Annotated in this window: 54 protein-coding genes and 1 tRNA gene (2 of these 55 cut by a window edge); 35 read left to right on the forward strand and 20 right to left on the reverse strand. The window is 35.9% G+C overall.

Annotated features, from left to right (window positions below; translation table 11 throughout):
• From GS03_RS10720 to GS03_RS10750, 7 genes are all read left to right on the forward strand, one after another.
• Positions 1 to 514 carry the 3' portion of a Maf-like protein gene (locus tag GS03_RS10720; RefSeq protein WP_136152540.1) on the forward strand. The gene continues 80 nt to the left of window position 1, outside the view, so 514 of the gene's 594 nt are visible here — the last part of the coding sequence; its start codon lies off the left edge, out of view; it ends in the stop codon at positions 512 to 514.
• Between the two features lie 21 nt (positions 515 to 535).
• On the forward strand, positions 536 to 1,747 hold the full coding sequence (locus tag GS03_RS10725) for an AI-2E family transporter (protein ID WP_136152541.1): 1,212 nt from the start codon (positions 536 to 538) through the stop codon (positions 1,745 to 1,747).
• Between the two features lie 31 nt (positions 1,748 to 1,778).
• Positions 1,779 to 2,309, forward strand: a complete 531-nt coding sequence (locus GS03_RS10730) for a mechanosensitive ion channel family protein (RefSeq protein ID WP_136152542.1) — start codon at positions 1,779 to 1,781, stop codon at positions 2,307 to 2,309.
• A gap of 135 nt (positions 2,310 to 2,444) precedes the next feature.
• Entirely contained in the window at positions 2,445 to 2,900 is a 456-nt protein-coding gene (locus tag GS03_RS10735) for a hypothetical protein (RefSeq protein ID WP_136152543.1), read from the forward strand.
• Between the two features lie 266 nt (positions 2,901 to 3,166).
• A complete protein-coding gene (locus GS03_RS10740) occupies positions 3,167 to 3,550 on the forward strand; it encodes a hypothetical protein (protein ID WP_136152544.1) in 384 nt (127 codons plus the stop codon).
• 151 nt (positions 3,551 to 3,701) lie between these two features.
• Complete coding sequence (locus GS03_RS10745; protein ID WP_136152545.1) at positions 3,702 to 6,191, forward strand: PIG-L family deacetylase; 2,490 nt, start codon at positions 3,702 to 3,704, stop codon at positions 6,189 to 6,191.
• A gap of 114 nt (positions 6,192 to 6,305) precedes the next feature.
• Positions 6,306 to 8,027: a sodium:solute symporter gene (locus GS03_RS10750; protein WP_136152546.1), complete on the forward strand. Its 1,722-nt coding sequence runs from the start codon at positions 6,306 to 6,308 to the stop codon at positions 8,025 to 8,027.
• Between the two features lie 55 nt (positions 8,028 to 8,082).
• Here the strand turns inward: GS03_RS10750 and GS03_RS10755 are convergent, their stop codons facing one another.
• A complete protein-coding gene (locus GS03_RS10755; RefSeq protein ID WP_136152547.1) occupies positions 8,083 to 8,937 on the reverse strand; it encodes a DUF2911 domain-containing protein in 855 nt (284 codons plus the stop codon).
• 132 nt (positions 8,938 to 9,069) lie between these two features.
• On the opposite strand from GS03_RS10755, the gene GS03_RS10760 reads away from it, so the two are divergent.
• From GS03_RS10760 to GS03_RS10775, 4 genes are read left to right on the forward strand one after another with little or no spacing between them, the layout of a single operon-like run.
• Positions 9,070 to 9,540: an SRPBCC family protein gene (locus GS03_RS10760; protein ID WP_136152548.1), complete on the forward strand. Its 471-nt coding sequence runs from the start codon at positions 9,070 to 9,072 to the stop codon at positions 9,538 to 9,540.
• Position 9,541: 1 nt separating this feature from the next.
• Positions 9,542 to 10,240 (forward strand): SDR family NAD(P)-dependent oxidoreductase, encoded by a 699-nt coding sequence (locus tag GS03_RS10765; RefSeq protein ID WP_136152549.1) that lies wholly within the window; start codon positions 9,542 to 9,544, stop codon positions 10,238 to 10,240.
• 19 nt (positions 10,241 to 10,259) lie between these two features.
• Positions 10,260 to 11,546 carry a cryptochrome/photolyase family protein gene (locus GS03_RS10770; protein WP_136152550.1) on the forward strand — a complete coding sequence of 429 codons (1,287 nt, stop codon included), beginning with the start codon at positions 10,260 to 10,262 and terminating at the stop codon, positions 11,544 to 11,546.
• 58 nt (positions 11,547 to 11,604) lie between these two features.
• Positions 11,605 to 11,838 (forward strand): hypothetical protein, encoded by a 234-nt coding sequence (locus tag GS03_RS10775; protein WP_136152551.1) that lies wholly within the window; start codon positions 11,605 to 11,607, stop codon positions 11,836 to 11,838.
• 33 nt (positions 11,839 to 11,871) lie between these two features.
• On the opposite strand, the gene GS03_RS10780 is transcribed toward GS03_RS10775, so the two are convergent.
• From GS03_RS10780 to GS03_RS10790, 3 genes are read right to left on the reverse strand one after another with little or no spacing between them, the layout of a single operon-like run.
• Entirely contained in the window at positions 11,872 to 12,534 is a 663-nt protein-coding gene (locus GS03_RS10780) for an HAD family hydrolase (RefSeq protein WP_136152552.1), read from the reverse strand.
• 2 nt (positions 12,535 to 12,536) lie between these two features.
• Positions 12,537 to 13,040 (reverse strand): DUF1648 domain-containing protein, encoded by a 504-nt coding sequence (locus tag GS03_RS10785; RefSeq protein WP_136152553.1) that lies wholly within the window; start codon positions 13,038 to 13,040, stop codon positions 12,537 to 12,539.
• A 1-nt stretch (position 13,041) separates the two neighbouring features.
• Complete coding sequence (locus GS03_RS10790; protein WP_136152554.1) at positions 13,042 to 13,761, reverse strand: tRNA threonylcarbamoyladenosine dehydratase; 720 nt, start codon at positions 13,759 to 13,761, stop codon at positions 13,042 to 13,044.
• Positions 13,762 to 13,986: 225 nt separating this feature from the next.
• Here GS03_RS10790 and GS03_RS10795 point away from each other — a divergent pair, with 225 nt between their 5' ends.
• The 3 genes from GS03_RS10795 to GS03_RS10805 all read left to right on the forward strand — a co-directional run bounded on the left by GS03_RS10795 (position 13,987) and on the right by GS03_RS10805 (position 16,784).
• Entirely contained in the window at positions 13,987 to 15,306 is a 1,320-nt protein-coding gene (locus GS03_RS10795) for a DUF418 domain-containing protein (RefSeq protein WP_136152555.1), read from the forward strand.
• Between the two features lie 75 nt (positions 15,307 to 15,381).
• Positions 15,382 to 16,074, forward strand: a complete 693-nt coding sequence (locus tag GS03_RS10800) for a T9SS type A sorting domain-containing protein (RefSeq protein ID WP_136152556.1) — start codon at positions 15,382 to 15,384, stop codon at positions 16,072 to 16,074.
• A 77-nt stretch (positions 16,075 to 16,151) separates the two neighbouring features.
• Complete coding sequence (locus GS03_RS10805; protein ID WP_136152557.1) at positions 16,152 to 16,784, forward strand: DUF2306 domain-containing protein; 633 nt, start codon at positions 16,152 to 16,154, stop codon at positions 16,782 to 16,784.
• Positions 16,785 to 16,834: 50 nt separating this feature from the next.
• Here the strand turns inward: GS03_RS10805 and GS03_RS10810 are convergent, their stop codons facing one another.
• A complete protein-coding gene (locus tag GS03_RS10810) occupies positions 16,835 to 17,491 on the reverse strand; it encodes a TatD family hydrolase (protein ID WP_136152558.1) in 657 nt (218 codons plus the stop codon).
• 195 nt (positions 17,492 to 17,686) lie between these two features.
• Here GS03_RS10810 and GS03_RS10815 point away from each other — a divergent pair, with 195 nt between their 5' ends.
• From GS03_RS10815 to GS03_RS10835, 5 genes are all read left to right on the forward strand, one after another.
• Entirely contained in the window at positions 17,687 to 18,910 is a 1,224-nt protein-coding gene (locus GS03_RS10815) for an MDR family MFS transporter (RefSeq protein WP_136152559.1), read from the forward strand.
• 116 nt (positions 18,911 to 19,026) lie between these two features.
• On the forward strand, positions 19,027 to 19,386 hold the full coding sequence (locus GS03_RS10820) for a BlaI/MecI/CopY family transcriptional regulator (protein ID WP_136152560.1): 360 nt from the start codon (positions 19,027 to 19,029) through the stop codon (positions 19,384 to 19,386).
• Positions 19,387 to 19,502: 116 nt separating this feature from the next.
• A complete protein-coding gene (locus GS03_RS10825) occupies positions 19,503 to 21,344 on the forward strand; it encodes a M56 family metallopeptidase (protein ID WP_136152561.1) in 1,842 nt (613 codons plus the stop codon).
• A 100-nt stretch (positions 21,345 to 21,444) separates the two neighbouring features.
• On the forward strand, positions 21,445 to 22,347 hold the full coding sequence (locus tag GS03_RS10830) for a coiled-coil domain-containing protein (protein WP_136152562.1): 903 nt from the start codon (positions 21,445 to 21,447) through the stop codon (positions 22,345 to 22,347).
• Positions 22,348 to 22,406: 59 nt separating this feature from the next.
• Complete coding sequence (locus tag GS03_RS10835) at positions 22,407 to 22,547, forward strand: SsrA-binding protein (RefSeq protein ID WP_136152563.1); 141 nt, start codon at positions 22,407 to 22,409, stop codon at positions 22,545 to 22,547.
• A 44-nt stretch (positions 22,548 to 22,591) separates the two neighbouring features.
• On the opposite strand, the gene GS03_RS10840 is transcribed toward GS03_RS10835, so the two are convergent.
• Positions 22,592 to 22,665: transfer RNA gene (locus tag GS03_RS10840), tRNA-Arg, on the reverse strand.
• Between the two features lie 179 nt (positions 22,666 to 22,844).
• On the opposite strand from GS03_RS10840, the gene GS03_RS10845 reads away from it, so the two are divergent.
• Positions 22,845 to 23,420: a pentapeptide repeat-containing protein gene (locus GS03_RS10845; protein ID WP_136152564.1), complete on the forward strand. Its 576-nt coding sequence runs from the start codon at positions 22,845 to 22,847 to the stop codon at positions 23,418 to 23,420.
• A 3-nt stretch (positions 23,421 to 23,423) separates the two neighbouring features.
• Here GS03_RS10845 and guaC read toward each other — a convergent pair whose 3' ends face one another.
• The 4 genes from guaC to glyA all read right to left on the reverse strand — a co-directional run bounded on the left by guaC (position 23,424) and on the right by glyA (position 29,240).
• Positions 23,424 to 24,464, reverse strand: coding sequence for a GMP reductase (gene guaC, locus GS03_RS10850; protein WP_136152565.1), 1,041 nt, complete (start codon positions 24,462 to 24,464; stop codon positions 23,424 to 23,426).
• Positions 24,465 to 24,702: 238 nt separating this feature from the next.
• On the reverse strand, positions 24,703 to 25,296 hold the full coding sequence (gene miaE, locus GS03_RS10855) for a tRNA-(ms[2]io[6]A)-hydroxylase (RefSeq protein ID WP_136152566.1): 594 nt from the start codon (positions 25,294 to 25,296) through the stop codon (positions 24,703 to 24,705).
• Positions 25,297 to 25,342: 46 nt separating this feature from the next.
• Positions 25,343 to 27,790 (reverse strand): outer membrane beta-barrel family protein, encoded by a 2,448-nt coding sequence (locus GS03_RS10860; protein ID WP_136152567.1) that lies wholly within the window; start codon positions 27,788 to 27,790, stop codon positions 25,343 to 25,345.
• Between the two features lie 175 nt (positions 27,791 to 27,965).
• On the reverse strand, positions 27,966 to 29,240 hold the full coding sequence (gene glyA, locus GS03_RS10865; protein WP_136152568.1) for a serine hydroxymethyltransferase: 1,275 nt from the start codon (positions 29,238 to 29,240) through the stop codon (positions 27,966 to 27,968).
• A 109-nt stretch (positions 29,241 to 29,349) separates the two neighbouring features.
• On the opposite strand from glyA, the gene fahA reads away from it, so the two are divergent.
• The 8 genes from fahA to GS03_RS10905 all read left to right on the forward strand — a co-directional run bounded on the left by fahA (position 29,350) and on the right by GS03_RS10905 (position 37,401).
• Positions 29,350 to 30,633: a fumarylacetoacetase gene (fahA, locus tag GS03_RS10870; RefSeq protein WP_136152569.1), complete on the forward strand. Its 1,284-nt coding sequence runs from the start codon at positions 29,350 to 29,352 to the stop codon at positions 30,631 to 30,633.
• 1 nt (position 30,634) lies between these two features.
• Positions 30,635 to 31,150, forward strand: coding sequence for a hypothetical protein (locus GS03_RS10875; RefSeq protein ID WP_136152570.1), 516 nt, complete (start codon positions 30,635 to 30,637; stop codon positions 31,148 to 31,150).
• A 21-nt stretch (positions 31,151 to 31,171) separates the two neighbouring features.
• Positions 31,172 to 32,254, forward strand: coding sequence for a glycine cleavage system aminomethyltransferase GcvT (gene gcvT / locus GS03_RS10880; RefSeq protein ID WP_136152571.1), 1,083 nt, complete (start codon positions 31,172 to 31,174; stop codon positions 32,252 to 32,254).
• A gap of 6 nt (positions 32,255 to 32,260) precedes the next feature.
• Positions 32,261 to 34,282, forward strand: a complete 2,022-nt coding sequence (locus GS03_RS10885) for a S41 family peptidase (RefSeq protein WP_136152572.1) — start codon at positions 32,261 to 32,263, stop codon at positions 34,280 to 34,282.
• Positions 34,283 to 34,372: 90 nt separating this feature from the next.
• Entirely contained in the window at positions 34,373 to 35,083 is a 711-nt protein-coding gene (locus GS03_RS10890; protein ID WP_136152573.1) for a YebC/PmpR family DNA-binding transcriptional regulator, read from the forward strand.
• Positions 35,084 to 35,281: 198 nt separating this feature from the next.
• The gene (locus GS03_RS10895) at positions 35,282 to 36,421 is read left to right on the forward strand and encodes a pyridoxal phosphate-dependent aminotransferase (protein WP_136152574.1); all 1,140 of its coding nucleotides are present in this window, start codon (positions 35,282 to 35,284) and stop codon (positions 36,419 to 36,421) included.
• Between the two features lie 12 nt (positions 36,422 to 36,433).
• Entirely contained in the window at positions 36,434 to 36,922 is a 489-nt protein-coding gene (locus GS03_RS10900; RefSeq protein WP_136152575.1) for a hypothetical protein, read from the forward strand.
• A gap of 59 nt (positions 36,923 to 36,981) precedes the next feature.
• Complete coding sequence (locus GS03_RS10905) at positions 36,982 to 37,401, forward strand: hypothetical protein (RefSeq protein WP_136152576.1); 420 nt, start codon at positions 36,982 to 36,984, stop codon at positions 37,399 to 37,401.
• A gap of 50 nt (positions 37,402 to 37,451) precedes the next feature.
• On the opposite strand, the gene GS03_RS10910 is transcribed toward GS03_RS10905, so the two are convergent.
• From GS03_RS10910 to GS03_RS10920, 3 genes are all read right to left on the reverse strand, one after another.
• Positions 37,452 to 38,492 carry a PLP-dependent cysteine synthase family protein gene (locus tag GS03_RS10910; protein ID WP_136152577.1) on the reverse strand — a complete coding sequence of 347 codons (1,041 nt, stop codon included), beginning with the start codon at positions 38,490 to 38,492 and terminating at the stop codon, positions 37,452 to 37,454.
• 78 nt (positions 38,493 to 38,570) lie between these two features.
• Entirely contained in the window at positions 38,571 to 40,634 is a 2,064-nt protein-coding gene (locus GS03_RS10915) for a S9 family peptidase (protein ID WP_136152578.1), read from the reverse strand.
• 98 nt (positions 40,635 to 40,732) lie between these two features.
• Entirely contained in the window at positions 40,733 to 41,758 is a 1,026-nt protein-coding gene (locus GS03_RS10920) for a threonine aldolase family protein (RefSeq protein WP_136152579.1), read from the reverse strand.
• Between the two features lie 182 nt (positions 41,759 to 41,940).
• Between GS03_RS10920 and prfB the strand changes: the two genes are divergently transcribed.
• A protein-coding gene (gene prfB, locus GS03_RS10925) for a peptide chain release factor 2 (protein WP_136152580.1) occupies positions 41,941 to 43,036 on the forward strand; the annotation gives its coding sequence in 2 pieces (ribosomal slippage) (positions 41,941 to 42,003 and positions 42,005 to 43,036; 1,095 coding nt in all).
• Positions 43,037 to 43,120: 84 nt separating this feature from the next.
• Positions 43,121 to 44,113 carry a UDP-3-O-(3-hydroxymyristoyl)glucosamine N-acyltransferase gene (gene lpxD / locus GS03_RS10930; protein WP_136152581.1) on the forward strand — a complete coding sequence of 331 codons (993 nt, stop codon included), beginning with the start codon at positions 43,121 to 43,123 and terminating at the stop codon, positions 44,111 to 44,113.
• A 338-nt stretch (positions 44,114 to 44,451) separates the two neighbouring features.
• Here lpxD and GS03_RS10935 read toward each other — a convergent pair whose 3' ends face one another.
• The 5 genes from GS03_RS10935 to GS03_RS10955 form a co-directional block, all read right to left on the reverse strand.
• On the reverse strand, positions 44,452 to 44,811 hold the full coding sequence (locus tag GS03_RS10935; RefSeq protein WP_136152582.1) for a hypothetical protein: 360 nt from the start codon (positions 44,809 to 44,811) through the stop codon (positions 44,452 to 44,454).
• 117 nt (positions 44,812 to 44,928) lie between these two features.
• Positions 44,929 to 45,696 carry a dienelactone hydrolase family protein gene (locus GS03_RS10940; RefSeq protein WP_136152583.1) on the reverse strand — a complete coding sequence of 256 codons (768 nt, stop codon included), beginning with the start codon at positions 45,694 to 45,696 and terminating at the stop codon, positions 44,929 to 44,931.
• 70 nt (positions 45,697 to 45,766) lie between these two features.
• Entirely contained in the window at positions 45,767 to 46,990 is a 1,224-nt protein-coding gene (locus GS03_RS10945; protein ID WP_136152584.1) for a porin, read from the reverse strand.
• Between the two features lie 137 nt (positions 46,991 to 47,127).
• Positions 47,128 to 48,453 carry an inorganic phosphate transporter gene (locus GS03_RS10950; protein WP_136152585.1) on the reverse strand — a complete coding sequence of 442 codons (1,326 nt, stop codon included), beginning with the start codon at positions 48,451 to 48,453 and terminating at the stop codon, positions 47,128 to 47,130.
• A 20-nt stretch (positions 48,454 to 48,473) separates the two neighbouring features.
• Positions 48,474 to 49,115 carry a DUF47 domain-containing protein gene (locus GS03_RS10955; protein ID WP_136152586.1) on the reverse strand — a complete coding sequence of 214 codons (642 nt, stop codon included), beginning with the start codon at positions 49,113 to 49,115 and terminating at the stop codon, positions 48,474 to 48,476.
• 180 nt (positions 49,116 to 49,295) lie between these two features.
• On the opposite strand from GS03_RS10955, the gene GS03_RS10960 reads away from it, so the two are divergent.
• The 3 genes from GS03_RS10960 (at position 49,296) to GS03_RS10970 (ending at position 53,119) form a co-directional block, all read left to right on the forward strand.
• Complete coding sequence (locus tag GS03_RS10960; protein ID WP_136152587.1) at positions 49,296 to 50,924, forward strand: acyl-CoA carboxylase subunit beta; 1,629 nt, start codon at positions 49,296 to 49,298, stop codon at positions 50,922 to 50,924.
• 56 nt (positions 50,925 to 50,980) lie between these two features.
• A complete protein-coding gene (locus GS03_RS10965) occupies positions 50,981 to 52,612 on the forward strand; it encodes a M1 family metallopeptidase (protein WP_136152588.1) in 1,632 nt (543 codons plus the stop codon).
• 81 nt (positions 52,613 to 52,693) lie between these two features.
• Positions 52,694 to 53,119, forward strand: a complete 426-nt coding sequence (locus GS03_RS10970; protein WP_136152589.1) for a DoxX family protein — start codon at positions 52,694 to 52,696, stop codon at positions 53,117 to 53,119.
• 47 nt (positions 53,120 to 53,166) lie between these two features.
• On the opposite strand, the gene GS03_RS10975 is transcribed toward GS03_RS10970, so the two are convergent.
• On the reverse strand, positions 53,167 to 54,207 hold the full coding sequence (locus GS03_RS10975) for an AMP-binding protein (RefSeq protein WP_136152590.1): 1,041 nt from the start codon (positions 54,205 to 54,207) through the stop codon (positions 53,167 to 53,169).
• Entirely contained in the window at positions 54,200 to 55,156 is a 957-nt protein-coding gene (locus GS03_RS10980) for a CPBP family intramembrane glutamic endopeptidase (protein ID WP_136152591.1), read from the reverse strand. Before GS03_RS10980 ends, GS03_RS10975 begins: the two co-directional genes overlap by 8 nt.
• Before the next feature lie 63 nt (positions 55,157 to 55,219).
• On the opposite strand from GS03_RS10980, the gene GS03_RS10985 reads away from it, so the two are divergent.
• Positions 55,220 to 55,564 carry an ArsC/Spx/MgsR family protein gene (locus GS03_RS10985; RefSeq protein ID WP_136152592.1) on the forward strand — a complete coding sequence of 115 codons (345 nt, stop codon included), beginning with the start codon at positions 55,220 to 55,222 and terminating at the stop codon, positions 55,562 to 55,564.
• Between the two features lie 83 nt (positions 55,565 to 55,647).
• Positions 55,648 to 57,671 carry the 5' portion of an outer membrane beta-barrel family protein gene (locus tag GS03_RS10990; RefSeq protein WP_136152593.1) on the forward strand. 436 nt of this gene lie beyond the right edge of the window, so the window shows 2,024 of its 2,460 coding nt (coding positions 1-2,024); its start codon is at positions 55,648 to 55,650; the stop codon falls past the right edge of the window.

Genomic DNA, 57,671 nt, shown 5'->3' on the forward strand with positions numbered 1-57,671 from the left:
AGATTTGGATTTCGAAATTAGATTAAAAGATATTGAAGAAATTTATCCGGATGATTTGCAAGGTGTAGAAATTACTAAGTATTTGGCCCAACTTAAAGCCAATGCTTTTGAGGGAGAAATAGCAGCAAACGAACTTTTGGTAACAAGTGATACTATTGTTTGGCTGAATAACAAAGCTTTGGGAAAACCCAAAGATTATGACGATGCTTTTGCTATTTTGAAATCATTATCCAATGAAACACATGAAGTAATTACATCGGTTTGCTTTAAAACGATAACAAAAACGGAAACTATTTTTGATGTTACCAAAGTGACTTTTAATAAGCTTACGGATGAAGCCATTCGCTATTATCTTGACAATTATAAACCTTTTGACAAAGCCGGAGCTTATGGCATTCAGGAGTGGATTGGTTTAGTTGGCATTACCCGAATTGATGGCTCATACACCAATGTTGTTGGACTGCCAACAGAAAAAGTATATCATTATTTGAGTAATTGCTACCGAAAAGAGTAACTTTACTAAAAACTACCTACTATGTCTGACACTATAAAATTTCCACTCTATTTTAAACTTTCAGCCATACTGATATGTTTAACAGTAATATTCATTACGTTCTATTTTGGTCAGGAAATTATTTCCCCAGTATTACTCTCGCTTCTTTTTGCGATAATGCTTCGCCCTGTAGTTAGTTTTCTAATAAAGAAACTCCGCTTTCCTCATTTTGTCGCAGTCGTTTTTGCAATTGTTCTGTTTGTGCTGCTATTTTTAGGCGTTTTCTATTTTATATCAATGCAAATAAGCGAGATGGCAAATGATTGGGAAAAAATAAAAAATAATTTCTATTATCATTTTGAACACCTTCAGCGGATGATTAGAGATAACTTTCATTTGAGCAAACGCGAACAAAATGAAATCATTACCAATGCTGCGAATGACAGTATGACTTCAGGCAAGGAAATTGTAGGTACTACTTTAAGTTCGTTTGCAGATATCCTTTTGAATATCATACTGATTCCTATCTATACTTTCTTGTTTTTGTTGTATCAAAATCATTTTATCACTTTTTTAGGCAAACTAGTAAAACCTGAAAGTCACAAAAAACTACTTGAAGTTTTATATCAAATAAAGATTGCGGTTCAGAGTTATATTACGGGCTTGTTATTTGAAATGATTACAGTTTCTGTATTAACAACTCTGGGTTTGTATCTTATTGGATGTGAATATTTCATACTGCTGGGAATCATAACGGGTATTTTAAATTTGATTCCTTATATAGGAATACTATTTGCCGGCGGTTTGACTATAGCCGTTTCTCTTTCAGGCTCAACTGATTTAACAATCGTATTTGGTGTGATTGGAGTCAATTTAATTGTTCAGTTTATTGACAATAATATTTTAGTTCCCATGTTTGTCAATTCAAAAGTGCAAATCAATGCCTTAGTTTCCATCATTGGGATTATCATTGGAAATATTTTGGGCGGCATTACCGGAATGTTTTTGGCAATACCAATTATTGCTATCCTAAAAGTCATTTTCGACCGAATTGATACGCTTGAACCCTGGGGCTATTTATTGGGAGATGATTTGCCAAAAACCTATGAATGGCATAAAATAAAATTTCCACATTACAGTTATCATATTACATCAACAAACGCTGACGTCGATACTGATTTAGCACCAACAATTCCAACTGAGGATAGTATTAAGGAAGATGAAAATAGCTCAAATGACACCGTTGATAAATAGTTTTATTTAAGTATTTTTACATAAAAAAATTATGTCATTCTTCTCTAATCTAACCATAGAAGTTATTGCAACAGGAATTGTTTTGGCCGCTATTATATTCTTAAGAATAATTTCAGCCAAATTAATTCGTCGTTACGCCAAATTATCGTCCATCATGGAACACCGAACTAATTTGGTTATAAAATACATTCATCTTTTAATAAATATGCTGGCAATAATTAGCCTTATTGTAATTTGGGGTGTTCAAAAAAAAGATATCCTTTTTACTTTATCATCAGTAACAACCGTAGTTGGTGTGGCCATGTTTGCCCAATGGTCTATATTGAGTAACATAACCTCAGGCATTATTTTGTTTTTCTTTTTTCCTTTTCGAATTGGCGATATTATTCAGGTGCACGATAAAGACTTTCCTATTCAGGCCGAAATTGAAGACATAAAAGCGTTTCATATTTATCTGAAAACCGATAAAGGAGAACGAATTACCTATCCTAATAACTTACTACTACAAAAGGGAATTTCCATTATCACATCTGAATTTGAAGACAAGGAATTTACAGATTGATAGTCATAACTGCTTTTAAGCAGATGTGAATTACATAACTTATAACAATATATATGTAACATTTTTTATTTCATTTAGTTGCAATTTTACATCAGCAATAACGCTCACATTTAAGAATAACTAAAACAGTAAATTATGAAAGCAACAAAATTATTTATGCTTGCAACTTTGTTAGTAGTGGCATTCAGCACACAAGCTCAGGTAGCTGTAAATGTAAATATAGGAACACCGCCGGTTTGGGCACCAGCTGCTCCAGTTGAAGTCCATTATTATTACCTTCCTGATATTGAAGTTTATTACGATGTTCCGGCACGTAGCTATATTTATATAAGCAACGGAAGGTGGATACGTTCTCATTCACTTCCTTATCGTTACAGAGGCTATGATCTTTATCATGGACGTACTGTTTATTTGAGAGATTACAGAGGAAATGCGCCTTATAGATATTATAGTGCACACAAAGTGAAATATGGTGGAAAAAAATGGAAAGGAAATGGTCATGATAATGGTAACCATTATGGACAAGCAAAAGGAAATGGAAAAGGGAATGGTAACGGAAAAGGCAAAGGCAAAGGTCACGGAAAAAAATAAAATATAATCACATCTACTAAAAAGCAAAGACTAACATCTTTGCTTTTTTTATTGTAAAGCGCTAATGCAAATGTGCTGATAATCAATAATATATATAATATATTTCTTAAAAAAAATAAAATAAAGTGTATTTCATCGATTTTTTACGTATTTTGACTATTATTTGTAGAATAAGTTCTATATCTTTGTCCTAATAATTTTTTATGTTTTGTAAAATGATTGTATCGTTTTTGTGCCCCAAAACTTAAAAGCAAAATGTCAAAATCATGAAATCATTAAAAAAGCTATTACTAGTATTGGTTCTTTTCACTTGCTATTTGTCAAGTGCACAGGAATCTAAAAATGATGATGTGTCATCGTTACCAATTGATACTAAAACGAACTGCTATGTTCGCTACTATTATTTCCCAAACCTTGAGGCCTATTTTGATAATCTTGAATTGGTATATCATTACAAAGTAAATGGTCAATGGCAAAAAGCTGAAAATTTGCCAGCAAATTATGGTGGCTATTCATTATACAACAAAGTAAGAGTTGCCATTACCGATTTTGATGGAGAAGAGCCGTACCAACTTCTCAAAACCCACAAAAAAATGTATCCTTACAATTCCAAAGGCAGATTTACAAATCAAACTGCTTCTACCGAATAAAAACATATACTTCTTTACATTAAAAACCTCTTATTTTCATAAGAGGTTTTTTTGTTTAAAATCAAAGGCTAAAAAACTGTTAAACTGAATGCCAATCTCTGAACACTGAATACTAAAATTACTATATTTGAGCAATGGCAAACCATTTCTGATGAAACACTTTATACTATTCACACTACTTATACTAAGCATAAAAGGATTAGCGCAACAACCCGCTAAACCAAACGCAGTAGAACTATACAATCAAATTCAAAAAATAAACTTCCTTGGTTCTGTCTTATATATAGCCGCTCATCCTGATGATGAAAATACCCGATTAATTGCCTATTTGTCTAATAACGTCAAAGCGCAAACCGGCTATTTATCATTGACTCGTGGTGATGGAGGGCAAAACCTAATCGGTTCGGAACTGCGTGAACAACTTGGCGTAATCCGAACACAAGAACTTATAGAAGCCCGCAAAATTGATGGTGGTGTACAATTCTTTTCTCGTGCCAATGACTTTGGTTTCTCCAAGAATCCGGATGAAACATTGCAAATTTGGGATAAAAATCAGGTGTTGAGTGACATTATTTGGGTCATTCGCAAATTCCAACCCGATGTAATCATTAACCGCTTTGATCATCGTTCACCCGGAACAACTCATGGTCATCATACTTCATCTGCCATATTGAGCTATGAGGCTTTTGACAAAGTCAATGATGCGGCTGTTTTTCCAAATCAGTTACAAAACACAACCACTTGGCAACCAAAAAGGCTGTTTTTTAACACTTCATGGTGGTTTTATGGCAGCAAAGAAAAGTTTGAAGCTGCCGATAAAAGCAATTTAAGCAAACTACAAATCGGAACATATTACCAATCACTGGGTAAATCCAATCAGGAAATTGCGGCACTGAGTCGAAGCCGTCATCAGTCGCAAGGTTTTGGTTCTACCGGAACCCGTGGCGAAGAAGACGAATATTTGGAATTTCTAAAAGGTGATTCTCCCAAAGATAAAACCAACATTTTTGACGGAATTGACACCACCTGGAATCGTGTGAAAGGCGGAAAAGCAATAAGCGATATTCTTGGAAATGTAGAAAAGAATTTCGATTTTAAAAATCCATCAGCTTCTGTACCTGAATTGGTGAAAGCTTATGATTTAATCCAGAAATTAGATAATGAACATTGGAAACAAATCAAGTCAGAAGAAATAAAAAAGATAATCGCCGGTTGTGCTGGTTTATACCTTGAAGCCGTTACCGAAAATCAGGAAGCAACTCCGGGAAGTGCCATAAAAATAAAACTGGAAGCCATCAACAGAAGTACTGTCAAAATGAACCTGAATACAGTTCAGACATTTCCAAGTTCAATGGCAATTCAATCCGTAACTGAATTGGCCAACAACAAATCCATTACCAGAAATATAGATGTCGAATTGCCAAATGATGAGCAATTCACTAATGCGTATTGGTTAAACCAAAAAGGAACTGAAGGCATGTATCGTGTGGACAATCAGGAAAATATTGGTAAAGCTGATGTATTGCGAAATGTCAAAGTTATTTTTATGATTGAAATAAACGGTGTAACAATTCCGTTTGAAAGAAATGTGATTTATAAATACAACGATGATGTAAAAGGCGAAGTCTATCAACCGCTTGATATTGTTCCTGCCGTGACATCAGCATTTACTGAGAAAGTTTATATTTTCAACAGCGATAGAGATAAGACTGTTAACGTAAAAGTAAAAGCCGGTAAAGATGCTATCAATGGTAACATTAAATTGGACATACCTCAAGGCTGGGAAGTTTCCCCAACTGAAATTCCGTTTACCATTGATAAAAAAGGACAGGAAGTATTGGCCGTTTTCAGTGTTTCTCCATCTGAAGAAGCCAGTGAAATAAGTATTAAAAGCATAGTAACCGTTGACGGCAAAACATTTGACCAAAACAAAATCGACATCAATTATCCGCATATATACAAACAAATTGTGCTTAAACCTGCTGAAGCCAAAGCAATTCGTCTGAAAATTAAAACCAAAAGCGAAAAGATTGCTTATATAATGGGCGCCGGAGATGAAGTTCCGAAAAGCTTAACGCAAATGGGCTATGAAGTTGACATCATCAAACCGGATGAAATTTCAACTGAAAAGCTTGAAAACTATGATGTAGTTATGACCGGAATTCGTGCCTATAATACGGTAAACGCATTAGCATTCAAACAAATCCTTTTATTGGATTTTGTAAAAAATGGCAAAACCATGATTGTACAATACAACACTACTGACGATTTGGTTACCAAAGACATGTCTCCTTTTCCATTAAAAATTTCACGAGACAGAGTCACCGAAGAAAATGCTGAAGTTCGATTTTTAGCTGCAAATCATAGGGTTTTAAACTATCCAAACAAAATTACTGCGGAAGATTTCAAAGGCTGGAAACAAGAACAGGGATTGTATTATCCGGGTGAATGGGATGCTGCCTTTACTCCTATTCTTTCTTCTAATGACAAAGGAGAAAAGCCAAAAAATGGTGCGCTGTTGATTGCTAAATACGGCAAAGGAAATTATGTTTACACAGGTTTAAGTTTCTTTAGAGAATTACCCGAAGGTGTTTCGGGTGCCTTTAGATTATTGGCAAACATCATCGCAATCGGAAAATAAATTATGGAAAATAAAAAAACAACCGCTTGGAAGAACAGTTACACTTGGGTTTTGGTGATTAATGCTATTTACATCATTATCTTTTTCATTCTAATGCAATTATTCTTTTAAGCCATGCAACAACTCGACTGGATTGTCTTATCGGTAACGCTTTTATTTATTGTTTTCTATGGCGTATACAAAACCAAAGGAAGCAAAAATGTAGAAGATTATATTCTTGGAAACAAAGAAACACCTTGGTGGACAGTTGGTCTTTCTGTAATGGCGACACAAGCCAGCGCGATAACGTTCCTTTCAACTCCGGGACAAGCCTATCACGACGGAATGGGATTTGTGCAATTCTATTTTGGGTTGCCAATAGCAATGGTTGTTATCTCTATGACTTTCATTCCGATTTATCACAAGCTGAAAGTATTCACCGCTTATGAATATCTCGAGCAGCGATTTGATTTAAAAACGCGTTCGTTTACTGCTATATTATTTCTTATTCAAAGAGGTTTAGGAACCGGTTTGACCATATATGCGCCATCCATTATTTTGTCCTCTATCCTGGGTTGGAATTTAACGATGCTTAATATTATCATCGGGATTTTAGTTATCATATACACTTTTGCGGGCGGAACTAAAGCCGTGAATGTTACCCAAAAACAACAGATGTTTGTCATCATGTTAGGCATGTTTGTTACTTTCTTTTTGATTTTGCATTTGTTGCCCAATGATATGACGTTTTCCAATGCAATGCACATTGCAGGTGCCAATGATAAAATGAACATTTTAGATTTCTCGTTTGACCCGGAAAACAGATATACTTTTTGGAGCGGAATAACCGGTGGATTTTTCCTGATGCTTTCTTATTTTGGAACAGATCAATCACAAGTTGGAAGGTATTTATCCGGGAAGTCAGACAGAGAAAGTCAAATGGGTTTAATCATGAATGGTTTTCTTAAAGTGCCAATGCAGTTCTTTATTTTATTGACCGGAGTAATGGTTTTTGTGTTTTTCCAATTCAATCCTGTGCCGCTTCACTTCAATCCGGTTAATAAAACTGCGATTGAAAAATCAGAATATGCAACACAATACCATTCACTTGAAAAACAATTAGCACAATTATCAGAAGAAAAGAAAGAGTTTAACCTTATTTATATTGACCACTTAAACCAAGGTTACGACAATAAAATCCTGAGACAAAAACTAATATCATTATCCGGAAAAGAAAAAGATCTGCATGACGAAGCCAAAGTAATCATTAGTAAAGTTGATGAAAAAGCCGAAACCAACGATAAAGATTATGTGTTTATTTATTTTATACTGCATTACTTACCTTCTGGTCTAATCGGGCTTTTGTTGGCCGTTATTCTTTCTGCTGCGATGTCTTCATCCGCTTCGGGATTAACCGCTTTGGCTTCCACCACTGCTATTGACATCTATAAAAGAAATGTCAAAGGCGAAAAATCTGAAAAACATTTTGTGAATGCTACTAAGTCATTCACCTTACTTTGGGGAGTAATTGCGATAGGTTTTGCCTGCGTTGGCACCTTGTTTGAAAACCTAATTCAGTTGGTAAATATTGTAGGCTCTATTTTCTACGGAACCGTTTTAGGCGTATTCCTGGTTGGCTTTTATATCAAATTCGTAAAAGCCAATGCTATTTTCTACAGCGCAATTGTCAGTCAGTTTACGATATTTTTCATCTACTATTACACCATTCATATCTATCCAAACGGTCAGGAAAAGTTAGGTTATTTATGGCTGAATTTTATTGGTGCTTCGCTAACGGTAATTCTATCTATGCTTTCCCAATTTGTCATAAAGGGAAAACAAAAAGTAATTGCATAAAAAAACCACGAAATCTCAAACAGAAATCGTGGCTCAATTTATTGGAAAGGGAAAACTATTTTTTACTCCATTCTTTTATGCTATCGTTATTCATTTTAACGTAATCATCATTTTTTGCTTTTGTTGCTCCGGCTAACGATAAATTTGCTGTAGCAATGGCTCCTGTCTTATCTCCAAGTTTCGCTTGGATTAATGATTTTTGACGTAAGTACCAAAACGGAGTGTCTGCACCGGCTTTGGTCATTGAAGTTGCTTTGTTTATATATTCCAGTGCCTTATTCAAATCACCATTGGATTGAAAAAGGTATTGTGCCGAAGAAAAATAATCACCAGCAGTTGGTCCTGCTAATACTTTTTCGATACTTGCCAAAGCAGCTTTTTGCGTTGGAACATCAAACTTTACAGAAACCATGGTTTTCTCCCAGGCAATATCTATCGTTGCACTGTCATTGGTTAAATTTCCAACCGAAATAGTGAATGTTTCTACAGCATTATTAAGTGCAACCGGATCAACGTTGACTAAAACACCAACTTTATTGGCATCCCAATTTTCCGGTGTTCCCCAATTGTCTGTATCAGTATAGAAAACAACTTCCCACATATCCGCTTTTGGCGTAGTGAATATAGCATATTTTCCCTTTTTTAGCGTAGTACCATTAATTACAACATCTTCACTAAAAGAAACTGTTGAATTGGCATTGGCACCTGTTCTCCATAGCTTACCAAAAGGAACTAAATCACCAAAAACAACTCTTCCTTTAGCACTTGGACGAGAATACTCTAATGTGACTTCAGTAAGGCCAACAATTTGTGTTAGTGTAGATTTCGGACTTGGTTGAGGCGTTTTTACCTGAGCATTAAGGACATAACTAGCAATTATGGTTGCTAAAACGAAAATAATTCTTTTCATGGATTGATTGTTTAGAAGTTTCCCAAATTTATAAATACTATGAATGGGTATGTGTTAAGAATAACTTAAATATTTTGTTTAATATTTTTTACGAATAACTAAACAAAACTTACTATTTTTACATAAAAAAGAATGAAGATTTACACTTTACATACCAAACAGAATTTACCAATTTCATTGGATAAGGCATGGGATTTTTTGGCAAACCCAAAGAACTTAAAAATTATAACTCCGGATTATATGGGTTTTAAAACCCTTTCGGGTGATGAAAAAGAAATGTTTGCCGGACAAATAATTCAATATATTGTAACTCCGGTTTTGGGAATTCCAATGAAATGGGTAACCGAAATTACGCATGTCGTTGATAAAAAGTATTTTGTAGACGAACAGCGCTTCGGACCTTATGCACTTTGGCATCACAAACATTTTTTAAAAGAAATTCCGGGTGGTGTTGAAATGGAAGACATTGTTGATTATAAAGTTCCGATGGGATTTTTGGGACAAATCGTGCATCCATTTTTGGTAAAGCCAAAACTCAAAGAAATCTTTGATTATCGAAAAGAAAAACTAATTGAACTTTTTGGAGAATATAAAGAACAATAAGATGAAAAACATATTATTAATAGGCGGCTCTTATGGCATTGGTCACGAATTGGCAAAAGAACTACAAAAAGAAAATAATGTTTTTGTAGCTTCCCGAACAAACGAAAATTTATCAAATCTAAACGTTACACATATTTCTTTCGATGCTACAACCGATACAATTGATAGCTCTAAATTACCAGCTGTCATTGACGGTTTAGTATATTGTCCCGGAAGCATTAATTTGCGACCGTTTCGTGGGCTAAAATTAGAAACCTTTGAAAGCGATATGCAGCTTAATTTCTTTTCGATGGTAAAAGTTATTCAGAGTGTTTTACCACAACTGACTGCGGCAGAACAATCAAGTATTGTTTTATTCAGCTCGGTTGCTGTTAGAATGGGAATGCCGTTTCACACCAGCGTTGCTGCGGCAAAAGGTGCTGTCGAAGGTTTTGCCAAAGCATTAGCAGCCGAATACGCTCCAAAAATAAGAGTAAACGTAATCGCGCCATCATTGACTGACACACCATTGGCAGATAAATTTTTAAATAATGAGGAGAAAAGAGAAAAATCGGCACAACGTCATCCGTTAAAACGATTTGGTACAGCACAAGACATTTCGCAGATGGCAAATTTTCTTTTAAACGAAAAGAGTTCCTGGATTTCAGGTCAAATCTTTCATGTAGATGGCGGAATGTCAACACTTTTAGTAAACTCATAACTTATAATTCATAACTAAAATGAACCTATTCTGGTTTCGACGCGATCTGCGGTTAGATGATAATGTTGGCCTTTTTCACGCTTTAAACAGCGGAGAAGAAGTGCTGCCGATATTCATATTCGATGACACTATTCTTTCGCAATTACCCAAAGACGATGCGCGTGTAACCTTTATTCATCAACAGTTGGAAAATATGCAAAACCAACTCCAAGCCGTTGGCAAATCGTTAGCTGTTTTTTACGGAAAACCAATTGAAGTGTTCAGCAAACTCATTACAGAAAATCAAGTTAATATCGTTTTTACCAACCACGATTATGAACCTTATGCCCGCAAACGCGATTTAGAAATATATCATTTATTAAAAGATAATGACATCGAATTTAAAACCAGCAAAGACCAGGTCATCTTCGAAAAAAGTGAGGTCATTAAAGATGACGGAACGCCTTATGTGGTTTACACACCCTATTCAAATAAGTGGAAAGACAACTTTAGAAAAACTAAATTAATTCATTATAAATCAGAAGCCTTACTAAATAAAATTACAGCCCACTCCTATCCCTTTTTAAGCTTAAAAAGTATTGGTTTTGAAACTTCAAAAATTAAGGTTAGGCCTTATGATATTTCCAATACTTTAATCGATAATTACGAAGCGACACGCAACTTTCCGGCAATGAATAAAACCTCTTATCTTGGAATTTATCTACGCTTCGGAGCAGTTTCCATTCGGAAGATGGTTGCCAAAGCACTCGAAAGTAAAAACGAAACCTTTCTAAAAGAATTAATCTGGCGTGAGTTCTTTATGCAAATACTTTGGCATTTTCCTCATACAGTCAATTCAAGTTTCCGTCCAAAATATGACAATATTATTTGGGATAATAATGAAGAATTGTTCCAAAAATGGTGCGAAGGAAAAACAGGCTATCCTTTTGTAGATGCCGGAATGCGTGAACTCAACACTACCGGGCACATGCATAATCGGGTGCGAATGATAGTGGCCAGTTTCCTTTGCAAACATTTACTAATCGACTGGCGGTGGGGTGAAACCTATTTTGCTACCAAACTTTTAGATTACGAACAAGCCAGCAATGTTGGCAACTGGCAATGGGCAGCCGGAAGTGGTGTAGATGCAGCGCCTTATTTCAGAATCTTCAATCCAACCGAACAAATCAAGAAGTTTGATAAAGATTTAGTCTACATCAAAAAATGGATTCCTGAATTGAATACTTTGGATTATCCAAATCCAATCGTAAATCACAAAGAAGCAAGGGAAAAATGTCTGATAAGATATAAGAAAGCCTTGGAATAATGTAACATGCTTAAGGTTGTTTCTGAATAACTTTACACTTCACTTAAAATATAACACGATGAAAAAAATTGGATTATGCCTTGCGATGATAGCATTCTTAATGATATCGGCCTGCGATAAAAAAGTAGAAAAAACAACTGAAACTGAAACTATTGAAAACACAACAATAGTACAAGATACAGTAGTAAAAGAAGTCCCTGTTGAAGCAGAAGAAGAAGGAACATCTGTAAAAGTTAGCAATAACGGTGTTGATGTTGACAGTAAAGACGTAGATGTGGAAATCAAGAAATAAAACTTGACATCAAATCAAAATAAAAGCCAGTTCTTACTGGCTTTTCATATTTGCAATCTTCTCAAAACTCAACTCCTTAAAATCAGTAATTACCATATCGGCCAAAGAGTAATCCTGCATTTTAGAATGAAAACTATCATAGCCAATGCAATAAATACCAGCAGCTTTAGCCGCCATTATGCCGTTGGTGCTGTCTTCTATGACGATACAATTTTCTACCGGTGTTTGCGCTAATTCGGCTGCTTTTAGAAAAATAGCCGGATGTGGTTTCGACTTTGGAAAATCTTCTCCTGAAACGATATGCGTAAAATACTTGTGCAATCCAAAACGGTGGAAAATCCTATTGATAGTAATCGTTGCCGATGACGAAGCCAAAACTAACTGAATGCCGTTGTTGTGCAAATCAGTAATCAAATCTTCTACACCATCCAACAAATACAAATCTTCTTTGTTGTCAAAGGCATCGTTAAACAAATTGCGTTTGGTTTCAACCAAAGTGTCAACATCATCAGCCAAATTAAATTGAACCCTCAATCGCTCAAATATATTCTTAGTCGAATTGCCTATAAACGAAGCGTACAGTTCGGGAGAAACATCAATGTTGAGTTGCTTAAAATGGGCATTAAAAGCATAATTGTGCACCGGTTCAGTGTCAATAATTACACCATCCATATCGAAAATTACAGTTTTTATCATTTTTAAGCGTTCTTAGAGGATATAATCAAAAAGTAGAAAATCGGTGCAAATACCAACGTAAATACAATTAGCAGAAACCATTTTTCCAATACATCAGGCAAACCCAATGCTATCTGAACGGTTTCAAAAGCTATTAGAAAAAAAACGATCACAATGGCAATCTTCAATATTCTGAACATTTCGGTTATTATGGAATATTGCTTTCTGGCATTTGCTTCAGTAATAGTAACCAGATGATTCATTTTGTGCGGAAATCGTGCTACTATTGTCAAACCCAAATATAGTATAGTGGCAATAATTGGCAGCATAATGATATTCCACTTATTGCCATAACCGTCGACTACATTATTGGTTCTGAAATGAGTTGGGATAATATCCGGCAATTGACTGTAACTTGACAATGTAAAATACCAAAATGAAACCAATAACAACAACCCAATAGCTTCTATTATTTTGCCAGCTGTTGTCAACGGAATCCTGATTTCGGGGTTTGCCTGACTATTCATCTTACACTTCTTTTTTTAATAAGTACCGAATCACCGTTTCTGCAGCATACAAACCAAAAAGACACGGCATATAACTGTTGGTTCCGTAAAAAGATCTTTTGTAATTGGTTCCGTCAGTCATTTTCAAACTGCTGGAATCCTGTATTTCAGAAGAGTAAACGACTTTTAGTTTGTCGATATGTATCTTTTTCAAACGCTTTCTGATAGTCTTCGCCAAATGACAATGCGCTGTATTCTTTATATTGGCAACCTTCACCTTTGAAGCATCCATCTTTCCTCCTGCTCCCATGCTCGAAATCACTTTGACGCGCTTTCTTTTGCAGGCAGCAATCAGATTGAGTTTTGGCGTAACACTATCAATGCAGTCTAAAACATAATCAAAATCGGAAGTCACAATTTCCAAAGAACGTTCCGGAGAAAGGAATTCCTCTACTCTTGTAAGGTTCAGCTCGGGATTAATATCCATTAATCTGTCTCCAACAATATGAACTTTGGGCATTCCAACAGTAGAATGTAACGCAGGCAATTGTCGGTTGATATTCGTAATATCTACAACATCGCCGTCAACAATGGTCAGGTTTCCTACTCCGGCACGAGCCAAAAACTCAGCCGCGAAAGAACCTACGCCACCCAATCCAACAACCAATACCTTAGCATTTTTTAAATTATTTAAGCCTTCTGTTTTAAATAAAAGTTCTGCTCTTTCCTGCCACTTTGCCATTTTGAAATATAAATTTTGAAGTGGCAAAAATAAGCAAAAATCATCAATCATGTCATACAAACTATGGTCTTTTCGGAACTTATTGAAGTGACGCAGCGTTGCCGTTAAAACCTTATAATCAGCATTTTGTTAACAACTTTCAATCGTCACTTTTATTTTTAGTAAGATAATTTGTAGATTTAATTTCAAATTAATCAGATCTAACCAATCAATAAAACAAACAACATGGAAATCAATTCTATTACTGATGCCCCAGTTTCGGAAAACGATCGAATCAAACTTATTGATGCTTTGCGTGGCATTGCACTTTTGGGTATTTTGTTGATGAATATTCCGGGTTTTTCTATGCCAAATTATTCATCGGAAGTCTATAAAAATGATCCTTCCAACATCAACTTTTGGGTCAGCAATGTTATCGGAGTTTTATTTGAAGGTAAAATGCGCGCCATGTTCAGTATGATTTTTGGAGCCGGTGTATTGCTTTTTATTGGCAAGAAAGTAAAAAACGGACTATCCACTCATGGTTTGTTTTATCGTCGTATGTTTTGGCTGTTGCTGTTTGGATTAATTCATGCGCATTTGGTTTTGTGGATTGGAGACATTCTATACCTCTATGCCGTTTGTGGAATGATTGTCTATTTGTTCCGAAACGTAAATCCAAAATACCTGGTACTAGCTATTCCTTTAGTCGCCATAGTTGATTTTGGATTGGGAACTTATTTTTATCAAGGCATTCGTGAAAAACGCCTCGATTATGTTGAAGCCAAAAAAGCACAAGACGAAAATAAAACCTTGACTGCCGAGCAAAGCAAAGCCTTGGTTACCTGGAGAGAAGTCGAGAAAAGCATGATTCCAAACCGTGAGGATGCCAAAGAAAACACCAAAAAAATGAAGTCCGATTACAGCACAGTTGCCAGCTATCTTCGCCCAATGGCTTTTGATGGTCAGACGAAATATTTATTTTTCGGAATCTGGGATTCCATCGCACTGATGCTGCTTGGGTTTGCGCTATACAAATGGGGATTCCTTACCGGAAATTGGTCTAATGACAACTACAGAAAAGTTATGCTACTCGGATATGGTATTGGTCTTCCATTAGTAATATACAGTTCGTATCATTATTTTGTTACCTATTCTACATTAGAAGCCAACCTCAAAAGAATGGAGACAGTTTCAATAGATTGGGTTAATTTAATTTATCCTTTTCAACGTATTTTATTGGTAATGGCACATACCGCGACAATAATTTTATTGTACAAATCAAAAATAATACAAGGCGTTTTCCGTCGTCTGGAAGCCGTTGGGCAAATGGCTTTTACCAATTACATCATGCACTCGATTATCTGCACTTTATTCTTTTTTGGTTATGGATTGAATTACTATGGTGTATTCGAATTCTATCAAATCTACTATCTCGCCTTTGCCATTTGGATTTTGCAATTAATTCTAAGTCCGATATGGCTGCGTCATTTCTATTTTGGACCGCTGGAATGGGTTTGGCGTAGTTTGACTTATTGGAAGTTACAACCTTTTAAGAGAGTATAATTTGTAAGAATAGTAAAAAAAAGCAATAAATTAGCGGAGCATAGAAAAGTATATCAACGCCTTAAATTAGCCAAAATGAAACATATAATAACTTTGATTTCAATACTCTTCAGTATAAACTGTTACTCCCAAACCCCAAATCCTGCATTATTCCAGACTTGGTATTTATACGATTACTACTCTACTGACGATAACATTCATCATCCAGTTTCAGCTATAACTCCCGTCATTTCACCCAATCTTACTTTTACAGAAGCATCATTGAGTTTTAGTGGCATCGGAGCATGCAATTCATTTAACGGAACTTTCAGTACACCATTTGATGATGTTGTACAATTCAGCAATTTTTCAGCTACGCTGCTTCTTTGCGGTTATTCTAGTCATACATCGTTTGAAGGAGCTTATTTTTCCTTTATGCAATCAGGCGGAGGACAGTATTTCATCTCAGGAACAGGCGATAATATGTCGCTAGTTATTTCAACCCCAATATTTATGAATTATGTATTTGGAAATTCACCTCTTCATTCGCCAAATTTTGATTTAAAGCAAACTACAGTCTATCCTAACCCTGTTGATTCTAAACTATTTGTTGATTCTCAAAACAATGCGATTGTCAAAATAGAAATCTTTAATTCCCTCGGTCAAAAGCTTAAAACAATTAACAGTGGTTTTGATGTTATTGACATGACCAATTTTGCCAGAGGAATTTACATTTTAAAAATAGACTCCTCACTTGGAATGATAAACAAGAAGATTGTTAAGGAGTGATACGCTGATAAAGTTTGAATTATAAGACAATTGAATGTGAGATACTTATCAATTAGTTAGCAGTAAGCTGAAATAACATGATGGATAAAAAGAAAGTAATGATGAGGATATTTTGGACTACAATAATCTTATTGAGTTCATATTACCTTTATAGGGCTATAAATTTCAGGTTTGTTAAAGAAGGTATAGGTCCAACATTTTGGAATAAACAATTTTGGTTTGTATCCCACTTGGCTACTGCAGTTTTACCTCTTATAACAGGACCTTTTCAATTTTGGAATTGGTTTCGTAAACGTTATATTAAATGGCATAGGTTTTTAGGAAAAGTATACATTATAGGATGTCTTTTAGGAGGTCTTTCAGCATTATATCTTGGTATTACTCAGCCATATTCTGGTTCTATAGTTCCAACTCTGATTCTTGCTTCCCTGTGGCTATTCATGACATCAGCTGCGTGGATTACTATAAGAAGAAAAGATGTTCAAGCACATCGTTTATTTATGATTCGCAGTTATACCTTGACATTATCCTTCGTATTTCTTCGCATTTTATCTGACCTTGTTTACGAACATAATTTTTTGTCCTTTATCAAAAATCAGGATGTAAAAGATGCAACATATGAATGGATGAGTTGGGTAATCCCGATTTTGATTATTGAATTCTTTATTTCTTGGCTGCCTTCAATAAAGAGACTTAAATCCTCAACCTGATAGCGCTGAATTGAATTCCGTGCAAACCTAAAACTGAGATAAAGCACGGATTATAAATCCACGCCATCGAAAACAGCCAACCAATTCTCTTCCACTTGTGCCTTCATTTCAGCTAAGGTCATGCCTTTATATTCTGCGGCTAACGTATAAACCTCTTCCAAAGTGGCTTCAATAGTATCGGTTTCAAGAAAAAACCTATCGTTTGGAATGGATTGAAACACTTCTTTCATCTCTGGATTTTGCAATAAGTATTTCCCAAAAGACAAATAAAATCCGTTAGCAATCAATTGCCTGGCGACTTGTTCATTTTTAGAAAACCCATGAATGATTATTGGCACTGAAATCTTTAAACGCTTTTTGATTTCGAGAAGTTCATCAAAGGCAGCCACCAAATGCAGCACCAACGGTTTCTGATACTTTTCAGCAAAAGCAATTTGCTTTTCAAAAACGTCGATTTGCAAGGCCATCGGAACTTCAATGCGTTTATCCAATCCACATTCGCCAAGAGCCAGACATTGTTTTAATTGGAGTTTCTCTTCTATACAATTTAAATCACTTGCCAATCGTTCTTCGTTTATATACCAAGGATGAATCCCAATAGAATACTGTGGAATGGTATCATCAAACTCCCATGGATATTGATTGACCAACTCCAAAGCAGCAGCGTCGTTAGTGAATTTGTGTGTATGTAGGTTGAAAAACTGCATGTGTAAAAATAACACAGATTTCACAAATTAGCACAGATTTTATTATAAAAAATAAATCCCTAGCCCAGATAGCAATGGAAATCCTTTTATAAATTGCCACGGGTTTTAACCCGTGGAAATTTATAAAAGATTGTAATGGATAGCTGGAATTAGCTTCAAAAAACATTGTAACTTTACAAAATCAATCAATCATCAATGCTCAAAACTGCTTTTCAACGCTACATCAACAACTTCAAAGGATTTACAAGAGAAATTTGGATACTTGCGTTCATCACTTTTATCAATCGTGCCGGAACAATGGTGTTGCCATTTCTATCCAAATATTTAAAGGAAGATTTGCATTTTAGCTATAGCGAAGTCGGCTGGATTATGGTTTGTTTCGGAACCGGTTCTATCATTGGCTCGTGGCTTGGAGGCAAACTCTCAGACAAAATCGGATTTTATAAAATCATGATTTTTAGTCTGCTCACCAGCGGACTGATGTTTTTTGTGATACAATTCATTACCAGTTTTGTCGGTCTCTGTATCAGCATGTTTTTGATTATGGTCGTTGCCGATATGTATCGTCCTGCTATGTTCGTATCGATTGGTGCTTATGCCAAACCCGAGAATAGAACCCGCGCGTTGACTTTAGTCCGGTTGGCAATAAATCTAGGTTTTGCTGCAGGTCCGGCTTTAGCCGGATTAATTATCATGAGCATTGGCTATCGTGGCTTGTTTTGGGTTGACGGCGCGACTTGTATTATTGCCATTCTGATTTTTTGGATAAAAGTAAAAGAAAAGAAAAAAAGCGCTTTCACCGACAAAGAGCATCCGGGTGAAGTACTTACGCATTCTGTATTTAAAGACAAACCATTTTGGATTTTTCTCTTTACTTGTTTGGTTTCCGGTATTTTGTTTTTTCAGGTATTCACTACGATTCCGCTTTATCACAAAGAACAATTTAATCTGACAGAGTTTCAGACAGGTTTACTTTTAACCATGAACGGTCTGATGATTTTCTTCCTTGAAATGCCGGTTGTGAGTTATGTTGAACGCCATAAAATAAGTAAAGTCAAAGTAGTTACAATGGGTTGCTTCTTAATGGCAATCAGTATATTTCTGATGCTCATCAATACGTGGTCAGGCGTTTTAATCATAATGATGTTGTTTATGACTGTTGGAGAAATGTTTGCTTTTCCTTTTTCGAATTCCGTTGCCTTAAGTCGTGCACCAAAAGGCCACGAAGGAAGATATATGGCAATCTATACTATGAGTTTTAGTTTGGCTCACATTGCAAGCTCCAAAGTTGGTATGGAAATCATAGAATATTATGGCTATCAGATGAACTGGTTTGTTATGGGAATCCTGGGTTTACTGGGAGTAATTTTCGGGATTTGGGTTTTCCGATTGATTCAGAAGGAACACAAAATACTATAAATCAACATCTTATTTATTTATCCCGATTTTAAAATCTTAAAAAATAGTTAAATAACTATAAATATAGTTGTGTAACTAAAAATATAGTTGTACGTTTGATTTCAAATTAAACAACTATGCAAAAGTTAACAAACAAGGAAGAAGAAATCATGCAAATTTTATGGAAGCTGAAAAAAGCTTTTGTAAAAGAAGTCATGGCAGAGATTACCGAAGATCAACCGCATTACAATACACTATCGACCATTATAAGAAATTTAGAAGACAAAGGTTTTGTGTCTCACAATGCTTTTGGAAACACGCATCAATATTTTCCAAAAGTAAAAATGGAAGACTACAGAAAGCGCTTTATGAATACGGCTATTGACAATTATTTCAATAGTTCGTATAAGAATATGGTATCCTTTTTTGCGGAAGAAGAAAAGATTTCTGCAGATGAATTAAGAGAAATTTTAGCGATAATAGAAAACAAAAAATAGAGTAAAGAAAATAGAATATAGAAAATAGATATTTGAAAATAAAAGTCATCAATCAATAAGAATAAAAACAAGTCTATCATCTATATTCTATTCTCTATCATCTTAAATAAAAAAATATGGAATCAGTATTCATTTATCTTTTAAAGTCCAGCGGATTGATTGCCGTTTTCTATTTGGCCTATCATTTTTTGGTTCGAAAAGAAACGTTTTTTAACAGCAATCGTTGGTTTCTGTTAAGTGGTTTGTTCACTTCACTCTTATTGCCGCTCTTCGTTATAAAGAAAATCATACTGGTAGAAAAACCAAAACTTACAATGGAAGATTTAGTTGCCTATTCGCAACAATCTACCAGAACAATACAAGATGTTCCTGTTGTTGAAGCATTTGATTGGATGCAACTTATTTGGGTTAGTTATGTCATCATTGCCTGCGCATTAGTGATTAAAATTGTTTTCAATTTTACCTCGCTTTATCGAATGCTTTATCAACAGCAAGTTATTAAAAAAGAGAAGTTTAAACTAGTTAATTTAAATGAAAATATAGCTCCATTTTCGTTCTTTAACTATATCGTTTACAACTCTGATTTGTATTCAAACGATGAACTGCAAAGCATCTTATTACACGAAAAAATCCACAGCCAGGAAAAACATTCTCTAGATGTTTTGGTTGCCAAATTGTTCTGCATAGTGTTTTGGTTTAATCCGTTTGTTTGGCTTTACAAAAAAGCAATAACTCAAAATTTAGAATACATCGCCGACCAAAAAGCCATCGAACAATTGGAAGACAAAAAGTCTTATCAAAGAGCTTTACTAAAAGTAGTTTCTCATCAAAGCTGCCTATCAATAACCAATAATTTTTATCAATCATTAATCAAAAAACGAATCGTTATGTTAAACAAAAATCAGTCCCACAAAAGAAATTCATGGAAGTATGCCCTTATTATTCCGGCATTAATTGGCTTTGTCTTTTTATTCCAAATAAAAACCATTGCTCAGGAAAAAGAAGCGCAAACCTTTGGCAGAAAAGTGCAATCCGATAAACAAGTAGGCGTTACAATAGATAAAAACTCTACTGACGCGCAAATGAAAGACGATGCAGAAAGACTAAAGAAAGAGCACGGAATAACATTAAAATGCTCTAAAGTAAAAAGAAATAGTGCTGGCGAAATTACCGGAATCAAGGTTGAATATAAAGACAAAGAAGGTAACAAAGGAGTTTCTCAGGTCGATGGTAAAGAGCCAATAAAACCAATTAAATTCTACAAATACAATTCAAGTATTGGTTTTGGAAGTCCAAAACAAGTGAGAGTCTTTACCAACAATCGAGATGAAGACAGAGTTATTGAATTAGCAATCGATGACAGCACTGACGTTACCAGTAACTTTGACTTCAACTTCGATTTTGATATAGAGACACCTGAAGCTCCGGAAGCTCCGGAATCACCTGAAGCTGCTGATGCACCGTCATTACCAAAACACTTTTGGAATGACGCTGATTCAGAAACTAAAATAATTGTCAAAAAGGACGGAGCGAAACCTTTGGTAATTCTGAATGGAAAAGTAATCGAAGGTGACGAAAGTGTTATAAGCAAAAAAGAATTAGACGAATTAATAAATTCCTCAGGCAAAAGCGGTGATAGCGATGCCCAAATTATTATCAATGGCAAAGATGTAATGAAAATCAGAACTGACGCCATGGCAAATGCAAAAATGCAAATGAAAAGATTGAAACCAATGATGAAAAGACAGATGGAATTGGTAAGATCTGAAAAAGGAAGAGCAAGAGCCGAAATGGACAAAGCACGATCCGAAATAGATGCTTCTAAACCAGAGATGGAAAAAGCTAAAGCCGAAATGCTGCTGGCCAAAGAAGAAATGCTAAAAGCAAAAGCCGAGATGGATGCCGCCAAAATTGAACTCGAAAAAGCCAGAGCAGAACTCAAGAATCAGAAAAAATAGTTAAAAAATTGCAAAAGCTTTTTTTCAAAAAAATGAAACTTTTTAAGTTTGTTATCCAATAATTAGTAAACATTCATAAACCTTTTTAATTTTTAATGTTATGAAAACCAGATTGTTTTATTCGTTGTTATTCATCGTAGTATTTCAATTCACATTACTTGCACAGGACAAAAAATCAACTGATTCATCAGATAAAAAGTCAGTTGGCAATATTTACATGACGTGGAATAAAGACACGCCTGAAAGCGAAATGAATGATGATATCAAAGCTTTAAAGAAACATGGGGTTACCATCGCTTATTCTGATGTAAAACGCAACAGCAAAGGAGAAATCACCGCTATTAAAGTCGAATACGCTGACGCCAACGGAAGCAACGGCAGTATGTCATTAAACAGTCCAAAACCTATCAACACCATCAAAATCTACAAGCAGGATGACGAAGTAGGATTTGGAGAGCCAAGTGGTTCCGATTTTATGAACGGAAGCAACTTCGCTTATGACTTTAATCCGAATGATATGATGAAGGGATTTCAGTTTAATGGCAATGAAGATGGTTTACCGGGTCAGCAATATCATTTTGAATTTCCAAATGGCAATGCTTTTGGAGAATCAAGTTCTAAAATAATTATTAAAAAAGATGGCAAAAAACCGTTGGTTCTCGAGAACGGAAATGTGGTTGAAGGCGGCGATGATTATACCAAAGAGGAACTAGAGCAAATTAAAAAAGACAATAAAGTGGAGTCTTTCAGCAGCCATAGTAAAGCGTTTGGGAATATGGACATAGAAGAACAAATGAAAAAAATGCAGGAGCAGTTGGACGAAATGATGTCAAAGCAATCTTTTTCTAAATCAAATAAAGAAAAATCAGATTCAGAAAGCGACAGCACCATAGAAGAAATTAAGAAAGCCACCGAAGAAATGAAGAAAGCCAAACTCGAAATGGAAAAAGCTAAGAAAGAGCTTCAAAATGCCAAGTCGAGCTTAAAGACACAAAAAGCATAAATTCAAAAAAAGCAAGTCATAATCGACTTGCTTTTTTAATTTTGTACAAAACATAAGCCATGTATAAAATATTAGCCAAACTAAACAAACTCCTCTTACCCAGCTTTACCAAGCAGCAATTGGATTTAAGCAAAGCCAAAAAATGGCAAATGGCTATTATTGGCTGGCGTTATTTTGTGACGACACGGGCATTAAACTAAAAACAAAAAAGCTCTCACAATTGTGAGAGCTTTTCATTATTAAGTGACCTCGACTGGATTCAAACCAGTAACCTTCTGAGCCGTAATCAGATGCGCTATTCAGTTGCGCCACGAGGCCTTTTTTGTGGGTGCAAATATAGCTATTACTATTAAATCCGCAAATGAATAAGTGAAATTTATTTTATTTTCAAGAGAAAGCTTTCAAAGTTACTCAAAGTGAATCCTGTCTTCAATAAATAAAACTTTGATATATATTTGCGAAGCAAAAATCCTGTCCTAATCCCTAACCCAATCACCATGCACTCAGATTACATACTTGACGAAAAATTTGAAGACATCTTCTTTCTCGAAGCCGATATCAAATACAAAGAATACGAAAACTGCAACTTTCACAACTGCGATTTCACCGATTGTACTTTTCAAAGCGTGGCTTTTATAGATTGTAATTTCTTTGATTGTAATTTTAAAGACACTAAAATCAATTACGTTTCCTTACGTGGTGTTCAGTTTACCAAATGTGATTTTACTGCGGTTAATTTTGCGATGACCGACCAAGTGATTTATGAATTTAACTTCAAAGATTGCTTGTTGGATTATGCCAAATTTTACGCACTGAAACTAAAGAAAATGCAGTTCATCAATTGCAGTATGATTTCGGTAGATTTTATGGCAAGCGATTTAACCGAAGCTGTATTTGATAATTGTAATTTGAGAAGAACTGTTTTTATTGATACCATTGCCAACAAAACGGATTTCTATACAAGTTATGATTATACCATTGACCCTGAAAAAAACAAGCTAAAGAAAGCTGTTTTCTCAACAGATGGTTTGAAAGGTCTTTTGGAAAAGTATAATTTGGTTATTAAAGATTAAAAATTACTTCGTAAACACTCTGTTTTCCTGTTCTATAACCCTGATAAACGTAGTTCGTTTGGTCAGTTCTTTAAGTTTTGCAGCGCCTACATAAGTACATGTACTTCTGATTCCACCCAAAATGTCCTGCAACGTTCCAATCACATCACCTTTAAATGGCACCTGAACCGTTTTTCCTTCACTGGCTCGATATTCCGCAACACCCCCAACGTGCTTTTTCATGGCCGTTTCCGAACTCATTCCGTAGAATTGCTTGAACTTTTCACCATTAATTTCCAATGTTTTTCCGCCACTCTCAGTGTGACCGGCTAACATTCCGCCAAGCATCACAAAATCGGCACTGGCACCAAAAGCTTTGGCAACATCACCCGGAGTGGAACAACCACCATCGCTGATAATATGTCCGCCAAGTCCATGAGCCGCATCGGCACATTCAATAATGGCAGAAAGCTGCGGATAACCAACACCCGTTTTTACTCTGGTCGTACAAACAGAACCCGGACCAATGCCTACTTTGACAATATCGGCACCTTCTAAAAGTAGCTCTTCAACCATTTCACCGGTAACAACGTTTCCTGCAATAATTACCTTATTAGGATATTCTTTTCGCGCCTGACGCAAGAATTGAACAAAGTGTTCCGAATAACCATTGGCAACATCAATACAAATAAATTTTAGCTGTGGATTGTGTTCAAATATTTCGGCAATTTTCTTGAAATCATTCTTTCCTGTTCCGGTGCTTACCGCAATATAATCGCTTATATCACTTGGAGCCGATTTTATAAAATCATTCCATTGCTGAACCGTATAATGCTTGTGAATGGCTGTAAAGAGTTTTTCTTTGGCTAAAGCCAATGCCATTTCAAAAGTACCAACAGTATCCATATTGGCAGCCATAATTGGAACTCCTGTCCAGGTAACAGTACTGTGCAGAAACTTAAATTCGCGTTCCAGACTCACTTGCGCTCTACTGTTTAAAGTGGAACGTTTCGGGCGAATCATCACATCTTTAAAGCCTAATTTTATATCGGTTTCAATTCTCATTTTGCTAAAATTGTATTAAGCCAAATATATAATTTAGAAAAATAAATTAGGTTTTTTTACAGAGAAAGTAATGAGGAATTTATTAACAGGTGGAAGATGGGAGATGGAAGTTGGAAGTTGGAAGAGTTTCACCAAAAATGCAAAATGTTGTCACTAGCCCCGATGGGAGCAAACTACCTCGTAGTGCGGACAGCGGGACAGCACGTCCTAAACAAGACAAACGTTGTGCTCCTAATTTTTAACCGTGAATGGTTTCTTTATTTCCGTAATTGGCAATGATTTGCGCTTCGAAAGCAATCCACTCGCGCCAACGTTTTTCAACATCAATGCCTTTGCCATATTTTCGGGCATAGGTTATAAAAGTAGTATAATGCCCGGCTTCGCTTTCCATCAGTTCTCTGTAGAATTTTGACAATTCTTCATCCTGAATGTTTTCGGATAGCACTTTAAAACGTTCACAACTTCTGGCTTCAATCATAGCCGAAAAAAGCAAACGCTCCACCAATCCCGAAACTCTGCTTCCGTTGTTGCTTCGTTTCATGTATTGCGCCAATTCGTTTACATAATCGTCTTTGCGCTCGCGACCGAGTTTCAAACCACGCTTTTTAATGATATCATGAACCTGTTCAAAATGATCTAATTCTTCTTTGGCCAAAGCCAATAAATCGGTAACCAAGTCTTCGTGCTCCGAGTTATTGGTAATAATGGTTATCGCATTCGTAGCCGCTTTTTGTTCGCACCACGCGTGATCCGTTAGAATTTCTTCAATGTTTTTCTCAACGATGTTTACCCATCTTGGATCGGTTGGTAATTCTAAACGCAATACTCCCATTATAAAGTAACTTAAAAATTAGACCCTAAAAATAAGCATTTTTAAATTATTCCTTCACCCTGTTTTTTTCGCTGTCGGCACCACTTGCATCGTGCTGATCTTTTGACTTGAATGCGTTTCCAAAACTATAGGTAAAGGTTAATGCTGCAAATCTGGTGTCAGCCTTGTTAACCCAATTGGCATCGGTCAATCTTAAGTTGTTGATTGTTCCGGTGTTGATTTGTCCATAAAAAATATCATTTGCCGAAAACCTAAGACTTCCTTTTCCTTGCAGGATTTTTTTCTTTACAGCCAATGTGATTCCACCTCTTGCACCGAGAACGAATTGAGTAGAAACAATGTCCGTATGATAATTACCTCCTATTTCGCCAGACCAATTCGGTGAAAAGGTAAATGAATTATTGGCTGAGAAATACCAGAACGTTCCTGAGGAATTTAAATCTTCTGTATACAATTTGCTGTTGAATCTTGAATAAGTGATTTCGTTATAAAAATTGGCTTTCCACCATTTAAAAAACGGAATGTCAGAAGTCATATTGAAACTGTAATTTTCGCTTTTACCTATATTTCCAGGGCGGCTGTAATAGATGCCGTCATTTATTTCGATAGTTTCAGCATTATCATCTTTGGACCTGCCATAACTTAATGTTGCCGAAAAATAACCTTTGTATCGATAAGACAACTCATAATTATAATGAAACGATGGATTTAAATAAGGGTTTCCAACATAATAGGTAAATCGGTCAAGCGGACTGATAAATGGATTCAAGTCCTGAAAATAAGGACGATTGATACGTTTTCCATAAGAAGCAACCAATTGATTATTTCCTATAGAATCTAATTTGTACTGCACATAAACCGTTGGAAAAAAGTTGGTATAACTTCTTTTGAATTGTGATGCCGGTCTTTCTGCATTCCCCAATTGATTTCCTTTGGAATACGTATTTTCCATACGAAGTCCGGTTTGGAAAGAAAATCGTTTATAGCTTGTATTGAAATTTACATAAGCCGCATTAATGATTTCGTCGTATCTGAAATGATTGCTCATATCATAATTCGGAGTCGGAACATCAGCAATCACATCCTTGTAATCGGCGATATTATCGGTCTTTGAAATGCTGACTTTGTAGCCAGCTTCAATAACACCATCATTTTTCAAAGGATGCGAATAATCGGTTTTGAAAGAATAAATATCAATATTGGCAGGTAAATGGCCAATTAATTCATTATGGTTACTAATGGAATTATCCGGTTGATATACCGTATTGTCAAATTTTTGACTGGAATCTGTAGTATATCTCAAATAATCAAAATCGGTAGTGAACTTTGTACCGATGCTGTCAATATCATACCTGTAATTCAGGTTAAATCCAATATTGTTGAACCTGCTTTTTTCCCGGTTTTTGGCAACGATTGTCGAATCTAAAACGGAATTGGCATCCGACAATCTACTGTTGACATCGCTGAGATTATTTCCCGAGCGGAAAGTTCCTGAAACTCCAACGCCGATAGTAGATTTCTCGCTAACATAATAATCCATACCTACTCTGCTGTTGACATTATTGCCTGTTCTTCCCATAATGCTGGTTTGGTCGAACAAACTTTTCGTAGTTCCATCTTCGTTTTTGAAGCGTCTGAAAATGTATAAATCATTTATTGAATTCTGATAGTTATAACCAAGATTTCCGAATACTCGGATTTTATCCTGCATATAATTCAAGTTAATTCCTTGCCTTGTCTGCATTCTTTTTCCAAGAGAAACCCTTGAAGTTGCGCTTCCGTTAAAACCTCTGGCTTTTGATTTTTTGGTAATGATGTTGATTATTCCGGCACCACCGGCAGCATCGTATTTTGCCGGAGGATTAGTCATTAATTCGATTTGGTTCAGTGTACTTGCAGGCAATGATTTCAGATAGGCTTCTAAATCGGCACCGGATAAATAGGTTGGTTTGTCATCTATAAACACCGCCACGCCGCTTTTTCCTTTAAAAGTTATGGTTCCGTTTTCGTCGACAATAATTCCTGGAGCTTTCTCCAAAACATCCATCGCATCGCCTCCAGATGTTGAAATCAGTGCATCTACATTCAAAACAGTTTTATCAATCTTGTTTTCTACAAAAGATTTCTTCTTTTGAACAACAACTTCCTTTAGCGAATTGGCTTCAGTTTTTTGCAAAAGGATTGCCGGCAAACTAATTACAGATTGCTCTTTTGAGATAGTAATAACTGGGCTTTGATATGGTTTGAATTTATCTTCCTCAATTACTACAAGATAATTTCCGTCGACAAGCCTATCAAATTGAAAACTTCCATCGGTTTCAGAAATTTGGGTTTTAGCAATTGAATTGTCTTTGGCATCAAGCAATGTCACTAAAACAGAGGCTGCTGGAGAATTTCCGGAATTGATTTTTCCATTTATGCTTCCCGTCTGGGCATTTAAAAAAGTAGTGAACAGGCAGATTAGTCCTGTGAGAAGAGTGAATTTGATTTTCATGATTTGGTTTTTTTATTCCGCTGCGCTCCATACAGTTCGGCTACGCCTCGGGTGATTGATGATTTTAATTAGTAGCATAGTTAGGATTTTTGTGACATAATTTTATTAAAAAAATCATAAAAAAAACCTGCTCTTAAAAAAGAACAGGCTTTATTATTTTATTGAAAACGGTTAACTAGTAAACAAAAATGGCTCTTTCGCTCATCATATCATTTACTTCGTCTGCGATTTCTTCTAATAATTCGTCGTTAGTTGCATTTGAAAGCACTCTGTCGATTAAATCAACTATAACTTCCATATCACTTTCTACCATTCCACGAGTGGTGATTGCCGGCGTTCCAACACGAATTCCGGAAGTTACAAATGGCGATTTATCATCAAACGGAACCATATTTTTATTCACTGTTATTTCTGCTTTGCCCAAAGCAATTTCGGCATCTTTACCTGAAATTCCTTTGTTGCGCAAATCAATCAACATCATGTGATTATCGGTTCCGCCAGAGATTAAATGATAGCCTCTTTTTACGAAGGCGGAAGCCATAGCCTTAGCGTTTTTCTGCACCTGCATCGCATAAGTGAAAAACTCATCTGATAAACATTCACCAAAAGCAACTGCTTTCGCCGCAATAATATGTTCTAACGGACCACCCTGATTTCCAGGGAAAACAGCCATGTCTAAAACGTGTGACATCATTCTGATTTCTCCTTTTGGAGTCGTTAATCCCCATGGATTTTCAAAATCTTTCCCCATCATAATGATTCCACCTCTTGGTCCACGCAACGTTTTGTGCGTTGTAGTTGTTACGATATGGCAATGTGGAATTGGATCACTCATCAAACCTTTAGCAATTAAACCCGCAGGATGCGAAATATCCGCTAATAAAAGTGCTCCAATGCTATCCGCAATTTCACGGAAACGTTTAAAATCCATATCGCGGGAATAAGCCGAAGCTCCGGCGATAATCATTTTTGGCATTTCTCTGGTTGCCACTTCCTGAATTTTATCGTAGTTCAAAACTCCTGTTTCCTGGTCAACACCATAAAAAACCGGACTGTATAATTTTCCAGAAAAGTTAACCGGAGAACCGTGTGTTAAATGTCCGCCATGCGATAAATCAAAACCTAGAATTTTATCACCAGGTTTTAAACAAGCTGCATAAACCGCCGTATTTGCCTGTGAACCCGAGTGCGGTTGCACATTTACATATTCGGCACCAAAAAGCTCTTTGGCTCTGTCGATAGCGATTTGCTCGATAATATCTACTACTTCGCAACCACCATAATATCTTCTGCCGGGATAACCTTCGGCATATTTATTTGTTAGTACCGAACCTGCCGCTTCCATTACCTGGTCGCTTACAAAGTTCTCTGATGCAATTAGTTCAATTCCGTGAATTTGTCTGTCTTGTTCCTCAAGGATAAGGTCAAAAATTTGTTTGTCGCGTTGCATTTGAAATTATTTCGATTAATTGTGCTCAAAATTACAAAAATGGTTTGGTAAATTAATAGGAAATGATATATTTGATTACTGAATTTTTCAACAATTTAAACAACACATCATGCCTTTAAATACAAACAATCCCAAACGAAAATCTTGGCTTACTGTCCCCAAAGACAGCGACTTCCCTATTCAGAATATTCCGTTTGGCGTTTTCTTAACCAAAGAAGATGTCATCACAATCGGAACACGAATTGGCGATTACGCTATCGATTTGGGTGCGTTACAGCAGTTGAACTATTTCGATGGGATTGATTTGACCGATGATATGTTCATGCAGGATACTTTGAACGATTTTATATCAGACGGTAAAAAAACCTGGCGTCAGGTACGCAACAGGATTAGTGATATTTTTGAACAGAATAACCCAACATTAAGAGATAATCAGGAGCATCGCGATATTGTTATTTTCAAAATGGAAGATGTTGAAATGCAACTTCCGGTTTTGATTGGCGATTACACCGATTTCTATTCGAGTAAAGAACATGCAACCAATGTAGGTAAAATGTTCCGTGACCCGGCGAATGCGTTATTGCCAAACTGGCTTCACATTCCTGTTGGTTATCATGGAAGAAGTTCGACCATAGTCCCGTCCGGAATTCCGGTACATCGTCCGATGGGACAAACATTACCTAATGGTGAAAGCACCCCGGTTTTTGGTCCGTCACGTTCCATCGATTTTGAATTGGAGACCGCTTTTATTACTACGGATGCTAATATTATGGGAGAAAATATTCCGATTAGCGAAGCCGAAGATTATATTTTCGGAATGGTATTATTAAACGATTGGAGTGCAAGAGATATGCAAAAATGGGAATATGTTCCGCTTGGACCATTCTTAGCCAAGAACTTTGCTTCCTCAATTTCTCCATGGATCGTAACGATGGATGCTTTGGAGCCTTTCCGTTGCAAAGGACCAAATCAGGAACCAATGCCACTTCCCTATTTACAACAAAAAGGAAAAAACGCTTTCGATATTAATTTAGAAGTATATATTGAGCCGGAAAATGTAGAACCAAGTTTGGTTTCTAAATCCAATTTTAAATATATGTATTGGTCGATGTCGCAGCAATTGGCGCATCATACTTCTAACGGTTGCCGAATCAATTCAGGCGATATGATGGGTTCCGGAACTATTTCAGGGCCAACTCCCGATAGTTTTGGCTCGATGCTCGAATTAACCTGGGGAGGAAAAAATCCAATCAAAATGAATGATGGCTCTGAACGTAAATTCATTAACGATAACGACACGGTAACTATGAAAGGTTTTTGTAAAAACAGTTCGGTACGAATTGGTTTTGGAGAAGTTTCAAATAAACTATTGCCCCCTTTCGTTAGAAAGTAAAGTGAAGAAAATAATCCTAATAGTAGTTCTCACTCTTTGCAGCAAATCAGTTTTTGCACAAAAACCTTGTGATAAAGACCCTATTTACAACCAGTTTGATTATTGGATTGGCGAATGGGAAGTGTACGATGTTAAAGGAAATGTGGCTGGTCACAGCAAAATATCTAAAATACTTGATAATTGTGTGGTGCTTGAAGAATGGACATCAAACGGCGCACAACAGGGATTGACATTTACCGGAAAAAGTTTCAACTCTTATAATGCTGCTACCAAACAATGGCAGCAAAACTGGGTTGATAATACCGGTGGAAGTAATGAATACCTAACAGGTTATTTTAAAAATAATGCCATGCATTTCAAAAGCAGGCCTTTTACCTATAACGGAAAGACGTCTGTTAGAACCATTACTTTTTTCAAATTAGCAGATGGAAAAGTCCGTCAACTTGGAGAAATATCAAACGATGAAGAAAAAACCTGGACGACAGAATATGATTTAGAATATCGTCCAAAAAAATAAATAAGCAACACACTAATTATAATGAAGAATACAGCGTTAACTCACGTACACGAAAGTTTAGGAGCGAAAATGGTACCGTTTGCAGGTTACAATATGCCGGTGCAATATGAAGGCGTAAATGCCGAACACGAAACAGTCAGAAATGGCGTAGGCGTTTTTGATGTGTCGCATATGGGCGAATTTTTGCTTAGTGGTGAAAATGCTTTGGCTTTAATCCAAAAAGTAACTTCCAACGATGCTTCGGTGTTGGAAATTGGTCGCGCACAATATTCCTGTTTGCCAAATAATGACGGTGGAATTGTAGATGATTTAATCGTTTACCGAATGAAAGAAGACCAATATTTATTGGTTGTAAATGCTTCTAATATCGACAAAGACTGGGATTGGATTTCGTCGCACAACAATTTAGGTGTGGATATGAAAAACATTTCAGAAGATTATTCTTTGCTTGCGATTCAAGGTCCAAAAGCAGTTGAAGCCATGCAATCTTTGACTTCTATAGATTTATCAGCGATTAAATATTACCATTTTGAAGTGGCAGATTTCGCCGGAATTGAACATGTGATTATTTCGGCTACAGGTTACACCGGTTCGGGTGGATTTGAAATTTACTGCAAAAACTCCGATGTAGAGCAAGTTTGGAATAAAGTTTTCGAAGCGGGAAAAGCCTTCGGAATCAAACCTGTTGGATTGGCAGCACGTGATACCTTGCGTTTGGAAATGGGTTTTTGTTTATACGGAAACGATATCAATGATACGACTTCACCATTAGAAGCCGGTTTGGGTTGGATTACCAAATTCACCAAAGACTTTACCAATTCTGAAAATCTGAAAAAACAAAAAGAAGCCGGAGTTACCAAAAAGCTGGTTGGTTTTGAATTAACCGAACGAGGCATTCCGCGTCACGATTATGAAATTGTGGATGCTGATGGAAATAACATTGGAATCGTAACATCGGGAACTATGGCACCATCTTTGGGTAAAGGAATCGGAATGGGTTATGTAAAAACCGAATTCTCGGCGGTTGATAGTGACATTTTTATCCAAATCAGAAATAACAAAGTCGCTGCCAAAGTGGTAAAACTGCCTTTCTATAAAAAATAATGCTGTGTGAAAAAACTTTTGCAATTAGTACTGTTGCTTCCTCTTCTGGCTTTAAGCCAAAAAGAGAAAAATCCTTGTGAGACTTTAGCAAGTATTAATGCACTAATTCAAGAGAATCATTATAGCCCAAAGCCAATTGACGATAGTTTATCTGTTTATGCTTTCAAAACTTTTTTAAGTCGGCTTGACGAAGAAAACAGATTGTTCATTGCTCCAGAAATTAACGAATTAAAGAAACACGAATACCAGATTGATGATTATATCAATGGGCATGATTGTGCTTTTCTTCATGATTTTTACGCTGCATATTCTAAATCCATCGCACGTTATTCGGCAATTATTGCTTCTTTAAAAAACGAAGATTTTCCACTTTCGAGCGATGAAAAAGTTGTTTTCTCCAGAAAAGCATTTCCGTATGCAAACGATGAAGCCGAATTAAAGCGCTTGTATAAAAAAAGAATACTGTTCAATGTATTGCGCGAAGTTGCAGAATTAAGCACCAATAAAGATTCATTGACAGCTAATTTTGAAGCGCTTGCCATTTCTAACAAAAAGAAAGTCTTTGACCGATACGAATGTAAAACGGAAAGTTACCAAATGTCAGAAACTGAATTTAATGCGGCATTTTATTCTGTTTTCTGCTCCTATTTTGATCCGCATACCGAATATTTTTCAGAAAACGATAAATCGGAATTTTTCTCAACCGTCAGTTCCGACAATCTGACTTTTGGACTCTATGTTTCCTTATCTGAAAAAGATGAATTGACTGTTGACGATATTATTCCCGGAAGTTCAGCCTATTTTACTAATAAAATAAGTGTTGGTGACCAATTATTAAAAATCAAGTATAAGAAAACCGAGTACGAAACTGCTTGTGCTTCGATGAAAAAAATTGATGAAATCATCACTTCCAAAGAGTATAAAACGGCCATTTTTACTTTCAGAAAAAAAAGCGGTGAAATATACAGCGTTCGATTAGTAAAAAAAATTCTGAAAGATTACCAAAACAATGTCTATAGTTTCAGACTAAAAACGGACAATGCAACGTTTGGTTATATCAAAATCCCGAGCTTTTATTCCACCTTTGAAAATGGGAAATCGAGTATTACGGTTGATGTTGCGAATGAAATATACAAATTAGAAGATGAGCAAATCAATGGATTAATTATCGATGTTGAGAATAATGGAGGCGGTTCGATGGAAGAAGCTGTACGACTTTCGGGTTTATTTATAAACGATGGACCATTGGCAATCATGAATAATAATAAAAACAATAAAGAAGTCATTCCGGATTCAATTCTTGGAACTCTTTATAATGGTCCAATGGTAATAATGATTAATGGATTTTCAGCTTCGGCAAGCGAATTTTTCACCAATGCCATGCAGGATTACAATCGGGCGATTGTCATTGGAAATAAATCATTAGGAAAAGCCACCATGCAGCGCATCTTTCCAATAAATGAAAACAACGATGAGTTTCTGAAATTAACCTTAGAAAAATTCTACAGACTAACAGGGAAAAGCAATCAATACGATGGCATTACGCCTGATGTTGAAATTCCGTTATTGTTTGACAAGCAAATGCCAAGAGAAAACAGTTATGATACGGCACTTAAAAATGATGAAATACATGGCTTAAAATACAATCATATTGAGAATCTTATTTATGCCGATGCGATTGCAGCCAGTAAAAAAAGAATAACCGAAAACACTGATGCGATTGAAATAGAAGATCTTAACACCAAAATAAATCCTTTGTATGATGCTGATTTGCCACCTGTAGTTTTGCAATTCAGTGCTGTTTTTGACAATGTAAACCAAATTAATTCACTTTGGAAAGAGATTAAAAAAGAAACTGAAAAAGTGTATCCAATAACGGTTGAATTAAATGCTGCCGATATCAAGATTCAGAAAAAGGATGATTTTATGCAAACCAACACTACCGAAAGAATAAAAAATATTAGACAAAATTTTCATATACTGGAAGCGACTAATATTTTGTATGACGTAAATAATTTAAAACCGTAAAGCAATAATTTGGTTAACAAAATGAATTTGCAATAACCGAATAATACCTTATTTTTGCACTCAATTTTAGCATAAAAAAACAGCTTAGTAATGGGAAGAGCATTCGAATTTAGAAAAGGAAGAAAAATGAAACGTTGGTCAGCCATGGCCAAAGCGTTTACACGTATAGGAAAAGATATAGTAATGGCGGTGAAAGAAGGCGGACCAAATCCGGAAGCCAACTCACGTTTGCGTGCCGTTATACAAAATGCAAAATCGGCAAACATGCCGAAAGAAAACGTGGAACGTGCGATTAAAAAAGCAACCGATAAAGATACAGCCAACTACAAAGAGCAGCTTTTTGAAGGTTATGCACCACATGGGATTGCGCTTTTAATTGAAACCGCAACTGACAACAACAACAGAACTGTTGCCAACATCAGAAGTTATTTCAACAAATGCAATGGTACGATGGGAACACAAGGTTCGGTGGAATTTATGTTTGACCATACCTGTAATTTCCGTATTCCGAATAACAATATCGACATTGAAGAATTAGAATTAGAATTCATCGATTTTGGTGCCGAAGAAATCTTTGCTGACGAAGACGGAATCTTAATCTATGCGCCTTTCGGAAGTTTTGGAGCCATCCAAAAAGAATTGGAAAGCCGTGGCATTGAAATCTTATCTTCAGGATTTGAAAGAATTCCACAGATTACCAAAAAACTAACCGAAGCTGAAATGGCTGACGTAGAAAAACTAATCGAGAAAATTGAAGAAGATGATGACGTGATGAACGTGTATCATACGATGGAAGAATAGATTTTTAAATTATTAGATATAGAAAACGCTGGGCTTTGCCTGGCGTTTTTTTTTGTAGGGAAAATTTTGGTACTTTTACTTTAGACTATCGTTCCTTGCAAATGGAAGTTGTGTCTATTTATAAGTTAGCAGACAATTTTAACACTTCGCGGTTGTAACAAACTATTTTTTTAAAGACTTGTTAAAGAAAAAGAAAATATGGAAACGAGCAGAAGACTTTGGCTGAAAAAAATCGGAATTGGAGTAGCTGGTATTGGACTTACAAACTTCAATTCATTTGCTTCTCCTCTTGTGTCAGAAAATTTAATTACTAGTTTTGAGACTGATACTAACTTAATTTTTTTACGTTCAAATGAAAACCCTTATGGTCCATCTCCATTAGCAAGGAAAGCGTTTGTAGACAATGCGAATATTAGTAACCGATATAATTGGGATGTTGCGACACAACTGATTTCTGACCTTGCAAAAAAAAACAGTGTTAAAGACGAAAACATATTGTTGGGAGCTGGTTCAACTGAAATTTTAGATTTGGTTGCAAAATTTGTATCACTTGGCAAAGGACACGAACCGAAGGTGACTGGCAGCGCAAATTATGTAATAGCAGACCCAAGCTATGATTATTGGACAGTTACATTAGATAATTTAGGTTTAACGAAAAATAAAGTACCTCTAACTACTGATAAGAAAATTAATTTACAAGCAATGCAGGAAGCTGTAAATAATGACACAAAACTTGTGTACATCTGCAATCCAAACAACCCGACAGGAACAATTTGTGAAAGAGAAGCATTGGTAGAATTTGTAACCAAGATTTCACAAAATACAATTGTATTAATTGATGAGGCATATTTGGACTTTACTAAACAGCAATCCCTTAGCAATATCGTAAATGACAAAAAAAATATTATTATCGTCAAAACATTTTCCAAAATGTATGGTTTGGCTGGAGCACGGATTGGATATGCAATTGCGGACAAAACAATAATTGATAATTTGACAAATTTGCAATCCAATACAAATAATAGCGTTAGTGTATTATCAAAACTTGCTGCTATAGCTTCGTTGAAGGATGATAAATTTGTTTCAAATTGCTACTTGCTAAATGAAAATGTAAGACAATATACTATCAGCGAACTCAAAAAATTAAATTGTGAGTGCATTTCTTCTAATACAAATTTTATCTATTTTTCACTTTCCAACTACAACAAGGACTATTTCAAACTATTGGAAAACAATAATATTGAAGGAGGAAGAATATATGAAGAGCAAGGTAAATGGACAAGAATTACAATAGGAAAGATGGACGAAATGAAAAAATTTATTCAAGCAATACAATAACAAAAAGATAAAATGGGACATTACAAAGCAAATTCAACCAACTCAAGAGAATTTAGTTTGACCATGAATAATAGCAATATTGGTGAACTAAAATATTCAAAATGGTATTCTTTTAAAGCGGATATACTTTTGGCTGACAATTCAATTTACCAACTCGAGCCTAAAGGTTTTTGGGATTCGAAAATTGAACTGAAAAAAGACGACAAAGTCTTGCTGTATTTTGAAATGGGTTGGAAAGGAATTGTAATTCATTTCAATGACAGTGATAAAAAATACCTGCTGCGATTAAAAAGTTTATGGAGTAGCAACTACATTCTTATTGACACCGACGAAAAAGAACTGCTTGCGGTTGAAACCGATTTCAAATGGTCAAAATTAACCTTTGACTTCAATATTGAAACGTCAAACGAGTTTGACAATTTTGAAAACAAAGAAGTACTGTTGTTAACGACCTTACATTGTATAAATTACTATATGGCATTTGTCAACTCTACGGTTTAATTTTCCCGAGCGGTTTTAGTTAGGAATTTTGTACCTTAGTCTTCATAAAATCACAAGCTATGAAACATCTAATTTATTTAACGATACTATTTTTAGCAACAACTACACTAAGCGCACAGGAAATCAAATTAAATGAAAGCATTGTCTATGTTGGTGACAAACCGGCTTTCAGCTTTGCCAAAAAATCATTTAACAACGAATTGTATGTTTATAAACTAAACACGAAGGAAGTATTGGTGCATATGCTGGTGGACACCAACGGTACAGAAATCAAACAGGATGACGGCAAGAAGCTGGTTTTTGAACAACAAAAAGTTACTATTCAATCTAAAAACTTCCGCACCCGAAAATGGGAATTCCTGATTGCATTGCTAATCGAGGAAAAAGTAATTGACCTGAATGGTGACATTAACCTTGACAATCTAAACCGATTCAAGGCAAAATATGATGACAACGACGTGAACAAAACCATGCGATAAAACAAAAACCTCCGAGAATCTCGGAGGTTTTTTTATATCTGATAAGTAGATTACTTAATAAACTCAACTTTCTGAACTTCTTCAGCGTTGATGCTGTCAAAGAAACCTTGTTCATTCATCCAGTCATCGCTAAATACTTTGCTCATATAACGAGAACCATGATCAGGGAAGATTGCGATAACATTGCTCTCTTCTGTAAATTCTCCTTCTTCTGCGTATTGTTTGATAGCCTGCATCACCGCACCAGAAGTGTAACCAACAAATAAACCTTCTTTTTTAGCTATTTCTCTTGTAGTGTGTGCACTTTCTTCATCCGTAACTTTCATGAAATGATCAATCAAGTCGAAATCAGTAGCAGTTGGAATAAGGTTTTTACCCAATCCTTCTATTCTGTATGGATAGATTTCATCAGCGTCAAACTCTTTGGTTTCGTGGTATTTTTTCAACACCGAACCAAAAGCATCAACACCTAAAATTCTAATATTTGGATTCTTTTCTTTTAAATATTTGGCTGCGCCTGAGATTGTTCCACCTGTTCCGCTACACGCAATTAAGTGTGTAATTTTTCCGTTGGTTTGTTCCCAAATTTCAGGACCTGTAGATTTGTAATGCGCGTCAATATTCAATTGGTTGAAATACTGATTGATATAAATAGAACCTTTAGTTTCTTCGTGCAAACGCTTAGCAACATTGTAGTAAGAACGCTCGTCATCAGCAGAAACGTGAGCCGGACAAACATATACTTTAGCGCCTAAACTACGCAACATATCAATTTTATCTTTGGAAGATTTTGAACTAACCGCTAAAATGCAGTTATATCCTTTGATGATACTTACCATTGCCAAACTAAAACCGGTATTTCCTGATGTAGTTTCAATGATAGTGTCGCCAGGAGAAAGAATTCCTTGTCTTTCAGCTTCTTCTATAATATATAATGCAATTCTGTCTTTGGTGGAGTGTCCAGGGTTGAAAGCTTCAACCTTAGCGTAAAAATTTCCTGGTAAAGATTCGGTGATTTTGTTAAGCCTAATTAAAGGAGTATTCCCTATCAGACCTAATACATTATCGTGTGCTTTTATATCTTGTTTCATAAATAAACTAGTCAAGGCATATTATGAAGCCAAATTTACGGACTTCTAAACTTTGCAAATTTAATAAAATATTTTAAACTATTTTTTTATTCCTTCTAAATCTAACAAAAAACTGTATTCTTTGGCTATTTCCTTAATGGCTTCAAACCTTCCCGATGCGCCACCATGTCCTGCATCCATGTTGGTATCCAAATATAATTGATTATTATTTGTTTTCAAAATGCGTAGTTTGGCAACCCATTTCGCTGGTTCCCAATACTGTACCTGTGAATCGTGCAAACCTGTAGAAATATACAAGTTTGGATAGGCTTGCGCCACAACATTATCATAAGGCGAATACGAAAGCATATAATTATAATATTTTTTAACATTTGGATTTCCCCATTCGTCATATTCTCCGGTTGTTAATGGTATCGTTTCGTCCAACATCGTCGTAACAACATCCACAAATGGCACTTGCGCGACGACCCCTTTATACAAATTTGGTGCCATGTTAATAATTGCTCCCATCAAAAGTCCACCAGCTGAACCACCTTCAGCATATAAATGTTCAGTTGAAGTATACTTTTCATCAATCACAAATTGGGAACAATCGATAAAATCGGTAAACGTATTTTTCTTTTTTAACAACTTTCCGTTTTCATACCATTCTCTTCCCAAATCTTCCCCGCCACGAATATGAGCAATCGCATAAATAAATCCGCGGTCTAACAAACTCAATCGCACCGATGAAAAATGGCAATCCATAGTCACGCCATACGAACCATAAGCATATAACAATAACGGATTATTACCGTTTTTAGTATTCTCTTTTCGATAAACCATCGAGATTGGCACTTTGGTTCCGTCTTTGGCGGTGGCCCAAATACGTTCTTCTTTGTAATTGTTTTTATCAAACTTTCCACCCAAAACTTCCTGCTCTTTCAGTACGTTTTTTTCTTTGGTTTTCATATTGAAATCAATCACAGAAGCCGGAGTTGCCAACGATTGATAACCATAACGAAGTATTTCGGTGTCAAAATCGAGATTGGTTGTTGTATACGCCATATAAGTTTCGCTGTCAAAAGGCAAATAATATTCCCCTTTCCCACTCCAAGGCATAATCCGAATGTGATTCAAACCATTGAAACGCTCCGTCACAACCAGATAATCTTTAAAAATATCAATGTCTTCGAGCAAAACATCATCGCGATGCGCGATAACATCAACCCAATTTTCCTTTGAAGTCGCTTCTTCGGGTGTTTTCATCAGCTTGAAATTGGTTGCCTTGTCCTTATTGGTTACAATATAAAAATGATCTCCAAAATGCGACATCGAATATTCCAAGCCACGTGTTCGTTTCTGAAACACTTTGAATTTAGCATCCGGCGTAGCCGATAAAACCGTTTGGTATTCGGTTGTCAATGTGCTGCTCGAATTGATAATCAAATATCTCTTCGACTTCGATTTATAAACCGAAACATCAAAAGTTTCATCTTTTTCAAAATAAACTAAAGTGTCTTTATCGGCGGCAGTTCCGATTTTATGCTTGTAAATTTTATCCGCACGAAGCGTTACTTCATCCTTTCGGGAATAAAACAACGTCTTGTTATCACTTGCCCAAGTTGAACCACCAGTGGTGTTCTCTAATTTCACCGCAAGGATTTCTCCTGAAACCAAATTCTTAACCTGAATCGTATATTGTCTTCTCGAAACCGTATCAATTCCAAAAGCTGCCATCGTATTGTCTTCGCTTATACTCAACCCTGATAAGTTGAAATAGGTGTGACCTTTCGCCATTTCATTGCAGTCAAACAGGATTTCTTCTTTGGCTTCGAGACTTCCTTTTTTGCGTGAATGAATTGGATAATCTTTGCCTTTTTCAAAACGCGTAATGTAATAATAACCATTGTAGAAATAAGGAACCGACTCGTCATCTTCCTTGATTCTGGCTTTCATTTCTTCGAATAAATCCTTTTGAAATTCCTTGGTATGCGCCGTTGATTGCTGGTAATAATCGTTCTCCCGATTGAGATAATCAATCACTTCCGGATTTTCTCTTTGGTTTAACCAATAATAATTATCAGTACGGACATGACCGTGCTTTTCCAGAGTGTGTGGAATTATTTTGGCTACTGGTATTTGAAGTATGGTTTCAGGCATTTACAGTCTTTTTGTAGATACAAAAATAAGTATTATGCCTGCATAAGTTTTAGATGTTGCAGGAAGTTATACACTTAGAAATTAACAAGTTTTGAAACTTAAAAATTGATCTTCTCCAAAGTTTCCAAAACATATTCATGCATCACCTGACGGTAATCAAGATGGGTAACGATTCTTAACTTTCCTTTCGACATTATACTGATTGAAATTCCTTTTTGCTTTAGCTTTTCAATGACTATCTTATCCTCAATATGTGGTTGTGGTGAAAAGATAACAATATTCGTTTCTACAGGTTCAACAACAGCAACCCACGAACATTGTTCGAGTTGTGTTCCTAATTCTTTTGCCCTGCGATGATCTTCTTCTAACCTGTTGATGTTGTTTTGTAGTGCGTAAATTCCGGCTGCTGCCAAATAACCCGACTGTCTTAAGTTGCCACCAAATATTTTTCGGATACGCAAAGCGCGGTGCATCGTTTCAGCATCGGAAAGTAAAACAGACCCAATTGGTGCTCCTAATCCTTTAGAAAAACAAACTGAAATGGTATCGAATAATTGTCCAAATTGTTTGGGTTGCTGTTTTTTGGCAATCATGGCATTCCATAAACGTGCACCATCTAAATGATATTTCAAATTATGGTCAACACAAACTTGCTTTATTTTTTGGAGTTCTTCAATTTCATAACAAGCACCACCACCTTTGTTCGTTGTGTTTTCAATCCCAACCATTTTAGATAAAGGCACGTGATAAAACTCAGGATCATTGATGCCTTCTTTTACTTGCGCTGCGGTAATCATTCCGCGATTTCCATCCAATAAATTAAAATTCACACCACTATTGGCAGAAGCGCCGCCCGATTCATACAAATGAATATGCGACCATTTATCGCAAATAATCTGGTCACCCGGATTGGTATTTAACTTAATCGCGGTTTGGTTTGCCATAGTGCCTGTTGGAAAAAACAAGGCGGCTTCCATCCCGAATAAATCGGCGACCATTTTTTCAAAAGCATTTACGGTTGGATCTTGTTTGAAAACATCATCACCTACTTTGGCATTAAACATTGCCTGAAGCATTTCGGGTGTTGGTTTGGTTACGGTATCGCTGATTAAATTTATTTCCATTTAAAGAATATTAGTCTATTTTTGTGGTGGATTCTAGCCCCGATAGCAGTGGAAATCCTTTTTAATTTGTCATACTGAGCTTGTCGAAGTATAAATTAAAAAGATTGAAACGGATAGCGGGAATAGCTCCTGAAATAAATTCAGGATAAATCCAATAATAAAAACACAAAACTACATTATTTATGACAAATACCGAACAAATTAAAGGTATTGTGGAGCGCCTTGGTGCGTTGAGGAGGTATCTTTGACATTGATGCCAAACTTATAGAAATCACTAACGAAGAAGAAAAAACTTTTGCGCCCGACTTTTGGAACAACCCAAAGGAGGCTGAAGCTATTGTTCAAAACTTGAGATCCAAGAAAAAATGGGTTGAAGATTTTGAAAAGGGCAATGCCATGGCAGAAGAACTTCAGATTATTTACGAATTTTTCAAAGATGGCGATGCTTCCGAAGAAGAACTCGATGAACAATACGAACTGACTAACACACATATTGAGAATTTAGAGTTCCGAAACATGCTTTCTGATGAAGGCGACAGTTTGAGTGCTGTGCTCCAAATTACGGCTGGAGCAGGCGGAACCGAAAGTTGCGATTGGGCATCCATGCTAATGCGAATGTATATGATGTGGGGCGAAAAAGAAGGTTATAAAATCAAAGAGCTCAACTTTCAGGAAGGCGATGTTGCGGGTATAAAAACGGTGACTTTAGAATTTGAAGGCGAATACTCTTTTGGTTATTTAAAAGGCGAAAACGGTGTACATCGTTTGGTGCGAATTTCTCCTTTTGACAGCAATGCCAAACGTCATACTTCTTTTGCGTCTGTTTATGTATATCCATTGGTTGATGACAGCATTGAAATTGATATCAATCCTGCCGATATTGAAATTACAACTTCGCGATCAAGTGGTGCCGGTGGACAAAATGTAAATAAGGTTGAAACCAAAGTTCAATTGGTTCACAAACCAACCGGAATTCAGATTCAATGTTCGGAAACACGTTCGCAACAAGACAACAGGCAACGGGCAATGCAAATGTTACGTTCGCAGTTGTATGAAATTGAACTCAAAAAACAGCAGGCACAACGCGCCGATATCGAAGCCGGAAAAATGAAAATTGAATGGGGTTCGCAAATCAGAAACTATGTGATGCAACCCTATAAATTGGTCAAAGATGTGCGTACCGGCTATGAAACCAGCGATGTTGATGGCGTTATGAATGGCAATATTGATAAATTTTTGAAAGCCTATCTGATGATGATGGGACAAAAGGAAGAATGAAATTCGCAATTATTTAGGTTAATATTATAGGATTTTCAAATTCATTTGCCTTAATTTGAGAAATAATCAAAATACAACGCAAATATGAGTTCCTATTCAATTCAAGAAATTAATGACATTTTACATGGCGAGATTGTTGGTACAACAGCTTGTAAAATAACAGCACCGGAACAACTGGAAGCTGCTTCTGAAACCGAAATTTCTTTTATTGGAAGCAAAAAATACGAAAAGTATTGGGGAAATTCCAAAGCTTGTGTGGCGGTAGTGAATCAGGATATTTCGATTGAACCCGGTGAAAATCGGGCTTTTATAAAAGTAAAAAATGCCGATTTGGCGATGTCACAAGTCTTGGAACTCTTTACTCCTGCTGACCCAGTTTTTGAAGTTGACATTCATCCGACAGCAATAATAGATAAATCGGCCACTATAGGAAACGGAACTAAAATTGGAGCCGGAACTTACATTGGACCAAATGTTTCCATCGGAGATAATGTTACCATATATCCAAATGTTACAATTCTTGACGAATGCAGCATTGGAAAAAACACTACTATTTGGTCCGGAACTGTAATTCGTGAGCGTTGTCATATTGGAGCGTATTGCATTTTACATCCTAATTGCACCATTGGTGCTGATGGTTTTGGATTTAGACCTTGCCCGGAAAAAGGCTTGGTAAAAATTCCGCACATTGGAAATGTTATCATTGGAAACGCGGTAGAAATTGGAGCTAACTCTTGTGTTGACAGAGGAAAATTCAGTTCGACTGTAGTTGGTGATGGCTGCAAGATTGATAATTTGGTACAAATCGGACACAATTCAAAACTTGGAAAATGCTGCATCATGGCAGGAAATTCAGGTTTGGCTGGTTCGGTAACTTTAGGAAATGGCGTAATAATTGGCGGAAGCGCTTCTATAAAAGACCATTTAACTATTGGCGATGGTGCCATTGTTGGTGCCGGTTCCGGAGTAGCAGCCGATGTTGAAGCCGGAAAAGTTGTCTTAGGTTATCCGGCTGTTGATGCCCGTGATGCACTTAAGCAATGGGCAATATTGAAAAGACTGGCAAATCCGAAATAGTTATGAATTATAAATTATGAGTTATGAATTGTAAAATCTCACGACGATTATTTTTTTTAAAATAACTTATAACTCATAATTCATAACTAATAATTAAGTTATATATTTGCATCGAGGATTCCGAAAGGAAGTTACACCTCACCGCACTAGTCGATCGCTCCAGATCGACTTTTGTATTTTTATATCATCCCTAAAGGGATTCTGATTTATTTTTAAACGATTGTCTACCCGTATTAAATCCCTAACAGGATTTTTTTTATTTTTAAATTAGCTAACAATAATTCCATTAGCAATAGAGGAGCAATATTTTCTATACGCAATTATCGGCTGTTTTTATATTAACACATCCAATAAATTTTCTTTTTAAAATTAATTTCACTTGGTCCATCAGTGCAACCTCCAATTTCTTCAAGTTTTGTGTCACTTTGTTTCTTACCAATTATCCATTTCCCGCTTTTATGTTTCAAAATTATTCCTTCATCAAGAATATCTCCTTTTTTAATATTTGAAAGATTTCCACCAACATAAATTACTTTCACTTTATTGCCATTTATTTCCACTCTACACTTTGTTGTGACTTTCAGATTAGGATGTTCCGCATGATGAATTGTATAGAAGTAAATTCCACTTTTTGGAATTTGACTGTGCGTAAAACTTGCAATTAGAAGAAAAACAAAAGTGAAAAAAATTTGTTTCATGGAACTCTATTTGAGATTTTTTGATTTATAAATTAGCTGCCCATAATTCCGTTAGGAATTTTATATGGGTAGATATGCAACAAGCAATCAAATGAAATCCCGTTAGGGATGAAACATTTACAACACTTCCTTCAGAAAATCAAGCATTGCTATCCAAGAACGTTTATCCGCTTTTTCATTATAAGCGGCTCCTTTTGAGTTATCGCTTCCTGCATCTTTATGCGTAAAAGAATGCACGGCGTTGGCATAATATACCATCTGCCAATCGGCTCCGGCACTTCTCATTTCGTTTTGAAAACTTTCTACTTCTTCTTTTGGAACATAAAAATCGTCCGCACCGTGAAGTACTAAAACTTTTGGGTTAATTTTTTCAATAGCTCTGGTAGCATCTTTACCTAAACCTCCGTGGAAAGAAACTATTCCATTGACTTTCATGTTAGTTCGTGCGGCTTCAATAGCACCAGTTCCTCCAAAGCAATAACCAATGACCACAATTTCATCCGGATTGGCTCCTTGTTTGATTAATTGGTCTAATGCCAACTGAATTCTGGCTTGGTATTCTTTTATATTTTTTTTGAAATAACCCGCTTTAGCTCCGGCTTCTTTTGTATTTGTTGGACGTTGGTCAACACCGTAGATATCCGCAATAAAAGATTGATAACCTAAATCTGCCAATTTGTAGGCAACTTCCTTTTCGTGGTTTTGAATTCCCATCCACGCAGGAAGGATTAAAACTCCGGGCTTATCCTTCAACTGTTTTGCCGGTACAATAGAAAGTCCACTTAACACCTGATTTCCATCTTTGTACTCAACGGCTTTTGGTTGGGCGATACCTTTTGAAATAATTAATCCAAAAAATAATATAAAGGCAATTTTACTTTTCATCTTGACTTATTTTAAAATTCACATAAAAGTAAAGAATAAAGTAATAAACAGTTGTTAAGTAAGCGATAAATTATATTCCGATTTCAACCTGAAAACGCAGATACCAATTGTTTTTTGAAGTTCCGTCAAAATAATCTAAGGTATCATAATTCAACTCTGCCTGAAGTTTAAAGGTGTGTTCCCAAATGTATTTTGTTACTCCAAAACTATATTCTTTGGTATTTGGTGTCAAAGTTTGAATGTCATCACCAACTTTTTGAATTGAATATCTGGCGATAAATTCATAATTGGTTTTCGTAATATAACTCGCCTGATAATCAAAACCGCTACCTACAAAAGCATAATTGCTTTCGGTAATATCATCCGGATTAAAGGTAACTGCATTTTCATTAGTGGTTCTCGACATATAACTCATCATTGCTGCCCAGCCATTATATTTAAACATGGCATCCAATAAAACGGACTTCATCGTTCTTCTTTCAAATAAATCATTGCCCAATTGGCCTTGTGTACGCTGCGCATGATTGTTTTGTTGGAAAGCACCCGATACTAATAATTTTGGCTTTTTCTCGCGCATGATGTCGCCTTCAAAGTAAGTTCCGTCTTTGGTAAAAGCCCCTAGTGGAAACAATTCTACTTTTCCTGTAACAGCAATCCCATCATCGGCTTTACCGGTTTGGTTTCTTCCTTCTCCACCCGAAAGTGCGGTTTTGAAATTATACGAAAACTTATCTTTGAACTCATTCAGATGATGCACCTGAAAACCAAAATCCCTGTCGATAGTAAACTTAGCGTTGTTGATTGTTCTATCTGTCAACTGCAAACCGCCTGAAGAATTCACGCGTTGGCGGTTTCCCGGTAATTTGGTTTGACCAAAGCTGATGTTCCAATGTTTATTCGGACGGTAAAACACTACCGCATCTCTAATAATATTAATGTTTTCTCCATCTTTTATTTCGCCGACATCACCAGGCGCAAATGACAATTGCAAAGCATAAAGGAATTTTGGATTCCCAACATAACCATCAAAACGCAAACGCAAACGACGCACTTGCCCGTCATACGCTCCGTTTTCACCATCATTTTCAATATAGGTAACTCGATTTTGCATTCTGAAACGAATGTTCAACTGGAACAAGCTATCCGGAGAAGTTATTCCAATTCCTTTTCCAAAACTGTAATAAGGCAAGGCCGATAATTTAATATCGTTGTCGTGTTTGGTTTGTTGGATGGTAACTTGGGCGGAGATCGAAATTGATACCAGTAAAGTAGCAATTAATAGTATTTTTTTCATGCTTAGGTTGTGTGTTGTAGTTTAGTTTATTTGGTGTTTTTACAATTATTTGATGTTATCAAAATGATTTAATAACAAGTAAGTATTAGTTATAAAAAAAGCCAACAATGCAGTTGGCTTCTGAGTATTTAAAAAGTTTATATAAATAATTTCAGTAAATAATATACTAAAGCGGCTAATATTGCTGAAACCGGAATGGTTAAAACCCAAGCCCACAATAGTTTTACGGTTACACCCCAACGAACCGCTGAAACCCTTTTGGTTACACCAACTCCAATGATAGAACCTGTAATTGTATGTGTAGTTGAAACCGGAATTTTAAAATGTTCTGTTGAAAATAAGGTTAAAGCACCTGCAGATTCGGCAACAACACCTTCAAAGGCAGTTACTTTGGTAATTTTGGAACCCATTGTTTTTACAATTTTCCATCCACCACTTAAAGTTCCTAATGCAATTACGGTATAACAGGTCAACGGAATCCAGCCTGGCATTACACCATCAACATGTACACCATCTTTATCTGAAGGCAATACAACGTTTAAGTCTAACCAACCGGCTGACAAGTCAATATTTGGATTTGATTTGATATAAACGGCAACCGCAGCAGCAATGATACCCATTACTTTTTGAGAATCATTTCCACCATGTCCTAGACTAAAAGCTGCTGAAGATAACAACTGCATTCTCTTTAAAACTTTTTCGGCTTTAGCAGTAGAAAAACTACTGAATAATAAATTGAAAACCGCTAAGCTATAGAAAATTAGCGCAACCAGAAACCATTTAATATTCGATGGCTCACTAATGAAATACCAAAATTTATTATGGAACAAAGCCTTTTCAGGTTCGATATCAAATTTTAAAACAGTGGATAAAAACCAACCAACCAACAGTATTAATACTACTGTCAATACTTTTGGCCAAACATTCTTTTTGGAAGAATACATTAACCAAAGTGAAATAAAATAGGAAATCAACATTCCCAACAATGGTGCAAATACAATAAATAGGATTACTATAAAAACACCCGATGGCAATAATTCTCCTTCTTTGGCATCTTTAATCCAGTTTACAATTTTAAATCCTGCATGTTCAGGATCGGTTACATCACGGAAACCATGTGCAATCGCTGCTCCGGCAAATCCTCCAATTAATGTATGTGATGAAGATGAAGGAATTCCTTTCCACCATGTGAGAAGATTCCAAACTATGGCTGCAATAACACCAGCCAAAATAACAACTAAATCAATACTACTTGTATGAGCTGTTTTGGCTACCGTATCGGCAACTCCAAAACCAAAAACCCAATACGCCATGAAGTTGAAAAGCGCAGCCCAAAGTACAGCCTGAAAAGGTGTCAATACTTTTGTAGCCACAATGGTAGCAATCGAGTTTGCTGCATCGTGAAAACCATTAATGTAATCAAATATTAAGGCAAGAACGATAATAACTATTAGTAAAGTCATAATTTCCTAATGGGTTATTTTTACGAGTGTTTTACTGAAATTTGTTCCATTACATTCGAAACACTTTTACATTTATCAGATGCCATTTCCAATGCAGAAAGCACTTCTTTGTATTTGATAACGTTTTTAGCATCGGTTTCATTTTCAAAAATATCAGCTACGGCTTTATCAAATACTGAATCTGCCTTACTTTCTAATTTATTGATTTTTTTGCAGGTATCCTTTATATTTTTATGATTCATCTCTTTCAATTCTTTGATTCCAACACCAATTAATTGACAGGCTTCCAAGTTGATTTCAGTTAACTTACGAATCGATTTTGTGATTTTTTCTACTTGGTACAAACGCATTCTACTGGCTGCGCCATGCATATTATCAGCAACGTTATCAATAGCTTTTATCAGTGAGTGAATATCTTCTCTGTCAAAAGGCGTGATGAAGTTTCTGCTTAATTCTAAGTGCGTTTTATGGGTAATCTCTTCAATTATAGCTTCAAGTTCTTCCACTTTTCTGAAAGATTCTTCTCTTTCAGTTTTTGGTGCATTCACTAATTCATGAAGTGTTTCTGCCAATAAGATTAAATTTGTTGAGGCTTGTTCAAATAAAGGAAAGAATTTTTTATCCTTTGGAACTAAAAATTGGAAAATACTGTTTAAAGTCATTTTGTTTGTTTTTGATGCTGCAAAGGTATTTATCTTATGTTAACTCAATATTAACTTATCAATTCAATATGGAATCTGTGTTTACAATTTCTTAACATTCATTCTTCAGGAAACAGAATCAAAATCTTTAAAAACGTTTTCGTATTTTAGCACACACTAAAGCAGTACAAATATACAACCATGGATATCAACTTCAATAAAAACGAAGATCACAACAAACTTTTACTAACCAATTTAAAAAATCATTTTGCCAAAGTAAAACTGGGTGGCGGAGTTAAACGCATTGAAAAACTTCATGCCGAAGGTAAAATGACAGCGCGTGAACGCATAGATTATTTGCTTGACGCGAAAGCAAAAAGCATAGAAATTGGCGCTTTTGTTGGAGATGGAATGTATGCCGAACATGGTGGTTGTCCTTCCGGCGGTGTTGTGGTAAAAATGGGTTACATTAAAGGAAAACAATGCATAGTTGTTGCCAATGATGCAACTGTAAAAGCCGGTGCCTGGTTTCCGATTACCGCAAAAAAGAACCTGCGTGCACAGGAAATTGCCATGGAAAATCGGTTACCAATAATTTATTTGGTTGATTCTGCCGGTGTGTATTTACCAATGCAGGATGAAATTTTTCCCGACAAAGAACATTTCGGACGCATATTCAGAAACAATGCCATCATGAGCAGTATGGGAATTACCCAAATTGCGGCTGTTATGGGAAGCTGTGTTGCCGGTGGTGCTTATCTTCCGATTATGAGTGATGAAGCGATGATAGTCGATAAAACCGGAAGTATTTTCCTTGCGGGAAGTTATTTGGTAAAAGCAGCCATTGGTGAAAACATCGATAATGAAACCCTTGGTGGTGCCACAACACACTGTGAAATTTCAGGTGTTACTGATTATAAAGCCAAAGACGACAAAGACGCTTTGGACAGAATTAAAAGTATTGTTGGAAAAATTGGTGATTATGAAAAAGCCGGTTTCAACAGAGAAGCTTCTCAAAAACCTGCATTGAAAGAAGAAGACATCTACGGTCTTATTCCTAAGTTGCGAACCGATCAATACGATATGATGGAAATCATCAAACGTTTGGTTGATAATTCCGAAATGGATATGTACAAACCCGATTACGGAAAATCCATCATCACCTGCTATACCCGAATTGACGGTTGGGCAGTTGGAATTGTAGCCAATCAACGTACGGTTTCCAAAACCAAAAAAGGAGAAATACAGTTTGGTGGTGTGATTTATTCAGATTCTGCAGATAAAGCCACACGTTTTATTGCCAATTGCAACCAAAAGAAAATTCCATTAGTATTTGTGCAGGACGTCACCGGTTTTATGGTTGGTTCCAAAAGCGAACATGGTGGAATCATTAAAGACGGCGCCAAAATGGTGAATGCGGTTTCCAATTCGGTTGTGCCAAAATTCACTGTGATTGTCGGAAATTCATACGGAGCAGGAAATTATGCCATGTGTGGAAAGGCGTATGACCCAAGATTAATATTCGCCTGGCCGAGTGCTGAACTTGCCGTTATGGGCGGAACTCAAGCTGCAAAAGTGCTAGCACAAATAGAAGCATCTTCATTAAAAGCAAAAGGCGAAACTGTAGATGAAAAAGTAGAACAGGAATTATTCGATAAAATTAAAGCGCGGTACGATGCGCAGGTTTCTCCTTATTATGCAGCAGCACGACTTTGGACAGACGCCATTATTGATCCATTAGAAACCCGAACCTGGATTTCAATGGGAATAGAAGCTGCTAACCACTCGCCTATTGAAAAGAAATTTAATTTGGGTGTGATTCAGGTTTGATAGTAACAAAACTAACATCAGTCCTACTAATGTTTTAGATTTTCTATTCTTATTCCATGAAAAAAATACTTGTCCTAAGTTTTATAATAAGCAGTTTCCAACTTCTTTCTGCTCAAGAAGCACCAACACGTAAAGACACGCTTCAAGGTGGACTACGCCCGGAACGAACTTGTTTTGATGTATTGCATTATGATTTGAACATCAAGATTAATCTGGAAGAGAAATCAATAGTTGGCTATAACAACATTAGCTTTAAAGTAGTCAATACTACTTCCAAAATTCAATTGGATTTATTTGCAAACATGCAGGTAGATTCTATCGTTTTCAACGCTGAAAAATTAAATTATAAAAGAGAATTCAATGCCGTTTTTATTGATTTCCCTTCTCCTTTAACACTAAAATCTGAGCAGAGTTTGAAATTTTATTATTCCGGAAAGCCAATCATTGCTAAAAATGCACCTTGGGATGGCGGATTTACATATTCAAAAGACAGAAACGGAAAACCATGGGTTGCTGTTAGTTGTGAAGGTATCGGAGCCAGTTTATGGTATCCTGTAAAAGATTCACAAAGCGATGAACCCGATTTTGGTGTCACGATAAAAGTAGCCATTCCAAATGGGTTGATGAATGTGTCCAACGGAAGATTTATCGGTAGCGTCCCGTTAGAAGAAAACGGGATAAAAAATGGTTATACACGCTGGGATTGGGAAGTTAAGAATCCTATAAACACGTATTCAATAACCGTAAACATTGGTGATTATGTTCATCTTCATGAAAACTACAAAGGTCTTGATTTAGATTACTATGTTTTACGCGACAACGAAGCGGCAGCCCGAATGCATTTTGAAGAAGTAAAACCCATGATGGATTGTTTTCAAAGTAAATTTGGAAAGTATCCTTTTGCCGATGACGGTTATAAATTGGTGGAAACTCCTTATTTAGGTATGGAACATCAAAGTGCAGTGGCTTATGGTAATAAATATATAAACGGTTATCTAGGAAGCGACAGATCCGGAACCGGAATTGGGTTGCTTTTCGACTATATTACTATACACGAAAGTGGGCATGAATGGTTTGGCAACAGCATTACATCCAAAGATTCCGCCGATATGTGGATACACGAAGGATTTACAACCTACACCGAATCTGTTTATATTGAATGTCAATATGGCTATGACAAAGCGCAACAATACATCAATGGCTGTAAATTAAATATCGAAAATCTAAGCCCGATTATTGGTACTTATGGTGTGAATAAAGAAGGTTCGACCGATATGTATGAAAAAGGAGCCATACTCTTAAACACGCTGAGACATATTCTAAACAACGATGATAAATGGTGGAAAATACTATTGAAATACTCCGAAACATTCCGTCATAAAATCATTGATACTGAAACTGTAGTCAGTTTTTTTAATACCGAAACCGGAATGAATCTGACTCCGGTTTTTAATCAGTATTTGAAGTATGCTGCCATTCCGAAACTTGAATTGAGAAAAAACAAAAGCAAATTAGAATTTCGCTGGAAAACAGAAGAAGCTAAATTCAATATGCCGGTTGATATCAAAATCAAAGGAAAAAAATACCGGCTTTATCCAACAAACAGCTGGAAAAAAACAAAATATAGTGTCAATAAAATTCAAGATGTCGAAGTTCTGACCAATGATTTTTACATCAATGTTGATTAATCCATCTATAACTTTATTCCTGTAATCTTTTATATGTAATTAAAAAATAGTAACTTAGATTAAATTTTAAACTTTGTTATTATGGATACTTCAGTAAAAGGTTTGAACAAATGGGCCAATGCACACTCTACTTTTTGGTTCGACGCCATCAGAATTATTTTAGGTATTTTTTTAATTTACAAAGGCGGTTACTTCGTCAGTAACAGTCGGGATTTTGAAGATTTAATTGCTCCCGTAAGTAATTTTATGGGCGGCATGTTAACTTTCCATTACATAGCAGCTGCTCATATCATGGGTGGGATTATGATTGTTTTCGGATTGTTGACACGTTGGGCATTAATAGCACAATTGCCTATTCTTGTTGGTGCTGTCTTAATAAATTTTATTGGAGATATGAATGTTGCCAACTTAATCATTTCAGTAGTGACTTTGGCTGTAAGCTTTTTTTACACCGTTTATGGCAGCGGAAAACATTCAGCCGATTACTATTTTAAAATGCACAAATAAAGTGTTTGTTTCAAAATAAAAACGTCCCGATTTATCGGGACGTTTTTCTATTTCATTGTTTCTTTTCTCATGATTTTTCCACTTGACGTTTCGGCAAACTTGGGAATAAAAACGACTTCTTTTGGTTTTTCATATTTGTCTAAAGCTTCATAAATAGAATCATCAAGTTCGTGTTTTTCGCCTTCGATAACTAACACCACTTTTTCTCCTAATTCATTATCAGGTTTTGACGCAATAAAAAAGCGTTGTTGAATTTTACTAGCCAACTTATCTTCTATTTGCTCTGGAATTAATTTGATTCCGCCACTATTGATAACATTATCCATTCTGCCAAGAAAAATGAATTGATTTTCATTAACTAATTCAACAATATCATTAGTGATAATAACTTCCGGTGAAATCCTTGGAGCATGAATAACCAGGCAATTTCTATCATCATACGAAATCGTAACATATGGAAGCACTGTGAATGCTTTTTCACCCAGCTTTCTGGCGGCAATGTGCGTAATAGTTTCCGTCATACCGTAGGTTTCATAAACTTCGGCTGGCAATTTTAATAGTTGCTTTTCCAATGCTTTATTTACGGCTGCACCACCAACAATCATCTTTTTCACTTTCTTTAATTCAGCTATTGAATTTTGCGCCTGCAGAGGCACCATCGCTACAAAATCAAAATCAATTTCGTTGTTGGCTAACGGATGTGAACTTGGAGCGACAAACTCTAAATCGAGTCCTAAAATCATAGCCCGAACCAACATCATTTTGCCTGCTACATATTTTACAGGCAGACATTGCAGTGCTTTATTTCCCGGTTGCAATTCAAAAAAATCTCCAGTAGCCAATGCTGAATCTACCATGGCTTGTTTACTGACAGAAATTGTTTTTGGTGTTCCGGTTGTGCCCGAAGTTTCCATTTCAATAAAACTCTTACTATCAAACCAGTCTAATAAAAAATCCCCAACCGGTTTTTCAAAATCTTCACCTTCTTTGATAAAACTGTACGCCACACGACATAAATCTTCCCTGTCGAGATGAAATCCATTCAACTTGAATAAATTATGCACATTTTCGTAGGTTGGACTATTCATGACTTTCAGTATTTTGTATTGGTTCTATGACTTCAATTCTAATTGTTCCACTAAGTTTTTCTTTCCAATTGGTCCAATTGTATTTTTTACTAAAGATAAATAATAGTAATGGAAAAATAATAAAGATTGGTACCAAAATTTCAAATCCGGCTGACGGTTCAGAAACATCTTTAAAAATAGAATTCGTTTGAAAAGCCGACCAATCGGAAGTAATCAATAAAGCGCCAACCAGGTTATTCGCTGCATGAAAACCAAGAGCTAATTCCATTCCTTCATCCATTAGCGTGATAATTCCGAGAAAAAAACCGGTTCCGATATAGTAAACCAAAACGATATAACCCATCTTTTGTACTTCAGGATTAGCGATGTGCATCGTTCCAAAAATAACCGAAGTCATCAACAACGGAAACCATCTGTTTTTCGCAAGGACGGCAAATCCCTGCATCAAATAACCTCTAAAAACGTACTCTTCTGTACTGGTTTGAATTGGGATTAAAGCTATCCCGATAATGGCCAAAATTAAAAATGGGATCGGTTTGAAATTATAAACAAAATTGTCCGGACTAAAATAAATCATCAGCAATGTTGTACCAACCGTAAAAATTCCCCAAAGAGAAAATGAAAAAAATATTCTTTTCCAATCCACTTTTTCTCTGGAAGTGGTGACCGACAGGAAGGTTTGCCTGTGAAAATATTTAACTACTAAAATGATGGCAATAAAGGCAATCAGAAAAGAAAACATTAACAGAAATAAGGTAGTGTTTAATGATAAAAAAGTCATTATCTCGGTTTCTGTCTTTGGGAAAGGCTTTCCTGTTTTGAATGATTTAATCAGACCAGCAATAATCAAAGGCAATTGACCAATTGTTGAAGCGACAATAATTATGAATGAACCAACTAAATACATCCAAAATTTATTTGTTGGCAAAAATCCTTTTTCTAAAAACATAGTTTTTTTGTTTCGCCTAAATTAACTTATTTCTTTTAAAATATATTACTTTGTAAAAAAAATATGTTGCAAATACTCCATAATCCAAGATGCGGAAAATCGAGAGATTGTCTGGCTTTCACAACAAAAACCAACACGCCTTTCGAAATCATCAATTACCTTGAAAACCCATTAACTGTTGACGATTTAAAGTTATTGATTAAGAAACTGAAAATCAAACCTATCGAATTAGTTCGTCAAAAAGAAACGATATGGATTGAAAACTATAAAGGTAAATCGTTGACCAATGCTCAAATAATAAAGGCGTTAGCCAAACACTCAATTTTGATAGAAAGACCTATAGTAATTGATGGAGACAATGCTATAATTGGCAGAGATCTAGAAAAACTCGAGCTTTTCATAAAATAACATTTAACAAAGATTTGTGAAAAGTGGTTTAAACCACACCGTATTTTTGTGGTCTTTAAGACTAGTTAAAAAAAAATATTTTCATGAAAAAATTTCATTTTCTTCTATCCACACTTGTATTACTGCTGACTGTTACTGTCTTTGGACAACAAAAACCTGCACGCACTAAAGTTACTATCACAGGAAAAATTGTAGAAAAAACAAGTAAACTACAACTTGAATACGCTACTATAACTTTTAAAAACACTCAGAACCCAAAGCTAATCTTTGGTGGAATTACCGATAATAAAGGGGATTATTCTATAGATGTTGTACCGGGAATTTATGATATAACTTTAGAATTTATTTCCTTTAAACCAACAACAATTAGTCAAAAGCTATTGAACCAGAATACAAATTTGGGAACGACAGCTTTGGAAGAAGATGCTACCCAACTTAACGAAGTGGTTGTTCGTGCCGAAAAAACTACAGTTGAAATAAAACTTGATAAAAAAGTATACAACGTTGGTCAGGACATGATGGTAAAAGGCGGAACTGCCAGCGATGTTTTAGATAATGTACCATCGGTTACCGTTGACGCTGAAGGAAATGTAGCTTTACGTGGCAATGATAATGTAAAAGTACTTATTGACGGAAGACCATCAAATGCTATTAGTATTGCTGATGCTCTTAAATCAATTCCGGCTGACGCACTTGATAAAGTAGAAGTAATCACAAATCCATCTGCACGTTATGATGCTGAAGGTGGTGGTGGAATTATAAATATTGTACTAAGAAAAGGTAAAAATCTTGGTTTAAACGGAACTGTAATTGCTACCGCTGGTGACCCTGAAACCTACGGATTAACAGGAACTGTGAATTATAAAGCAAAAGAATTTAACTTGTTCACAACACAGGGATATAACTATCGTAATAATCCGGGGAATGCATTTACTGATTCGAGGTATTTGAATTCAGATAATTCTACCAGAGATTTTATGAATGAAACAAGAACGAATGAAAGACTGAACAAATCATATAACGCAAATATTGGTATGGATTGGTTCTTAAACGAATCAACTACGTGGACCAATATCTTTAATTACAGAAGAAGCAGCGGTGATAATCGTGACAATGTTTTCCAAAACTACTATGACGTAAACCATGATTATACGTATACCAGAAACAGAATAAACGAAGAAGACTCAAAAAGTAAAAATGTAGAGTTCAATACCACCTTAACTAAGAACTTCAAAAAAGATGGTCATAAATTAACTTTAGATGGTTCTTTTTCTACTAATACAGATAAAAATTTAGCTCAAATTACAGATACATCCACTGCTAACAGCACAATAAGCATTGATGAAACTTTAAATAATCAAACGCAAAGCAGAAACACTTTACAAGCAGATTATGTGCTGCCAATCGGAAAAGGAAGTCAGTTTGAAGCTGGTTATCGTGGTAATTTCATGGTAAACACAACTGATTATGCTGTTGATAGTGATGGTGTACCTGTTCCTAACTTCACCAATACATTAGAATACAAAGAAAAAGTAAATGCGCTTTATACACAATACGGTTTCAAAATCAAAAAATTCTCAACGCTGTTAGGACTTCGTTGGGAAGATTCAGATATTGATGTAAACCAATTGGCTACAAACGATTTTACGAATAAAAAATACAACAACTTCTTCCCAAGTGCCATCTTAAATTACGAAATCGATGATAAAAGCAGTGCTTCATTAAGCTATAGCAGAAGAATTCAAAGACCAAGAGGAAGACAGTTGAATCCGTTTAACAACTTATCGAGTAACGTCAATATTTTTGTTGGAAATCCCGATTTAGATCCGGCATTTACAGATGCAATTGATTTGGGCTACTTAAAACGTTGGAACAAACTTACTTTCAATACTTCATTGTATGTAAATAAAACAACCGATGTTTTCCAGTTCGTAAGAAGAGAAACAGGAACTTTTGTAAACGGAGTTCCGGTTATTATTTCGTCTCCAATTAATTTAGCAACAGAATACAGAAGCGGATTTGAATTTACTTTGAACTATTCTCCATACAAATGGTGGAAATTAAACAGCAACTTCAATTTCTTTTACATCCAAACTGATGGTGATTA

The sequence above is a fragment of the Flavobacterium sangjuense genome (assembly GCF_004797125.1).
Taxonomy (GTDB): domain Bacteria; phylum Bacteroidota; class Bacteroidia; order Flavobacteriales; family Flavobacteriaceae; genus Flavobacterium; species Flavobacterium sangjuense.

What these genes read in the sequence shown, in the direction of transcription:
- GS03_RS10730 (WP_136152542.1), top strand. Translation starts at nt 1,779, where the DNA reads ATGTCATTCTTCTCTAATCTAACCATAGAAGTTATTGCAACAGGAATT.
- GS03_RS10745 (WP_136152545.1), top strand. Translation starts at nt 3,702, where the DNA reads ATGAAACACTTTATACTATTCACACTACTTATACTAAGCATAAAAGGA.
- GS03_RS10825 (WP_136152561.1), top strand. Translation starts at nt 19,503, where the DNA reads ATGGAATCAGTATTCATTTATCTTTTAAAGTCCAGCGGATTGATTGCC.
- miaE (WP_136152566.1), bottom strand. Translation starts at nt 25,296, where the DNA reads ATGGGAGTATTGCGTTTAGAATTACCAACCGATCCAAGATGGGTAAAC.
- GS03_RS10905 (WP_136152576.1), top strand. Translation starts at nt 36,982, where the DNA reads ATGAAACATCTAATTTATTTAACGATACTATTTTTAGCAACAACTACA.
- GS03_RS10750 (WP_136152546.1), top strand. Translation starts at nt 6,306, where the DNA reads ATGCAACAACTCGACTGGATTGTCTTATCGGTAACGCTTTTATTTATT.
- lpxD (WP_136152581.1), top strand. Translation starts at nt 43,121, where the DNA reads ATGAGTTCCTATTCAATTCAAGAAATTAATGACATTTTACATGGCGAG.
- GS03_RS10845 (WP_136152564.1), top strand. Translation starts at nt 22,845, where the DNA reads ATGCACTCAGATTACATACTTGACGAAAAATTTGAAGACATCTTCTTT.
- GS03_RS10790 (WP_136152554.1), bottom strand. Translation starts at nt 13,761, where the DNA reads ATGGCAAAGTGGCAGGAAAGAGCAGAACTTTTATTTAAAACAGAAGGC.
- GS03_RS10935 (WP_136152582.1), bottom strand. Translation starts at nt 44,811, where the DNA reads ATGAAACAAATTTTTTTCACTTTTGTTTTTCTTCTAATTGCAAGTTTT.
- GS03_RS10765 (WP_136152549.1), top strand. Translation starts at nt 9,542, where the DNA reads ATGAAAAACATATTATTAATAGGCGGCTCTTATGGCATTGGTCACGAA.
- GS03_RS10895 (WP_136152574.1), top strand. Translation starts at nt 35,282, where the DNA reads ATGGAAACGAGCAGAAGACTTTGGCTGAAAAAAATCGGAATTGGAGTA.
- GS03_RS10890 (WP_136152573.1), top strand. Translation starts at nt 34,373, where the DNA reads ATGGGAAGAGCATTCGAATTTAGAAAAGGAAGAAAAATGAAACGTTGG.
- gcvT (WP_136152571.1), top strand. Translation starts at nt 31,172, where the DNA reads ATGAAGAATACAGCGTTAACTCACGTACACGAAAGTTTAGGAGCGAAA.
- GS03_RS10940 (WP_136152583.1), bottom strand. Translation starts at nt 45,696, where the DNA reads ATGAAAAGTAAAATTGCCTTTATATTATTTTTTGGATTAATTATTTCA.
- glyA (WP_136152568.1), bottom strand. Translation starts at nt 29,240, where the DNA reads ATGCAACGCGACAAACAAATTTTTGACCTTATCCTTGAGGAACAAGAC.
- GS03_RS10795 (WP_136152555.1), top strand. Translation starts at nt 13,987, where the DNA reads ATGGAAATCAATTCTATTACTGATGCCCCAGTTTCGGAAAACGATCGA.
- fahA (WP_136152569.1), top strand. Translation starts at nt 29,350, where the DNA reads ATGCCTTTAAATACAAACAATCCCAAACGAAAATCTTGGCTTACTGTC.
- GS03_RS10985 (WP_136152592.1), top strand. Translation starts at nt 55,220, where the DNA reads ATGTTGCAAATACTCCATAATCCAAGATGCGGAAAATCGAGAGATTGT.
- GS03_RS10955 (WP_136152586.1), bottom strand. Translation starts at nt 49,115, where the DNA reads ATGACTTTAAACAGTATTTTCCAATTTTTAGTTCCAAAGGATAAAAAA.
- GS03_RS10920 (WP_136152579.1), bottom strand. Translation starts at nt 41,758, where the DNA reads ATGGAAATAAATTTAATCAGCGATACCGTAACCAAACCAACACCCGAA.
- GS03_RS10960 (WP_136152587.1), top strand. Translation starts at nt 49,296, where the DNA reads ATGGATATCAACTTCAATAAAAACGAAGATCACAACAAACTTTTACTA.
- GS03_RS10835 (WP_136152563.1), top strand. Translation starts at nt 22,407, where the DNA reads ATGTATAAAATATTAGCCAAACTAAACAAACTCCTCTTACCCAGCTTT.
- guaC (WP_136152565.1), bottom strand. Translation starts at nt 24,464, where the DNA reads ATGAGAATTGAAACCGATATAAAATTAGGCTTTAAAGATGTGATGATT.
- GS03_RS10735 (WP_136152543.1), top strand. Translation starts at nt 2,445, where the DNA reads ATGAAAGCAACAAAATTATTTATGCTTGCAACTTTGTTAGTAGTGGCA.
- GS03_RS10945 (WP_136152584.1), bottom strand. Translation starts at nt 46,990, where the DNA reads ATGAAAAAAATACTATTAATTGCTACTTTACTGGTATCAATTTCGATC.
- GS03_RS10950 (WP_136152585.1), bottom strand. Translation starts at nt 48,453, where the DNA reads ATGACTTTACTAATAGTTATTATCGTTCTTGCCTTAATATTTGATTAC.
- GS03_RS10760 (WP_136152548.1), top strand. Translation starts at nt 9,070, where the DNA reads ATGAAGATTTACACTTTACATACCAAACAGAATTTACCAATTTCATTG.
- GS03_RS10785 (WP_136152553.1), bottom strand. Translation starts at nt 13,040, where the DNA reads ATGAATAGTCAGGCAAACCCCGAAATCAGGATTCCGTTGACAACAGCT.
- GS03_RS10820 (WP_136152560.1), top strand. Translation starts at nt 19,027, where the DNA reads ATGCAAAAGTTAACAAACAAGGAAGAAGAAATCATGCAAATTTTATGG.
- GS03_RS10805 (WP_136152557.1), top strand. Translation starts at nt 16,152, where the DNA reads ATGATGGATAAAAAGAAAGTAATGATGAGGATATTTTGGACTACAATA.
- GS03_RS10800 (WP_136152556.1), top strand. Translation starts at nt 15,382, where the DNA reads ATGAAACATATAATAACTTTGATTTCAATACTCTTCAGTATAAACTGT.
- GS03_RS10900 (WP_136152575.1), top strand. Translation starts at nt 36,434, where the DNA reads ATGGGACATTACAAAGCAAATTCAACCAACTCAAGAGAATTTAGTTTG.
- GS03_RS10815 (WP_136152559.1), top strand. Translation starts at nt 17,687, where the DNA reads ATGCTCAAAACTGCTTTTCAACGCTACATCAACAACTTCAAAGGATTT.
- GS03_RS10780 (WP_136152552.1), bottom strand. Translation starts at nt 12,534, where the DNA reads ATGATAAAAACTGTAATTTTCGATATGGATGGTGTAATTATTGACACT.
- GS03_RS10755 (WP_136152547.1), bottom strand. Translation starts at nt 8,937, where the DNA reads ATGAAAAGAATTATTTTCGTTTTAGCAACCATAATTGCTAGTTATGTC.
- GS03_RS10965 (WP_136152588.1), top strand. Translation starts at nt 50,981, where the DNA reads ATGAAAAAAATACTTGTCCTAAGTTTTATAATAAGCAGTTTCCAACTT.
- GS03_RS10980 (WP_136152591.1), bottom strand. Translation starts at nt 55,156, where the DNA reads ATGTTTTTAGAAAAAGGATTTTTGCCAACAAATAAATTTTGGATGTAT.
- GS03_RS10830 (WP_136152562.1), top strand. Translation starts at nt 21,445, where the DNA reads ATGAAAACCAGATTGTTTTATTCGTTGTTATTCATCGTAGTATTTCAA.
- GS03_RS10740 (WP_136152544.1), top strand. Translation starts at nt 3,167, where the DNA reads ATGAAATCATTAAAAAAGCTATTACTAGTATTGGTTCTTTTCACTTGC.
- GS03_RS10910 (WP_136152577.1), bottom strand. Translation starts at nt 38,492, where the DNA reads ATGAAACAAGATATAAAAGCACACGATAATGTATTAGGTCTGATAGGG.
- GS03_RS10860 (WP_136152567.1), bottom strand. Translation starts at nt 27,790, where the DNA reads ATGAAAATCAAATTCACTCTTCTCACAGGACTAATCTGCCTGTTCACT.
- GS03_RS10770 (WP_136152550.1), top strand. Translation starts at nt 10,260, where the DNA reads ATGAACCTATTCTGGTTTCGACGCGATCTGCGGTTAGATGATAATGTT.
- GS03_RS10975 (WP_136152590.1), bottom strand. Translation starts at nt 54,207, where the DNA reads ATGAATAGTCCAACCTACGAAAATGTGCATAATTTATTCAAGTTGAAT.
- GS03_RS10810 (WP_136152558.1), bottom strand. Translation starts at nt 17,491, where the DNA reads ATGCAGTTTTTCAACCTACATACACACAAATTCACTAACGACGCTGCT.
- GS03_RS10970 (WP_136152589.1), top strand. Translation starts at nt 52,694, where the DNA reads ATGGATACTTCAGTAAAAGGTTTGAACAAATGGGCCAATGCACACTCT.
- GS03_RS10775 (WP_136152551.1), top strand. Translation starts at nt 11,605, where the DNA reads ATGAAAAAAATTGGATTATGCCTTGCGATGATAGCATTCTTAATGATA.
- GS03_RS10915 (WP_136152578.1), bottom strand. Translation starts at nt 40,634, where the DNA reads ATGCCTGAAACCATACTTCAAATACCAGTAGCCAAAATAATTCCACAC.
- GS03_RS10725 (WP_136152541.1), top strand. Translation starts at nt 536, where the DNA reads ATGTCTGACACTATAAAATTTCCACTCTATTTTAAACTTTCAGCCATA.